The organism is Mumia sp. zg.B17 (genome assembly GCF_019550915.1).
Classification (GTDB): domain Bacteria; phylum Actinomycetota; class Actinomycetes; order Propionibacteriales; family Nocardioidaceae; genus Mumia.
Window position 1 is genome coordinate 625,252 of sequence record NZ_JAHWCI010000006.1, and the last position, 55,433, is coordinate 680,684.

Consider the following 55,433-nt stretch of genomic DNA (forward strand, 5'->3'; position numbering starts at 1 on the left):
CGCGCGCGACAACACCATCGCCGGTCAGGAGAACGCGGCCGGGGCACGTGCGGCGCGTCCGGACGCCGCCGCGAAGGAGGCGGCGTGGGAGTCGGTCGTCGTCCGCGACGACCTGCCCAACGAGACCCAGCGCAGCATCGCCGGCGCGTTCCAGCAGCCCGGTCAGGCCGAGCTGCTGCAGCCGTACGTCGAGCGCTACCTCGACACCGCCCGCACGGTCATCCAGAAGGGCGTCTGGCGCGCCTCGGAGATCCTCCAGAGCTTCTTCCCGCGGGCCAACCCGAGCGCCGAGAACCTCGCGACGATCGACGCGTGGCTCGCCGACAACGACGACCTCGACCCGACGACCCGCCGCTACGTCGACGAGGGACGCTCCGACCTCGCCCGCGCACTCGCGGCACAGGCGCGCGACGCCGCCGTCTGACGCCGTCGGCCGTCCATCAGGGCCCTCGCTGCGCGGGGGCCCTGGCGGACGGCACCGCTCAGCGGGCGGGACCGCGGAGACCGGCGGTGACCAGCGCCCGCTGGATCGTGCGGTCGCGCTCGAACGGTGCCGGGATGAACTGGATGTCGCGCAGCCCCTGAGCCTGGGCCGCCGACTCGAACACGAAGTGGCCGTACCCGAGAACCCTGCCGAGGAGCGTCCGCTCCACGGTGATGTCGAGGATTCGGGCCATCGGCATCGTCGCGACCTTCACCTCGAAGACGCCACGGATCTTGAGCACACGGTGGTTCGTGATCACGAAGACGTCGAGGTGCTGCTCGGCCGCACGGTACATCCCGTACCCGACGACGCCCAGCCCGACGATCGCGACCACCCCGGCGGTCCGCATCGGGAGCACCGGGAACAGCGCGATCATGAGCACCCCGATGAGCACGATGGCGTACGGCACGACGAAGACGATCCAGTGGTGGCGCACGACGTCCTTCACGCGCTCACCGTCGTCCAGCAGCAGGTGGCTGCCGATGTTGCGGTCGGGCACCAGTCTCAGGATCGCGCGCAGCACGACGGGCTCCTCGTCAGGACAGCAAGGTCTGGAAGAAGGCCGCGAGCTGTCCGAGCGCCTCGATGATCCACGTGAAGACCAGCTCCACGGTATTGGCAGCACCGGTGGGGTTCGTGAGCAAGAAGTAGATCAGGAACACCACCACGATGGCGGAGATCGCCTTTTTCACCACTGCTGCCTTTCTCGAGGGCAGAAAGCCGGCGGGCACGCTGCACGCTCACGACGTTTATAGCCGATCGCGGGGGGTTCGTGACGCCAGGCGCGCCGGATCTGGACGGGCTGGGTCACAGATTTTGTCATGCCGATCGTCGCACGTCTGCCGTGCGTTCGGTCACAGCTCCTCCAGCAGCGCCTTCGACGCGGCGAACGTGTCCGAGCGTCCCGCGACGACGTCAGCGGCGAGCGCCTCGAGCCTCCCGTGGGTGCCGAGAGCGGTGAAGCGAGAACGCAGCTCCGTCGTCGCGAGGGTCTCGATCTCGTCGCGCGTCCGCCGCAGCCGCCGGCGCTCGAGGCCGCCGCCGGCGCGCAGGTGCCCCAGATGAGCGTCCAGGGCGTCGACGACCTCGGCGACGCCCTCCTGCCGGTGTGCGACCGTCAGGAGGATCGGCGGCTGCCACCCACCGTCCGGACGCTCCGTCAACGACAGCATGCTCCGCAGCTCGCGGCGGACCTGCGGTGCTCCGTCGCGGTCGGCCTTGTTGACGACGTAGACGTCACCGATCTCGAGGATCCCCGCCTTCGCGGCCTGGATCCCGTCGCCCATGCCGGGCGCGAGCAGGACGACGGTCGTGTCGGCCAGGCGTGCCACCTCGACCTCGGACTGGCCGACCCCCACCGTCTCGACGAGGACCACGTCGCAGCCGGCGGCATCGAGCACCCGCAGCGCCTGGGGGGCCGCCCACGCGAGCCCGCCGAGGTGCCCTCGCGTCGCCATCGACCGGATGATCACCCCTGGGTCGCCGGCATGGTCCTGCATGCGGATGCGGTCACCGAGCAGCGCGCCCCCCGAGAACGGCGAGGTCGGGTCGACCGCCAGCACGCCCACCTTGCGCCCCTGCGCGCGCATCGCCGCGACGAGGGCGCCGGTGGTGGTCGACTTGCCCACACCCGGGGATCCGGTCAGGCCGACCACGTGGGCGCGTCCGACGTGGGGCGCGAGGGCCGCGCTGACCTCGGGCAGGAGCGGCGACGCATCCTCCACGAGGGAGATCAGGCGCGCGACCGCGCGCGGATCGCCGCCGGTGGCTCGTTGGACGAGCTCACCGACGGCGACCGTACGACGTGCCATCGGTGCGATGACCTCCTCCGCCCCGCCGACCGGCGCCCGGCCCGTCTCAGCGCTGGGGGACGCGGATGATCAGCGCGTCACCCTGACCACCACCGCCGCACAGCGCCGCGGCGCCGACGCCGCCACCGCGCCGTCCGAGCTCGAGCGCGAGGTGCAGCACGACACGGGCGCCGCTCATGCCGATGGGGTGGCCGAGCGAGATCGCGCCGCCGTTGACGTTGACCTTGTCCTCGTCGATGCCGAGCGCCCGCTGGCTGGCGACACCGACCGCGGCGAACGCCTCGTTGACCTCGATCAGGTCGAGGTCGGTCGGAGCGATGCCCTCCTTGGCGCAGGCCTTCGCGATCGCCTCGGCGGGCTGCAGCTGCAGGGTGGAGTCCGGACCGGCGACGTAGCCGGCGGCACCGATCTCGGCGATCCAGGTGAGGCCGAGCTCCTCGGCCTTCTCCTTGGACATCACGACGACGGCGCACGCCCCGTCGGAGATCTGCGAGGCGGTACCGGCCGTGATCGTGCCGTCCTTGGCGAACGCGGGACGAAGCCTGCTGAGCGTCTCTGCCGTCGTGTCGCCGCGCACGCCCTCGTCGGTGGTGACGGTGACCGTCTCGCGACGTCCGACGATCTCGACCGGGACGATCTCGTCGTCGAAGACGCCGTTCTTCTGCGCCTGGGCGGCGCGGTGGTGCGAGCGCGCACCGAACGCGTCCTGCTCCTCCCGCGTGAGCTCCTCGACCTCGCTGTTGCGCGCCTCGGTCAGCTTGCCCATCGCCTGGTCGGTCAGCGAGTCCCAGAGGCCGTCGTACTCCATGTGGTCGAGGATGGTCTGCGCGCCGTACTTGTAGCCCTCGCGCGAGCCCTTGAGGAGGTGCGGCGCCTGCGTCATCGACTCCTGGCCGCCGGCCACCACGACGTCGTACTCGCCGGCCCGGATCAGCTGGTCGGCCGTCGCGATCGCGTTGAGCCCGGAGAGACAGACCTTGTTGATCGTGATCGCCGGGACGTCGAGCGGGATGCCGCCCTTGTGGGCCGCCTGGCGAGCGGGCACCTGGCCGGCACCGGCGCCGAGGACCTGGCCCATGATCACGTACTCGACCTGGTCGCCGGTGATGCCTGCGCGCTCGAGCGCACCCTTGATGGCGACGCCACCGAGATCGGCGGCCGACTGCGTCTTGAGGCCTCCGAGGAGGCGACCGATCGGCGTGCGGGCACCAGCGACGATGACGGACTGACGGGACATGTGAACTCCTTCAGGCGCAGCGTCTGCGCGCGTTCGGCCAAGGACGGCAGGCTTGTGCTCTCAGCACGATACTCGCCCGTAACATCGCCGAGGGCTGCGGTGAGGAAGGTCACAGCAGGGGTCGTGGCCTCTGCGCGGCGGCGCTCTGCCCTAGGGTGCGTCGCATGGTTCCCGATCACCTGCTCATCGCCATCGACCACGTCGGCATCGCGGTGCCCGACCTCGACGAGGCGCTCGAGTTCTACGCCCGCGTCTTCGGACTCCACTCCGTCCACGAGGAGATCAACGAGGAGCAGGGGGTGCGCGAGGCGATGCTCGCCGTCGGTGACACCAACCAGCGGATCCAGCTTCTCGCGCCGCTGTCGGACCAGTCGACGATCGCGAAGTTCCTCACCCGCAACGGACCGGGCATCCAGCAGCTGGCCTACCGCGTCAGCGACATCGACGCCGCCAGTGCCGTGCTCCGCGATCGGGGCGTGCGCCTGCTCTACGACCAGCCCAAGCGCGGCACGTCCGACAGCCGGGTGAACTTCGTGCACCCGAAGGACGCCGGCGGCGTGCTGGTCGAGCTCGTCGAGCCTGCGGCCCAGCCGTCCCACTGACGCCGGCCGCGAGGGCGGCGAGGGCGGGGCCTCAGATCCACCGGAACCGCAGGGACTGACCCGGCCTCGCCTGCGCGGCCCGGTCGACGTCGGCGTCGACGACCACCCCGACGACCGGGTAGCCACCGGTGACCGGATGGTCGGCGAGGAACACGACGGGCTCACCGCCGGGCGGCACCTGGACGGCGCCGCGGTACGCGCCCTCCGACGGCAGCTGGCGTCCCGGCACGGCAGGACGCATCGGCGGTCCCTCGAGCCGCATGCCGACGCGGTCGCTGTGCGGCGAGACCGTCCAGCGATCGCGGACGAGTCCGTCGGCGTCGCGGACCCAGTCGTCGCGCGGGCCACGGACCACCCTGAGCGCGACGTCGCCGTCGTGGACGGGCACGGGTACGGCGTCGACCTGCGGGTACGTGCGCGGCGGGCGCCCGACCGGCAGCCGGTCACCCACCACCAGCGGAGCGGGCCCGATCGCGGCGAGCACGTCACGGCTGCGCGACCCCAGCACCGGCGGCACGTCGACGCCGCCTCGCACGGCGACGTACGACCGCAGCCCGGCCTTCGGCACGCCCAGCCGCAGCCGCTCGCCCTCACGGACGCAGACCGCCGCGTACGGGTCGACCACCCGTCGCCCCACCCGCAGCTCGACCGGCGCACCCGTCACGGCGACCCAGACGTCACCGCCGCGAGCCGCGACATCGAACCCGCCGAGCGTCACCTCCACCGCCGCGGCGCCCTCGGGGTTGGCGAGGAGGCGGTTCGCGAGCTGATAGGCGCCGCGGTCGGCAGCACCCGAGCGGCCGACGCCGACCGCCGACCACCCCGGTCGGCCGAGGTCCTGCACGAGAGCGAGCGGCCCAGGGCGGACCACCTCGAGCTCCCTCACACCCGCACCGCCTCGAACCGGACCGTGGCTCCCGGCCGCAGCAGCGCCGGTGGGTCGCGGTCGAGGTCCCACAGCACGGCGTCGGTGGTGCCGATAAGCTGCCAGCCGCCCGGTGAGGGCCTTGGATAGATCCCCGAGTACTCCCCCGCCAGCCCGACCGCGCCCGAAGGCACGCTCGTCCGAGCGGTGTGCCGGCGCGGCACCTGGAGGCGGGGGTCTCCACCGACGAGGTAGGCGAATCCGGGCGCGAACCCGCCGAAGGCGACCCGCCACGAAGTGGCGGTGTGCGCCGCCACGACGCCGTCGGGCCCGAGGCCGGTCAGCTCTCCCACGTCGCCGAGGTCGGGCCCTCCGTACTCCACGCGGATCACGATCTCGTCGTCGCGCACCTCGGCCGCGCTGGGCTCAGCCTCACCTCGCCCGGGGTCCACCTCGACGTGCTGGAGCACTGCGGCGAGCGCCCCGACGTCGGTGCCGTCCGCGGCGGCGACCAGGACCGTCCGTGCGGCGGGGACGACGTCGGCGACGCCGGGCAGACGCGCCTCACGGATCGCCGACACCCACGACACCACCTCGCCGGCATCGTCCAGGTCCAGGATCAGCGCGCGGTCGCCGTACGGCCTGACCCTCACACGAACGCCCCGAGTCTCACCCCGGCGCCCTCGAGCATCGTGCGCACGTATCGCGCCATCGTGACCGTCCCCGGCGAGTCGCCGTGGACGCACACGGAGTCGGCCGCCACGGCGACCAGCGTGCCGTCCACGGCCTCGACGTCACCCTCGGTCACCATCCGCAGCACCCGCCGAGCGACGTGGTCGGGATCGAGCAGGACGGCGCCAGGTTCCCGGCGGCTGAGCAGGGAGCCCTGGGGGGTGTAGGCGCGGTCGGCGAAGGCCTCGCGCACCGTCCTGAGTCCCAGCCGCTCCCCCCAGGCCAGCAGCCTCGAGCCGGGAAGGCCCAGCAGCGGCAGCCCTGGGTCGTACGCCCGCACCGCCTCCGCGACCGCTCGGGCCTGCTCGTCGTGGTGCACGACGGCGTTGTAGAGGGCCCCGTGCGGCTTCACGTAGCGGACCCTCGTGCCCGACGCCCGCGCGAGCCCGTCGAGCGCACCGATCTGATAGACCACGTCGTCGGTCAGCTCGGCCGGCTCCATGTCGATGAAGCGGCGGCCGAACCCGGCGAGGTCGCGATAGCTGACCTGCGCACCGACCGCGACCGCGTTCTCCGCCGCGTGCTCGCAGGTGCGGCGCAGCGTACGGGCGTCGCCGGCATGGAAGCCGCAGGCGATGTTGGCGCTGGTGACGACCTGGAGGATCGCGGTGTCGTCCCCGAGCTCCCATCGCCCGAAGGACTCGCCGACGTCGCTGTTCAGGTCCAGTGTCGTCACGTCGCTCCCGAGCGGTGGATGGGCGGCGTCCACGGTACGCGTGGAGAATCAGGCCCGGCAAGCGCCGTCGCCGAGGGCAGATCCGGCCCGCCGGACACCACTCGCGGCGGCGCGCGGCGGACTCTACGAGCAAGCGACATCGGTCACACTCCTGACCACATCCATTACTGCTGAGTAATATCCGCGTAACGCATCCGCGCGGCACAACTCTGGAGGACGACGTGCAGCACATTCTCGACGCCATCATGGCCGGGGACACCTCGAGCGAGGACTTCGCGAACATCTCGGTGCCCGAGTCGTACCGGGGCGTGACCGTCCACAAGGACGAGGTCGACATGTTCGAGGGCCTCGCCACCCGTGACAAGGACCCTCGCAAGAGCCTGCACGTCGATGACGTCCCGGTCCCCGAGCTCGCGCCCGGGGAGGCGCTGGTCGCCGTCATGGCCAGCTCGATCAACTACAACACCGTGTGGACCTCGATCTTCGAGCCGCTCTCGACGTTCAGCTTCCTCGAGCGGTACGGCCGCCTGTCGGAGTACACCAAGCGTCACGACCTGCCGTACCACGTCGTCGGCTCCGACCTTGCCGGTGTCGTGCTGCGCACCGGCCCGGGCGTCAACGCCTGGAAGCCGGGCCAGGAGGTCGTGGCGCACTGCCTGTCGGTCGAGCTGGAGAGCCCCGACGGCCACAACGACACGATGATGGATCCTGAGCAGCGGATCTGGGGCTTCGAGACCAACTTCGGCGGCCTGGCCGAGGTCGCGATCGTGAAGGCCAACCAGCTGATGCCGAAGCCCGCCCACCTCTCGTGGGAGGAGGCGGCGAGCCCCGGCCTGGTGAACTCCACCGCCTACCGCCAGCTCGTGTCCAAGAACGGTGCGGCCATGAAGCAGGGCGACACCGTGCTGATCTGGGGCGCCTCGGGCGGCCTCGGCTCGTACGCCACCCAGTTCGCCCTCAACGGTGGAGCGACGCCGGTCTGCGTCGTGTCCTCCCCCGAGAAGGCCGAGATCGTGCGGTCGATGGGTGCCGACCTGGTCATCGACCGGTCGGCGGAGGGCTACAAGTTCTGGAAGAACGAGCATGAGCAGGACCCGCGCGAGTGGAAGCGCTTCGGCGCCAAGATCCGCGAGCTGACCGGCGGGGACGACCCGGACATCGTCTTCGAGCACCCGGGCCGCGAGACCTTCGGCGCCAGCGTCTTCGTCGCCCGCAAGGGCGGCACGATCGTCACCTGCGCCTCCACCTCGGGCTACATGCACCAGTACGACAACCGCTACCTCTGGATGAACCTCAAGAACATCTTGAGCTCGCACTTCGCCAACTACCGCGAGGCCTGGGAGGCCAACCGGCTGATCGACAAGGGCATGATCCACCCGACCGTCTCCAAGGTCTACAGCCTGGAGGAGACCGGCCAGGCAGCGCTCGACGTGCACCGCAACGCGCACCAGGGCAAGGTGGGCGTCCTCTGCCTCGCCCCCCAGGAGGGCCTCGGCGTCCGGGACACCGAGAAGCGCGCTCGCCACATCGACGAGATCAACCGGTTCCGAGGAGTCTGAACACGGTGAGGGGCGGGGTGAGGTCGCGCTAGGATTTGGCGGAGCGACCTCACCCCGAACTACGAACTGAAGGCACCCCATGTCAGACCCTTACGGCAGCTACTCCTCAGACGGCGACTCGTACGCCCGCACGACCGGTGACCCGGCGACGGGGGCCGGTTTCCCTCTGGTCCGTCGCGGCGGCTACGACAAGGACGCCGTCGACGCCTACCTCAACCAGCACCGCAGCGACCTCTCCCGGGCGCAGGCGGCGGTCCAGGCGGCCGAGACCAAGATCGCGCGCCTCGAGACCGAGCTCGCCGACCTGCGGAGCCAGCTCACCGAGAACAACAAGCCGAGCTACGCCGGCCTCGGTGGACGCGCTGCTGAGCTGCTGGGGCTTGCCGAGTCGCAGTCGGCCGAGATGCTCGAACGCGCCAGGCGGGAGGCCGACGACCTGCGTCGTGTCGCCGAGTCCGAGGCCACGGCCATCAAGGCGTCGGCGGCCAAGGAGGCCGACGACCTGCGCGCCGTGCAGCTCGCAGACGTCGAGGAGACCCGTGAGCGCCTCCTGGCCGAGGCCGAGAGCGAGCGTGCCCTCGCGCTGGCCGAGGCCGACGACGTCCTGGCCAAGGCCAAGCGCGAGGCCGAGCAGATCCAGCTGGCAGCCAACCAGGCCGCGAGCTCCGCGCGCCTCACCGCGACGCGTGAGGCCGAGCAGGTCCGCGCCGCCGCCGACCGCGAGCTGACCGAGGCGCGCCGGGTCCTCGCCCTCGAGAAGGAGCGGATGGCCAAGGAGGCCACCGAGTCGCACGCCGTCGCGACCGAGCAGACCTCGCGGATGATCGCCGACGCCGAGTCGCGCGCCGCAGCCGCCGAGTCGCGGGCGCGTGAGGCGATCGCCGCCGCGACCAAGCGCCGCGAGGAGACCAAGGCCGAGTCCGAGCGGATGGTCGCTCGGTCGCGCCGCGAGGCCGAGCAGATCATGCACACCGCTCGTACGCAGTCGGAGCACTCGCTCGCCCAGGCGCGCGCCGATGCCGAGAAGCAGATCTCGACGGTCCGACACGAGCTCGACTCGCTCGTCGCCAAGCGTGATGCCGTCAAGACCCAGCTCACCAAGCTGCGCGAGGTCATCGGCTCGTTCGCGGGTCTCGACGCGCTCGACAGCGACGCTGAGACCGACAAGGCGGGGGCGCTTCCCGCGCCGGCCGTCGCCGAGGTCGCCGCGGCAGCCGACGAGGTCGCCGCTGCCGTCGAGGAGGCCACCGCAGCGGCCGAGGAGCCCGACCTGGAGGAGATCGACCGCGCGGGCACCGACTCCCGTGCGCACGACGCCACCACGATCGTCCCGGCCGTCCAGAACGACTCCACCGTGGTCGACGGCACGCCGACAGATCGCCCGACGGCCGAGCGCAGCGTGCGCCGTGCCAAGCTCGGCGGCCCGGCGGCAGCCGAGCTCGCCGAGGACGACGAGGAGTCTCAGGCCTCCTGATCGCCAGGCTGCGGGCCGACGCTCTCGAACGCCGCGACCGTCTGGTCGCGGTACGCCGAGGCGTCGGCCTGCTGCATGTCACCGGACCACTGACGGGGCAGCGGGACGGAGACACGCGGGTTCAGGCGAGAGGCGACCTCGTCGAGCACGCGTTCTGAGTCGCCCACCCAGAGGTGCTTCGCGCCGTCCACGCCGATCACCTCGGCCTGCGGCACCCGGGAGAAGCGTTCTGCGGCCTCGGCGGGACGCAGGTAGTCGTCGTGCTCGGGGACCAGCGCGACGAGGGGTTTGCCGGACTGCGCCCAGGCGTCGAGGTCGGCGTCGTCGGAGTAGCGCAGCGGCGGCGACAAGAGGACCGCGCCGCGTACCTCGGCGTCGAGCCCGTACTTGAGCGCGAGATCGGTGCCGAAGGACCATCCGACGAGCCAGATGTCGGGAAGATCCTCGAAGTCGGCGAGTTCGATCGCCGCAGCGACGTCGTACCGCTCGCCCTGCGCCTCGTCGAACGCGCCGCCGCTCGTCCCCTGCACGCTGGTGGTGCCGCGGGTGTTGAACCGAAGGACCGCGATGTCGGCGAGCGCGGGAAGGCGGTACGAAGCCTTGCGGAAGAGGTGGCTGTCCATCATGCCGCCGTGGGTCGGCAGCGGATGGAGGCAGACCATCGTCGCGACCGGCTCGCGCTCCAGCGGGAGCGCCAGCTCTCCGACGAGGTTCAACCCGTCGGCGGTGTGGAGGGTGATGGGGGTGCGGCGGGCAGGGAGAACCGAGTTGCCGCGGATGACCTGAGCGTCTTTCACGCCTGTCAGCCTACGTTCCGCGGCGGCAAGAGCCGTGCGGGGCAGGTCCGGTGCAGCTAGCCTCCGAGGTGCCAGCGCGCACGGGGGTGCAGCCGCTCGGCACCAGGGGGCGGGCATGGCGTTGGAGGCGCACCAGCAGGTGTTCGTCGACGAGGGGGTCATCGTCCGTCGCCGACTGCTCGCCACACTCGATCGCGCGACGCGGCGACCGGTGACGCTCGTCGCCGCACCGACGGGGTACGGGAAGACGACCCTGCTGCGCCAGTGGGCGGACGAGCACGCGCCGGACGCCGCGTGGCTCGACGGCAGCGGCACCCGGCCCTGGGAGACGGCGACCAGGGAGCTCCACCGCGGGCGCCCTGTCGTCATCGACGACGCCCACCTTGCGGGGTGGGGCCCGTCGTTCACCCGCGCGTGCGAGGCGGCACGGGTGGCGGCGCCCCTGGTGCTGGTGGCACGCCTCGACCCTCTGGTCGCCCTCCATCCTGCTCGTCTGGCGGGGCGTGTCTCGGAGGTCCGGGCCGGCGAGCTCGCCTTCACGGTCGGCGAGGTGGCCCGCGTCGCCAGCCGCTCAGGGCGTCGGCTCGACCACGAGCAGGCCCAGGCGCTGCACGACCAGACCGATGGCTGGCCCGCCGGTGTCCGTCTCTGCGCCACCCAGGATCCGGTCGCCCCCACCCCGACCGGCGCCTATTCGCCGACAGGCAGCTATCTCCTCGCGCACGTGCTCGACACCCTCGACCCTTCGCTGGTCGACTTCCTGCGGACCACCGCCGTACCGGTGCGGTTCGACACCGACCTCGCCGCCCGTCTGTCCGGACGAGAGGATGCGGCGGCGGTGCTCGACGAGGTGACGCACCGCGTGGGCTTCGTCTCGGTCGACGGCGAGACCGGTCTTTTCCGCTATCACCAGCTCCTCCGGCAGCTGCTTCTCAGCGAGGTGGAGCGGCAGTCGCCGGGCCGGCTCCCCGGTCTCCACGACGTAGCCGCCCGGTGGTCCGCGGCGCGAGGTGACGCTCGTGCGGCGGCCGCGCACGCCCTGCATGCTCGCTCCTGGGACATCGCCGTCGACTGCGCGGTGGCGCTCGCGTGCACGGCTCTCGGTGACGGCGACTGGACGTCGTGCGACCAGGTCATCGACGCCGTTCCGGAGGTCGAGGTCCTCGCAGACGACCGGCTGCGCGTGCTCGCGGCCGTGCAGGCGCTGCGCGCCGACGACGTGCTCCTGAGCCGTCAGAAGCTGGGCGAGGGCAGGGGCGCGGTCGGCCGGAGCATCACCTCCGAGCGCCTGGAGGTGTTGCGGCGCCTGTGCCTGGCGCGCCTGGCACTGATCGACGGCCACGTCACCGACGCCGCGGCTGCTCTCGGCAGTCCCCAGCCTCGCCTCTCCGAGGGCGGCTCGTCGCCGCACTCCCCGGCCGCGGCGCTGCAGGCCACGTGGGCCTCGACCTACGGCCTGCTGATGACGCTCCGCGGAGACACCGGTGGCGCCGCGGGCCATCTGGCGACCGCCCGCCACGTCAGTCGTGGCGAGCTTCCCCTCTCGGAGGCTCGCGAGGCGGAGGTACGGATGTGGTCTGCCGTCGGCAGGGGAGATCCCGCTGCCGCCGACGCATCGATCGCCCTCCTCCGCGCGGCCGCCGACGATACGGTGCCGGGCGCGACGGCGGTTGTCGACGAGTGGCTCGCGATGGAGCGCGGAGGCGCGACGGTGCCAACGCACCACGACGCGCTCTCGTCCGACCCACCCCTTGGCCTTCTCCCGGTGCGGTTCCTGGAGGCCTTCCACCGCACCGTCGCCTCGCGCGCGAGCGACGGGCCGCCGCCCCGGGACGTGCTCCTCGGAGAGCTCCCAGATGGGTCAACCTGGCTGGTGGCGCGGCACACGGCGCTCGCCGGGGTCACCAGGCTGCTGGCTCAGGGCGACGCGGCCGCGGCGACGGCCGCCGTCGACCGAGCAGCCGAGCACTGCTCGGTGCTGGACCGCACGCCGTACGACCTGTGGATCGCAGCGACCTCCGTGCTGCAGCGGCCCCGCCGCGAGGCCGCGCCGGACGAGCTCGAGGTGGTCCTCGCCGACGAGGTGGAGGTGCCGGAGGATCTGGCGGTCAGGATCGCCGCGACGGCTGCCGTCATCGAGCTCGCCCAGGGCCCCTCTGCGCGGGGCACGGCGTTCCTCCGGCGTGCGCTCGTGAGCACGGAGAGGCACGGTTGGCGACGCCCGTGGCGCGAGCTCGGCACGTCCGCCATCGAGATGCTGACCGCCGAGCGCGCCCGCCGCGGCACGAACGGCCCGCTGGTGGCTCGGCTGCTCGTCGAGCTGCGCGACGAGCGCCCTGGGAACAGCCTCGGCCTGGTGGTCGCCCTCTCATCCCGCGAGAACGAGATCCTGCAGTACCTGCCGACGGCGATGGACCAGTCCGACCTGTGCGAGGCCCTGTTCATCTCGCGCAACACCCTCAAGACGCACTTGCGCGCGATCTACCACAAGCTGGGCGTGGAGTCGCGACGCGAGGCGGTCCTGAAGGCCCAGCAGTGCGGGCTGCTGTGAGTGGGAACATCTCGCCCGCCAGGGGTGAACCGTCACCGCCTCGTGTCCCGCACACTGAGGCCATGGCCCGGGACGGTTTCGCGTCGTCGTACGAGGTGGTCGTCGAAGGTGGGGCGGCGTCTGAGAGGGTCGCGGCGGAGCTCGTGCGTCGCGGGCTCGAGATCGCGCCGCGCGGCGACCACCTGGTGCTGCGGGGCGACTTCGCCGACCTGGCCCAGCTCAACGCTCTGCTCTTCGCCCTCGACGACCTCGGCCTCGCGCTGGTCTCCGTCCGACAGCTCCCGTGACCGACCGCGATCTCACTCCGCCGGGGTGGGGGAGCCCGTCATGAGTGCGCCGGACGAGGAGTTGGCGCGCCTGCGCGCCGAGGTCGACGAGCTCCGCGCGCGCCTGAGCGCGTCGCCGCCCGGCACCGACGAGCGTGAGGCCGACCACGGACGCGCCGGCTGGTGGCGCACCCCGCTGGTGACCGTGCTGGTCGTCCTCGGTGCTCTCACCGCTCCCCTGTCGGTGGTCGCCACCTGGGCGCACGACGAGATCGGGGACAGCGACCGCTACGTCGAGACCGTCGCCCCGCTCGCCACCGAACCGGCGATCCAGGGGGCGATCGCCGACGCCGTGACCACGGTGATCGTCACCAATCTCAGGATCGAGGACGTGACCTCCGACGCGCTCTCGGCGCTCTCCCAGCAGAGCTTCATCCCGCCGCGCGCCGCTCCGCTCCTTCCGGCGCTCGCCGTCCCGTTGTCCAACGCCGTCGAGCAGTTCGTCCGCGACACGGTCGAGCGTGTGGTCGAGTCGGACGCCTTCGAGGAGGCGTGGGTCACCGCCAACCGCAGGGCGCACGAAAGCGCTGTCGCCGTCCTCACCGGGAAGGGCGCAGACCGGATCGCGATCCAGGATGGTGAGGTCAGCGTGAACATCGGGTCGATCGTCGAGACGGCGAAACAGCTCCTCGTCGACCGCGGGTTCGCCCTTGCCGAGCGCATCCCGGAGGTCGACGCGACCTTCGTCCTCTTCGCGTCCGACGACATCGGCCAGGCCCAGACGTGGTTCAGCTGGCTGGAGACGTCCGCACGTGTGCTCCCCGTCCTCGGCCTCGTCCTGCTGGCCACCGCGGTCCTCGTCGCGCGCGACCGACGGCGCGCGCTGCTCGCGGCGGCACTCGCGGTCGCCGTCTCGATGGTCCTGCTTGGCCTCGTGCTCAACCTCGTGCGTCCGCTCTACCTCGACGCGGTCCCGGACGACGTCCTACCCGCCGAGGCGGCTGCGGTGGTCTACGACCAGCTCATCGGCTTCATCCGCACCGCGTTGCGGGCGGTCTTCGTCGTCGCCCTCGCGGTCGCGGTCACGGCGTTCCTGCTCGCGCGTGCCGGCCCTGGGGCAGCGATCCGGACCGGCGCTGCCGGGCTCGCCGCCCGCCTGCGCGAGCGCAGCGGGATCCGGCGCGGCCCGGTGGCGACGTTCGTCGCCACCTACCGCAACGGCGTCCGCGGCGCCGTGGTCGGCATCGCGGTCCTCTGGTACGTCATGCTCGACCACCCGACCGGCGGAAGCGCGCTGCTCATCGTCGTTCTTGCCGTCCTCGGGATCGTCGTCTTCGAGGTGGTGGCCGGACCCCGCACCGCTGCCCCTGTAGTCACCGACCCTGTCAGCTCGCGTCCGCCTCCCCCGCCGTCTCCACCGACGGGCTGACCTCGAGGAGCTCGACGCCCAGCTCTTCCAGCGCCTGGAGCGCCCCCATCAGCTCGGCCCGGTCGCGGAACGTGCCGCGGAGCGACACCGGCCCCTCGGTCTCGACGCGCAGCCGCAGGGCCGCCAGCACAGCGACGAGCGCCTCGCTCAGATGTCCCCGCACCACGATCTCGAAGGAGTTGGGGCGACTGGGCGAGGCGCTCGTCATGGCGGGCTCCGTCAGCTCTCGAAGTCTGCTGAGTAGGCCGTCAGTGCCCAGATCACCACGACGTCGAAAGCGATGATCACGACGGCCCAGATCGGGTAGTAGGGCAGCCACAGGAAGTTGGCGATGATCGAGAGGATCGCGATGCCGATACCGGCGCCCCGCGCGAACGCGTTGCCCGACATGATCGCGAACGCGATCACGATCAGCAGCACGCCGAGCACCAGGTGGATCCAGCCCCACGTGGTCGTGTTGAACGCGTAGACGTAGTCCTGGGTCCGGACGAGCACGTCGTCCTTGGCGATGGCAGCGATGCCCTGGAAAATCTGGACGAAACCGACGATCGCGAGCATCGACGCCGCGAAGATCGTGATGCCCTGTGCCCATGGGTTGCTTGCCGCGTTGCGGGTGGACATACGTGTCTCCTTCGTGAGGCGGCGGCCACCCCGCCGCATGACCTCAGCCTGTCGGCGCACCGGCGGGACAGCATCACTCCCGTGGGGTGATTCGCTCCCGGCCCGGCACCGGGAGGTTCGAGCGTTCAGCCGTTGAGGATCCTGGCCTTCTGCGCTGCGAACTCCTCAGGCGTCAGCAGGCCCTGCTGCTGCAGGGCGGCGAGGCGCTCGAGCTGGCTCACCGCGTCGGTGCCGCCCGACTCGGCGGGCGCGCTGGGCCTGCCACCGGTCAACGGCGGCGCTGCCAGCAGGGCGTGTGCCAGTGACGCCGCTCCTCGATGCCCGACGCGCTCAACAGACCCGGCTCGAGCGGCCAGACGACCACGTGCGGCGTGGCGGGCCGGATCTGCTGCGAGCAACCGGGGCAGACGTAGGTCTTGGTCGACGACGAGCCGGTGATGGACCGGACCACCCAGTCACCGTCCGTACGCTCCTCGACACGCTGGTTGCCTCCGTTCAGAGGCGGGGCTGCACCGCGAGGACCACGAGGCGTACGGCGGCGGCGCGACATGAGCCCAGGGTACGGGCCGGCCGCACGGGGACGGCCGGCCCGCACGGGTCAGCGGCGGGCGTACTCGCGGAACCCGCGTCCCGTCTTGCGACCGAGGTATCCGGCCGTCACGAGGTGCTCGAGCAGCGGCGCCGGCGCCCAGGCCGGCTCGCGGAACTCCCGGAAGAGCGTCTGCTCAATCGCCAGCGACACGTCGTTGCCGACCACGTCGAGCAGCTCGAACGGTCCCATCGGCAGGCGGCAGCCGAGCTTCATCGCGACGTCGATGTCGTCGGCGGTCGCGTAGTGCGCCTCGAGCATCTTGACCGCATCGTTGAGGTACGGGAAGAGCAGCGCGTTGACGATGAAGCCCGCACGGTCGCCGCACGAGACGGCGTGCTTGCCGACGTTCGCACAGAGCGCGGTGACCGTCTCGGTGACGTCGTCGGCGGTCGCGACCGTGGACACGACCTCGACCAGCTTCATCACCGGCGCGGGGTTGAAGAAGTGCATCCCGATGACGTCCTGCGGACGGTCGGTCGCCGACGCGCAGGCGATGACGGGGAGCGACGAGGTGGTCGTGGCGAGGATCGCGCCCGGCTTGCAGATGCGGTCCAGGTCGCGGAAGAGCTCGAGCTTGACGTCGAGGTCCTCGGCGATCGCCTCGACGACGATGTCGACGTCGGCCAGCGCCTCCCGCTCGGTGCTGCCGGTGAGCCGGGCGAGGATCTCGGCCTTCTGGTCCTCGCTCGCCCGTCCACGCGAGATCGCCTTGTCCATCGACTTCGCGATCGCAGCGCGGACGCCGTCGACCTTCTCGGTCGTACGGCCGACGTAGACCACGTCGTACCCGGCCTTCGCGAAGACCTGGACGATCCCCGACGCCATGGTGCCGGTGCCGACGACGCCGACCAGGCCGATCTCGCGCCGCAGCTGCGGCGCAGCGTCCGACGACGGCGTCGTGGCGTCCGCGACGACCTCGGAGGAGTACGGCTCGGCGTAGGTGTAGAAGCCGCGGCCCGACTTCCGGCCGAGCAGCCCGGCCGTGACCATCTGCTTGAGGATGGGGGCGGGAGCGTGGACACGCTTGCGGTCCTGGAGGTACATCGTCTCGAGGATCTCGTACGCGGTGTCGAGCCCGATGAGGTCGAGCAGCGCGAGCGGCCCCATCGGGTAGCCGCAGCCGAGGCGCATGGCCGCATCGATGTCCTCGCGCGTGGCGTACTGCGCCTCGTACATGGAGGCGGCGTGGTTGAGGTAGGCGAACAGCAGCGCGTTGGCGATGAAGCCCGCCTTGTCGCCGACCGTCACCGGGCTCTTGCCCAGGCGCTGCGCGAGCGCGACCGCGTCCTCGACGACGTCCGGGGCGGACACCACGGTGCGGACGACCTCGACGAAGTCCTGGACCGGCGCGGGGTTGAAGAAGTGGAGACCGACGACGCGGCTCGGGAGCTTGGTGCTCGACGCGATCTCGGTCACCGACAGCGCGGACGTGTTGGAGGCGAGGATGGCGTCGTCGCGCGCGATCTTGTCGAGCTGCTGGAAGACGTCGATCTTGACGTCGAGCTGCTCGACGACCGCCTCGACCACGAGGTCGGCCTCGGCGAGCGCCGTGAGATCGGTGGCGTAGGAGATGCGGCCCAGGAGTGCGTCGCGCTCGGCCGTCTCGAGCTTGCCGCGCTCGGCGGCACGTTGCGTCGAGTGCTCGATGGTCGAGCGCCCGTGCGCGAGCGCTTCCTCGTCCCGGTCGATCCCGAGCACGGTGATGCCGTTGCGGGCGAGAACCTCCGCGATGCCGGCACCCATGGTGCCCAGGCCGACGACTCCGACAGTGTTGATCTCGCGCGCCACGGGAGGCTCCTGATGCTCTGGGACGTAAGTTACTGGCAGGTTACTACCGGTCATCCGGAGTCTGGCAGGCATGGGCATCTCCGCGCCGTGACTCAGGTCACGCCTGGCCTGTGGAGTTCCGGGCCGGAGCACGTCCCTGCCCCTAGCATGGCCTGATGCGCCGCCTCGACGAACCTCCCCGCCGCGCCCCCGCCATCGCCCTCGCCCTTCTCCTCGCGCTCGCCGGCTGTGGCGACGGCGATACCACCAGCGGGTCGGCCGATCAAACCTCCGCGTCGCCGGAGCCGCCGGCCACCGAGACGACCGCGACCGCTTCCAGCAGCACGCCCACGCCGACCACGGCCACCACGCCAGCACCGTCGCCGACGGCCAGCGCTCCCTCGACTCCCAGTGCCGACGAGCTCTCCGCGGCCAAAGCGGGTCGCGGGCCGGTCGGAGTCTGGCGCAACCGTGATCTCCAGTGGGTCCTGCGGATCAAGAAGAGCGGTCGCTTCGTCGACGACTTCGCCGGAGTCAAGAACATCCGCTCCGGCACGTGGCGCCTCAAGGGCAAGCGGGTCGTCCTCAAGGGCGGCGACGGCATCACCACGCGCGGCAGGCTGCGCGCCAAGACCTTGACGATCAAGGGGACGGTCCTCGTCCGCGTCCGCTGACGTCCAGGCTCCGCCGGCCCCTGTAGGTTGTCCGGGTGCGACTCGTCATTGCCCGCTGCCAGGTCGACTACGCCGGGCGTCTCACCGCCCATCTCCCGATGGCCACACGGCTCATCCTGGTGAAGTCGGACGGCTCGGTCTCGATCCACTCCGACGACCGGGCCTACAAGCCCCTCAACTGGATGAGTCCGCCCGCCGCACTGCGCGAAGGTAAGACCGAGGACGGTGCGATCGAGTGGACCGTGTCGGCAACCAAGTCCGACGACACCCTCCGCATCCTCATCGAGGAGATGCTCCACGACTCCAGCCACGACCTCGGTGTCGACCCCGGTCTCCAGAAGGACGGCGTGGAGAAGCACCTCCAAGAGCTGCTGGCCGAGCACCCCACCACCCTCGGTGACGGGATGTCCCTCGTACGCCGGGAGTACATGACGGCAATCGGTCCCGTCGACCTTCTGTGCAGGGACCCCGGCGGCGCGTCGGTCGCGGTCGAGGTCAAGCGGCGCGGCGAGATCGACGGCGTCGAGCAGCTCACCCGTTATCTCGAGCTGATGAACCGCGATCCTCGCCTCGCGCCCGTCCGTGGGATCTTCGCGGCGCAGGAGATCAAGCCACAGGCCCGAACGCTCGCCCTCGACCGCGGGATCGAGTGCCGGGTCGTCGACTACGACGCCCTGCGCGGGATCGACGACCCGTCGCTTCGCCTCTTCTAGGACCCGGTCTGGTTCGAGGACGTGTCTCAGGAGCCTCGATCCGGTAAGCAGGAGACATGATCCGGATCGAGGTCGTCCAGGGCGACATCACGACCGTGCGCGCCGACGCGATCGTCAACGCGGCCAACAGCTCGCTGCTCGGGGGTGGAGGCGTCGACGGCGCGATCCACCGGGCCGGCGGGCCGGAGATCCTCCAGGCCTGCCGTGAGCTTCGCGCAACCACGCATCCTGACGGGCTCCCGACCGGGGAGGCTGTGTCCACGACCGGCGGACAGCTTCCTGCGCGGTGGGTGATCCACACGGTCGGCCCGGTGTGGTCGCGCGAGCAGGACCGTACGCCGCTGCTGCGGTCGGCCTATACGAGAAGCCTCGCGGTCGCCGACGAGCTCGAGGCGCGAGTCGTCGCCTTCCCGCTCATCTCGGCCGGCGCGTACGGCTGGCCGCTCGACGACGCGGTGGAGGTCGCGGTCTCCTCGCTGCGCGAGGCGACGACCGAGGTCGAACGCGTGGTGATGGTCGCCTTCGGCGCCGCCCCCGAGCGGCTGTTGCGCGGCGCCGTCGACTGATCCGTGCAGACGGCTACGGCTACGGCTACGGCTGCGGCTGCGGCTGCGCGCTGGGTCGCGGCTCAGCCGTCGTTGCCGGGACCGGCGTCGGGGCCTTGCTGCCGTACCCGCTGCACGTTCTCGAGCGACTCCCGGAGCTCGTCGAGCCACGTGTCGGCGTGCTTCTCGACCAGACGCACGCACCAGGCGAGGGCCTCGCTCCTGCTGCGTGCGACCCCGCCCGCGATCAACGTGTCGAGGACCTGCCGCTCGGGCTGGCGAAGTCGCGTCATCACGGGCGAGGCGAGGTGCGTGTAGAGCGCGCGGGTGCCGTCGCACTCGACGCCCCACGAGACGGTCCGGTCGAAACGGTGCTGAGCCTCCCGGGCGATCTCCATGCGGTCGGCGCGAGTACGCTCCCTGAACTCCCGGACACGGCCTTCCACGGCCCCACGGCGCTCCGCGTCCGAGGCGCCGGCGTCAAGCGCCGGGCCCGGAATCTCGCCGATGACGACGATCTCCTCGCGATCCACGGTCACACCGACGAGCCTCTCGAACAGGCCGTCGGGAAGCCTCCCGGCGAACCATCCACGAATCTCATCCACCTGCTGCTGCGTAATCATGTAATCAGGCTTACGCCGATGCTTTCCCACACGCAACGCTTGTCCGCTCTCCGCAGACGCTCGGGCTACCGGCCGAAGGGTGGGTGTCAGCAATCTCCTTCGACGGGTGGGGAGGATCGCTAGCATCGCTCGACGTGTGGACCTACCGCGGCGACGAGCCGACCGTCATCCAGTGGCTCGGCAGCATCCGGCTCGGCCACGAGGCCCACCGGATTGCCGCGAAGGCGGTTCGACGACGCCACCGCGCCCTCGCGCTGGTGACCGTGCTGGTCGCCGTACTGGCCGCCGCAGCCGCGTTCACCGCCGCCCTGGGGACGAGCCGCACCTGGCTGCAGGTCAGCGCCGGCACGCTAGCCGCCCTCGCCGCCGCCACCGCCCTGCTGCACGCCGTGGCCGACGACGCCGACGTCATCGCCGCGCACCAGCGCGCCGCCGCCGAGTACGGCGATCTGCGACGCCAGCTCGAGCAGGCCATCCTCTCCGAGCGGATCACCGACGACCGCCTGGCCGAGATCCGTCACGAGTGGACCCGCATCGAGGCGCGCGCGCCCAGCCTGTCCCACCGCACGACGCGACGCGCCGACGACCAGTTGCGCCCGGGCGCGCACCTCCCGGTCCCGGCGTCGGCCACCGACGCCCCGCACGGAGGGGTGCCCCAGACCGAGATCGACGACGAGCCCGTCAAGGAGCTCACCGCAGGCTGATCCGTACGCGCCGATCAGCCTGCGGACTCCGCCAGGTCGACGACCTCCCGCGCGCAGCCCCACGACAGCGTCACCCCGGCGCCGCCGTGGCCATAGCAGTGGACGACCGGGCTCGCCCCATCGCGCTCCTCCCGCTCCACACGCACGCTCGGCCGTGCCGGCCTCAACCCGACCCGTACGCCCAGCACCGGGGCACCCTGGAGCTGCGGCACCACCGCGCCGGCCCGCGCGAGGATGGCGGCAGTGTCAGCGTCGCGCGGTGCGAGGTCCCACACGTCGAGCTCGCTCGTGCCGCCCACGACGACGTCCTCGCCGCGAGGGACGACGTACGTCAGACCGCTGGGTCCGTCGGCGAGGAGCACGTCGTCGACGCCCGGCACCGGCGCCAGGCGTACGACTTGACCACGGATCGGCACGGTCGTCGGGTCCGCGGCGAGGAGGCGACTCCCGAGTCCGGAGGCGTTCACGACCACGTCGGCCCCACGTGGCAGCGCGGGCAGCGCCATCCGCGTCAGCGTGCCACCGTTCTCGGCGAGCCGGCGTACGAGGTAGTCGAGATAGGTCGGCATGTGGGCCACGAGACCGTCGAACGCCCACCCCGCACCGAAGCCCTCCGGCACCTCGGCGAGCGTGTGGAGCGAGGGGACCGCGTCGGCCCACCAAGGGCGAGAGGCGGGATCGGCGACGAGCTCGGTCGACCGCCGTCTCCTCACCCCTGACGAACCGGGGAGCGCCGCCATCACCTCGTACGTCCGTCGCGACCACTCGAGCACGCGGTCGGCCGGGTGCACGAGAGAGGGGTGCCAGCAGGCGGCGGCGATCGCGGACGTGGTCTCCTGCGGCAGGTCGCGTGCGAGCACGTCGACCTGGTGGCCACGCTCGGCCGCCACCACGGCGCAGGTCAGCCCCGTGACCCCGGCTCCCACGACCAGCACACGCACGCGCCCACCCCCGGCGTCAGGCTCCGGCGACCGGTGGGGCCGTGGGATCGGCCGCCTCCGGCTTCTCCTCGCGCGCCACCCAGTGCTCGATGGCCTCGAGGTCCTCAGAGGAGCGCGTGACGACGGCGAGAAGGTCGCTCATCTTGGAGTTCTCCTCCACCTGCTCCTTGATGAACCACTGCATGAACTGGTCCGAGGCGAAGTCGTTCTCGTCTCGCGCCACCCGGGTCAGCTCGTTGATCTGCTCGGTGACCCGCTTCTCCTGGGCCAGCGCCAGCGCCACCGGCGCGACGACATCGGCGAAGTCGTTGGTGGGATCGGCGACGCCCGGGATGCGTACGGGGGCGTCCGCGTCGAGCAGGTACTGCACCATCATCATCGCGTGGTCGCGCTCCTCGACGGCCTGCTGGAAGAACAGCGACGCCATGCGGGGCATGGTGAGCCCGTCGTAGTAGCAGGCGATCGCCACGTACTGCTGATGCGCCGCGAACTCGTGACCGACCTGCTCGTTGAGCAACGCCGCGAACTTCTCCGATGCCATGACTGCACTCCTCGCTGCGGCCTCCGACCCTCTGTCGTCTGCCTCACCCCCGACGCTAGTGCGAGCGGGAGCGGGCATCCAGCAAGGACTGGCTAGCCTTCGGAGGCGCAGGTGCAGGCGGCGTCAGTCGAGATCGTTCGCGCGCCGGATGACGTCGACGATGTCGTCCATGATCTGCGTCATCCCGTAGTCCTTCGGCGTGTACACCGCGGCCACACCGGCCTCGCGCAGCCGGCGTGCGTCCGACTCGGGGATGATGCCGCCGACGACGACCGGTACGTCACCGACGCCGGCCGCGCGGAGCTGCTCGAGCACATCCGGCACGAGCTCCATGTGCGACCCGGAGAGGATCGAGAGCCCGATGCAGTCGACGTCCTCGTCCACCGCGGCGGCGACGATCTGGGACGGCGTCAGCCGGATCCCCTGGTAGACGACCTCGAAACCGGCGTCACGCGCGCGCACGGCGATCTGCTCGGCCCCGTTGGAGTGCCCGTCGAGCCCGGGCTTGCCGACCAGCAGGCGAAGACGTCCGCCGAGCTCCTGGCCCGTCGCCCGCACGCGCTCGCGCACGGCCGTGAGCTCGGATCCGCCCTCGCTCATGCCCACCACTCCCGTCACTCCGGTCGGTGCACGGAACTCACCGAAGACCTCCCGCAGAGCACCGGCCCACTCACCCGTCGTCACTCCGGCACGCGCGCAGACCAGCGTCGCGTCCATGAGGTTGGCGTCGGTCTTGGCGTCGGCACGGAGCCGCTCGAGAGCCTCGGCGACCTCCGACTCGTCGCGCTGGCCACGCCACGCGGCGACGCGCTCGATCGCGCTCGCCTCGGCGAGCGGGTCAGCGGTCTGGATCGCCGCGTCGAGGTCGGCCGTCAGCGGCGACTCCTCGGTCTCCTTCCAGGCGTTGACCCCCACCACGAGCTGGTCGCCGGCCTCGATCTTGGCGCGCCTCGCCGCGTGCGAGGCGACCAGCGCCTGCTTCATGTAGCCCGACTCGACCGCCGCCACCGCGCCGCCCATGGCCTGGACGCGATCGATCTCCTCCTTGGCGCCAGCGACCAGCTCGGCGACCTTCGCCTCGATCACGTGACTGCCCTCGAAGATGTCGTCGTACTCGAGGAGGTCGGACTCGTAGGCGAGCACCTGCTGGAGTCGCAGCGACCACTGCTGGTCCCACGGGCGCGGGAGACCGAGGGCCTCGTTCCACGCAGGGAGCTGGATCGCGCGCGCACGGGCGTCCTTGCTCAGGCTCACCCCGAGCATCTCCAGCACGATGCGCTGCACGTTGTTCTCGGGCTGCGCCTCGGTGAGCCCGAGGGAGTTGACCTGGACGCCGTAGCGGAACCGGCGCATCTTCGGGTCCTGCACGCCGTACCGCTCGCGGGTGATCTCGTCCCACAGCCGGCCGAAGGCGCGCATCTTGCACGTCTCCTCGACGAACCGCACCCCGGCGTTGACGAAGAACGAGATCCGACCGACGACCTTCTCGAACTCCTCCGGTGGCACCTGACCGGCGTCGCGGACGGCATCCAGCACGGCGATCGCGGTCGACAGGGCGTACGCGAGCTCCTGCACCGGGGTAGCGCCGGCCTCCTGCAGGTGGTAGCTGCAGATGTTGAGCGGGTTCCACCTCGGCATGGTGACGACCGTGTAGGCGATCATGTCGGTCGTCAGCCGGATCGACGCCTCCGGCGGGAAGACGTACGTCCCGCGCGACAGGTACTCCTTGATGATGTCGTTCTGCGTGGTCCCGGCGAGCTGCCCGACCCACTCCTGCGGGTCTTCGCCGGCGTCGTGCGCCTGCTCCTCGGCGACGACCTGATACATCGCGAGGAGCCACATCGCCGTCGCGTTGATCGTCATCGAGGTGTTCATCGTCTTCAACGGGATCCCGTCGAAGAGACGGCGCATCTCGCCGAGGTCGGGGATCGGCACGCCGACCTTGCCCACCTCTCCCCGGCTCAGCTCGTGGTCGGGGTCGTAGCCCGTCTGGGTCGGGAGGTCGAAGGCGACCGACAAACCGGTCTGCCCCTTGGCGAGGTTGCGTCGATAGAGCGCGTTGGAGTCCGTCGCCGAGGAGTGTCCGGCGTACGTGCGCATCACCCAGGGGCGATCACGGTGGGTCGAGTCGGCCATGCGGCTTAGGTTAGTTCCTCGTGACCGACGAGTAACACCCACGTGAGCGGAGTCACGTGGGTCACATCCTCCGCCAAGAGGTGCACACTGAAGACATGACCAACAGCGGCTCGGTGGTGGACTATCTCTTCGTCCCGCTGTTCACTCTGCTCGCCATCGGCGGCCTGGCGCTGATCCTGAGGTGGGCGCACTCGCCCGGCAAGCGCATCCGCCTCCCCTCGTACGGGATGCTCGTGCCCGTGGCACGCTGCAAGGACCAGCATGGCGCCGACGTCACGGCGCAACGGCTGCGCGCCCGTGGCGTCCGCGCGAACGTCGCCCACGACGAGATACGGGGCTGGCTGGTGCTCGCCTGGAAGACCCAGGCCGACGTAGCCCGGGCCTGGATCGCGGAGGGTCAGCGTCCCCAGCGCCCGTGACCCCCTCTTTCGCTCGCGGGTCGCCCTCTGGAGGCCGCGGGTCACCCTCTTTCGCTCGCGGGTCACGGCGCCGACATAGGGTGTCGCCATGGTCAACCTCACCCGCATCTACACCCGCACCGGCGATGACGGGACGACACGGCTCGTCGACATGAGCAAGACCTCCAAGCTCGACCTGCGCCTGATCGCGTACGCCGACACCGACGAGCTCAACAGCCAGCTGGGCTTCGCTCGCTCGCTCGGGACGCTCGACGACGACGTCGACGCGGTGCTCGCGCGGGTGCAGAACGATCTGTTCGACGTCGGCGCGGACCTCGGTGCCCCGGTGGTCGAGAATCCGGAGTACCCGCAGCTTCGGGTCGAGCCGGACTACGTGGACCGGCTGGAGGGCTGGTGCGACCACTACAACGAGCAGATCGAGTCGCTCCGCTCCTTCATTCTCCCCGGGGGCACCCCGGCGGCGTCGGTCCTCCATATCGCCCGTACGGTGTGCCGCCGCTCCGAGCGCAGCGCCTGGGCGGCGATCGGGGAGCACGGCGAGACGATGAACGTCCTTACCGCGAAGTACCTCAACCGGCTGTCGGACCTGTTGTTCATCCTCGCCCGCTACGCCAACCGCGAGGCCGGCGACGTGCTCTGGGTGCCCGGCGGCGAGCGCTGACCGACCCGCGGACGCCAGAGAGTGACCCGCGGACGCCAGAGAGTGACCCGCGAGCGGCAGGAAGTGACCCGCGGTCAGATGACGTTGTTGACCTCGCGCCCGGGGGGCGAGGACTCGAGCCACGCGAGCAGCCCGGTCAGGGCCTGCGGGCTCAGTGCGAGCTGGATCGGGACGCCCCCGTCGAGCATGCACTCGACGATCGTGTTGCCGGCGTGCAGCGCGTAGGTCTCCGAGCCCACCGGCCGGCGGCGGCGCTCGACCTCCACGTGCCCGCGCTCGAAGCGCAGGACCGGGCGTGGTGAGAACGAGAACGTCCGGAACCACTCGAGATAGCTGTCGTTGTAGCGGCCGATCCCGAGGGTCCAGCCACGCGGGTCGCCCTCGTCACGAGTGGACTCCGGACGACGGTTGACGCTCAGGTCGAAGGTGCTGCCACCGCGGGCCAGCACCCGACGCCGTCCGGCGAGCGCCAGCACGGCCAGGACCGCCAGGCCCAGAAGCACGCCGAGGGAGTCGAGCACCCACAACCAGACCGGCATGTGTGCCCTCCTCCCTCGGCGACTACGTCAGGATTCTTCGGACGACCTCAGGACGCCATCTCGACCGCACGGATGCGGGCTTCGAGACGACGGACTTCTTCAGCGGCCTCGTCGTCGTCCACGCCTGCGGACTTGATCCGGGAGAGGTCGTTCTTGGCCCGCTCGAGGTCGATGTCGTGCGACATCACCGCGCTCTCGGCCAGGATCGACACCCGGTCCATGGCGACCGAGAGGAAGCCGGCGTCGACAGCCGCGACCCAGGTCTCCTTGTCCTCGGTGTCGATCTCGACGACGCCGTCGGCCAGCAACGACATCACCGGGGCATGCCCGGGGAGGATGCCGATGTCACCGTCGAGCGTGCGTGCGAGCAGCGACGTCGCCTCGCCCGACCACAGCAGCCGGTCGGCGCTGACGAGCTCGACGTGCAGTGTGCCTGCCATCAGAGGACTCCTTCTCTACGAACGTGCCGGGTCAGGAGCTCTTCTGGATCTCGGCCCACTTCTTCTCGACGTCTTCGAGACCGCCGCACATGAAGAAGGCCTGCTCGGCCACGTGGTCGTACTCGCCGTCCGCGATGCGCTTGAACGCGTCCACGCTCTCGTCGAGCGGGACGGTCGAGCCCTCGATGCCGGTGAACTGCTTCGCCACGTAGGTGTTCTGCGAGAGGAAGCGCTGGATGCGACGGGCGCGCGACACGACCGTCTTGTCCTCCTCCGACAGCTCGTCGACACCGAGGATCGCGATGATGTCCTGGAGCTCCTTGTTGCGCTGCAGGATCTGCTTGACCCGGGTCGCGACCTGGTAGTGCTCGGCCGAGATGTAGCGCGGGTCGAGGATGCGCGACGTCGACGTCAGCGGATCGACGGCCGGGTAGATGCCCTGCGAGGCGATCTCACGGCTCAGCTCGGTCGTGGCGTCGAGGTGCGCGAACGTCGTTGCCGGCGCCGGGTCGGTGTAGTCGTCGGCCGGCACGTAGATCGCCTGCATCGAGGTGATCGAGTGACCACGCGTCGAGGTGATGCGCTCCTGGAGGACGCCCATCTCGTCGGCCAGCGTCGGCTGGTAGCCCACGGCGGACGGCATGCGACCGAGCAGGGTCGAAACCTCCGAGCCCGCCTGGGTGAACCGGAAGATGTTGTCGATGAAGAGGAGCACGTCCTGCTTCTGGACGTCGCGGAAGTACTCCGCCATCGTCAGCGCCGACAGGGCGACGCGCAGACGCGCGCCCGGCGGCTCGTCCATCTGGCCGAAGACCAGCGCGGTCTGGCCGAGAACGCCCGACTCGTCCATCTCGGCGATGAGGTCGTTGCCCTCACGCGTGCGCTCACCGACACCGGCGAACACCGAGACACCACCGTGGTCACGGGCGACACGGGCGATCATCTCCTGGATGAGGACCGTCTTGCCGACGCCTGCACCACCGAAGAGGCCGATCTTGCCGCCGAGCACGTACGGCGTCAGCAGGTCGATGACCTTGATGCCCGTCTGGAACATCTCCGTCTTGGGCTCGAGCGAGTCGAACGACGGCGCCTTGCGGTGGATGCCCCACCGCTCCTTGATGTCGAGCACCTCGCCCTCGCTGAGGTTGAGGCACTCGCCGATCGTGTTGAACACGTGGCCGAGGGTCACGTCGCCGACGGGGACCGAGATCGGCTCGCCGGTGTCGCGCACCTCCGCACCACGGGTCAGGCCGTCGGTCGGCTGCATGGAGATCGCACGCACCATGCCGTCACCGATGTGCTGGGCGACCTCGAGGGTGAGCGGGCGACCCTCGGCGTCGAGCGCGGTGTGGACGTGCAGCGCGTTGTACATCTCGGGCATCTGGTCGGTGGGGAACTCGACGTCGATGACCGGGCCGATGACGCGGGCGATACGGCCCGTCGTCGTGGTCTCGTTGACAGTGGCAGTCATGGTTTCACTCACTCCCGGCGGTCGCGTCGGCGAGGGCATTCGCACCACCGACGATCTCACTGATTTCCTGGGTAATCCCGGCCTGACGGGCCTGGTTGGCTGTACGGGTGTACTTCTGGATCAGGTCTTCGGCGTTGTCGGTCGCGTTCTTCATCGCCTGCTGGCGTGCCGCGAGCTCCGACGCCGCTGCCTGGAGGAAGCAGAAGTAGAGCCGGTGGTTGACGTACTTGGGCAAGAGCCCGTCGAGGACCTCCGAGGCCGACGGCTCGAACTCGTAGAGCGGGTAGACCTCGCCCTCTGCGGGCGGCTCCTCCCCCTCGACGACCTCCAGCGGCAGCAGCCGGATGACCTCGGGGGTCTGGCTGATCATCGAACGGAAACGGGTGAAGACCACGTGCAGCTCGTCGACCTCGCGCTCCGGGTCACCCGTCTCGGGATCCTCCGGGTCGATGAGGAACGCCGAGGTGAGCACGTCTCCGACCTCGCGCGCGTCAGCGTACGAGGGGTGGTCGGAGAACCCGGTCCACGACTGCACGACCGGGCGCTGCCGGAAGCGGAAGTAGGCCTCGGCCTTGCGGCCGGTGACGTACATGTCCACGTCCTTGCCCTCGGCGTGGAGCTTCTCGACGAGACGCTCCGACTCCTTGAGCACGGCCGACGAGTAGGAACCGGCGAGCCCGCGGTCGCTGGCGATGACCAGGACCGCGGCCCGCTTGGGCTCCGGGTTCTCGGTGAGCAGCTTGTGATCGACGGCACCGAAGGTCGCGAGGGCGGACACCGCGCGCGTGAGCTCACGGGCGTACGGCGTCGCCGCCGCAGCCTGCTGCTGCGCCTTGACGATGCGCGACGCCGCGATGAGCTCCATGGCGCGCGTGATCTTCTTCATCGACTGCGTCGACTTGATCTTCGCGCGGTACTCGCGCAGTGAGGTGGCCATGAGAGGTCAGCCTCGCTTCTGCGTGACGATCTGCTCCTGCGCGACGTCCTCGTCGGCGAGAGCCTCGTGCTCTTCCTTGCCCGGCTTGATCGAGCCCCCGGTGCTGGTCTCGAACTGGTCGGCGAACGTGTCGTACGCCGAGTCGAGCGAGCCCGCGGTGTCGTCGTCGAACTTGCCCGACTCACGGATCGTGTCCAGGATGCCCGGCTCGCTGCGTCGCAGGTAGTCGAGGAACTCGGACTCGAAGCGCTGGACGTCCTCGACCGGGACGCGGTCGAGCTTGCCGGTCGTGCCCGCCCACAGCGAGACGACCTGGTCCTCGGCCGGGAACGGCTCGTACTGGCCCTGCCGGAACAGCGCCATCAGCCGCTCGCCGCGCGCCAGCTGCTGCTTCGAGGCGGCGTCGAGGTCGGAGGCGAACATCGCGAACGCCTCCATCGCGCGGTACTGCGCGAGCTCGACCTTGATCGAGCCGGTGACGGCCTTCATCGACTTCAGCATCGCCGCGCTGCCGACCCGCGACACCGAGATGCCGACGTCGACGGCGGGACGCTGGTTGGAGTTGAAGAGGTCCGACTGCAGGAAGATCTGGCCGTCGGTGATCGAGATGACGTTGGTCGGGATGTAGGCCGACACGTCGTTGGCCTTCGTCTCGACGATCGGCAGGCCGGTCATCGACCCCGCACCGAGCTCGTCCGAGAGCTTCGCGCAGCGCTCGAGCAGCCGGCTGTGGAGGTAGAAGACGTCACCCGGGTATGCCTCGCGGCCCGGCGGGCGGCGGAGCAGCAGCGACACGGCGCGGTAGGCCTCGGCCTGCTTGGAGAGGTCGTCGAAGATGATGAGGACGTGCTTGCCCTCGTACATCCACTGCTGGCCGATGGCCGAGCCGGTGTAGGGGGCGAGGTACTTGAAGCCGGCCGAGTCCGACGCGGGAGCCGCGACGATCGACGTGTACTCCAGGGCGCCGGCCTCCTCGAGCGCGGAGCGCACCGAGGCGATCGTCGAGCCCTTCTGGCCGATGGCGACGTAGATGCAGCGGACCTGCTTGGTCGGGTCGCCGGTCTCCCAGAACTGCTTCTGGTTGATGATCGTGTCGATCGCGATCGCGGTCTTGCCGGTCTGGCGGTCGCCGATGATCAGCTGACGCTGGCCGCGGCCGATCGGGGTCATCGAGTCGATGGCCTTGATGCCGGTCATCAGCGGCTCGTGGACGCTCTTGCGCTCGACCACCGACGGTGCCTGGAGCTCAAGGGCACGACGTGCGGAGGTCTCCACCTCGCCGAGGCCGTCGATCGGGTTGCCGAGCGGGTCGACGACGCGCCCGAGGTAGCCGTCACCGACCGGGACGGAGAGGACCTGACCGGTCCGCTTGACCTTCTGCCCCTCCTCGATGCCGGAGAACTCGCCGAGGATGACGACACCGATCTGGCGCACGTCGAGGTTCAGGGCGAGGCCGAGCGTGCCGTCCTCGAACTCGAGCAGCTCGTTGGCCATCGTCGACGGCAGGCCCTCGACACGGGCGATGCCGTCCATCGCCTCAGCGACGGTGCCGATCTCCTCGGTCGTCGCCTGGGGCTTGTAGTCGCTGACGAACTGCTGGAGCGCGTCGCGAATGTCGTCGGGACGGATCGTGAGCTCCGCCATGTCAGTGCCTGCCTTCTTCTCGATCGTGCTGGGGAAGTTCTCGGGAGGGGTGTGTGGGGGCCATCGTCAGCCGACGAGAGCCCGTCGCGCGTCGGCGAGCCGCGTCTGGATCGTGGAGTCGATCCGCTCACCCGCGATCTCGACGGACAGGCCGCCGATCACCGACGGGTCCACGGTGACGTCCACGTGTACGTCTCGACCGTACTTGCGGGCCAAGGCTCCAGCCAAACGCTGCTTCTCGTCGGCGTCCAGCGCGTACGCGGTGACGACACGGGCCTGGAGCCGACCCTCGCGGGAGATGGCGTCCTCGGCGAAGGCGACCAGGGTCTCCTCGTAGCCGTGCTTGCGCATCGCCACGGCCTGGCGGGCCAGGGCCAGCGACACGTCGTCGACCTGCCCGTCGAGCAGGCGCGCGACGATGTCGCGACGGCCCTCGACCGAGGCCGCCCGGTCGTTGAGCGTCCGACGCAGCTGCGGGTCGTCGATGACCACCCGCGAGAACGCGAACAGGGTGTCCGCGACCGTGTCGAGCGTGCCCCGCTGGTCGGCCGTGGACAGCACCGCCTGGACACCTGCCAGCTCGAGGGCGTCGGCGAGGTCGCGGGCGCGGCTCCACCGACCGCGCACGGCGGCGACGGCCACGTCCAGCGCCCCCGTACCGATCTTGTCGGCGAACAGCGTCCGGACCAGGCCGGCCTTGGCGTCCGACTCCGTCGCCGGGTCCGACAGCACCCGGCGCAGGACCGGGTTGGTGTCGAGCGCGGCGACCACCGCGAACACCTCGGCACCGACGGTGACGCCCTGGGCGCCGTCGGCGGTCGACCCGCCCACGGTCTCGAGGACCTGGGCGAGCGAGGTTGCCGAGACGCCGCGCATCAGTTCGCCGATCCGTTCGACGAGCCGTCGAGGTCGGCGACGAAGCGCTCGACGGTGCGCCGCTGACGCGCCTCGTCCTCGAGCGACTCACCGACGATCCGCGACGCCAGCTCGGTCGAGAGCTGACCGACCTCACGGCGCAGCGACTGCACCGCCTGGGCGCGCTCGGCCTCGATCTGCTGGTGCGCCGAGGTGACGATGCGCTGGGACTCCTCCTGAGCCTGGGTGCGCATCTCGGCGATGATCTGCGCTCCCTGCTCGCGCGCCTCCTCGCGGATGCGGGCGGCCTCGTGGCGTGCCTCGGAGAGCTGGGCGTTGTACTTCTCCAGCGCTGCCTTGGCCTCGTCCTGCGCCTGCGCGGCCTCCTTCATGCCGCCTTCGATGGCGGCCGTGCGCTCGGCGTACGCCTTCTCGAAGTTGGGCACGACGAACTTCTTGATCAGGAAGACCAGGATCAAGAAGACGACGACGCCGAGAATGATCTCGTCGACGTGCGGGACGAGCGGGTTGAGCCCTTCCGCCGCAAGGATGGTGCTACTCATGAGCTGACCTCGTCATCAGGGATGGTCGGTGGAACGCCGTGGCGTCCGTCAGTTAAGGACGAAGGCGAGCGCGATGCCGATGATGGCGAGCGCTTCGGCGAGCGCGAAGCCGAGGATCGCGATGGTCTGGAGGCGCGACTGCGCCTCGGGCTGACGGGCGACGCCGTTGATGTACGCGGCGAAGATGAGGCCGATGCCGACGCCCGGGCCAATCGCAGCCAGGCCGTAGCCGATCATGTTGAGGGAGCCGCTCACGGCTGTTCCTTTCGTCGTGACGCTGGTTTGCGTCGCTGTGGTGAACCCATCGGGGGGTTCGCTACGGGTTCGGTATGAAGTTGTCGGTCAGGTGGTGGATCAGTGCTCGTCGGCGAGCGCGCCGCCGATGTACTGAGCCGTCAGGAGGGTGAAGACGTACGCCTGGAGGAACATCACCAAGGCCTCGAGGAAGCTCACCGCGATCGCCAGGAGCCAGGCGATGACGCCCACCGGGGCGTACAGGATGTTGCCCGACTCGAAGACCAGGTAGCTGCCGCCGAGGGTGAACAGGATGAGCAGCAGGTGGCCGGCGAACATGTTGGCGAAGAGTCGCAGCGCGAGCGTGACCGGCCGCACCAGGATGTTCGACATGAACTCCAGCGGCACGATCAGCAGCAGGATCGGACCGCCGACGCCGCCCGGCACGGCCTGCAGCTTGAAGTAGCCGGCGAACCCGTGCTTGGCGATGCCGACACCGTTGTAGAGGATCCAGGTCAGCGCGGCGAGCGCGTAGGCGTAGCCCGAGTGCGAGAACGTCGGGAACTGCAGCAGCGGGATGAGGCCGTAGTAGTTGTTGACCAGGATGATGAAGAACAGCGCCGTGAGGTACGGGACGAACTTCATGAAGTCGGCGGAGCCGATCGAGTCGCGCGCGATGCTGTTGCGCACGAAGTTGTAGGCGTACTCGCCGGCGAACTGCATCCGGCCCGGCACGACGGCGGCGCGGCGGGAGGCCGCGTAGAAGAGACCGAAGATGAGCACGCCCGACAGGACGTACAGGACCATCGGCTTCGTGACGTCGCCGAAGATCGGCGGCAGCTGGAAGTCAGCGGGGCCGGGCGGGTGGAACTCGGCGAGGACGGTCCGTCCGGGGGTGGTCACTCGATCACCTCATCTAGGGCGCGGGCGCACCGTGTGTCCACGGGCGTTACGGGTACGGCGGGCAGCGCGGCTGGGAACGTCCCGGGGGTCAGGACCTGTCCTGGAGCGCTGCGAACACGGTGTAGATCCCGAGCGCCGCCCCGAGGACGATGCCGATCACCACCATGAACGAGGTCCCCCACCAGAGGTCTAGCAGGTAGCCGAGGGCTCCGTAGACCAAGACTCCACCGCCGATCCGCCCGACAGCGACCCAAGGGTCGCGCGAGAAGGAGGGGGACGGTGAAGAGTCGCTCATTGCCAGGCACAAGGTAGCACGCCGACGTCATCGCTCCTCCCCCAGGTCGTAGAGAGGAGTGCGGCTCGATGTCGCAGCCACGACCTCGAGCCCGGTGACCACAAGGGTGCACACGATGACGGTGACGCCGAGGGCCTGGGCGTCGACGGGGTCACCCAGCAGCCCCGAGCTCGAGAGCGCCAGGGCGGCGGCCAGGAGGACGAGGATCTTGGTGCCGTAGAGCATGAGCGCGACGAGCATCGTCCCGCCGGTCGCGGGCCGGGTCAGCGGGCGCAGCACCGCGAACGTGGCGCCGAAGAAGGACAGGACGACCACGGCGCCGATCAGTGCGCCGAGGGCGCCTGGTCCACCCGACACCGCCGCACCCACCGCGACGCATGCGATCCCCGCGGCGAGCGCAGCCCCACCGAGCACGCGGGTCAGGCGTGCGGTGTGGCGATCGGATCGCTGGGTGGTCGTCATGGGGCGGCCGTCCAAACGTGACTGGGTGGTGTTTGTGAAAAATAGCACAAGGGGTCTTTCACGCCAAAATCAGACGCCCCATCAGAGTCTCACGCGCTGCGAGGCCGCCCTGCGCGGGGTAGCCAGAACACCGCCAGCGCTGTGATGACGACCATGACGGCCACCCCCGCCACCGCGCGCCATCCCCCGATCAGGCCGAGTGCCACGGCACCGAAGGCCACGACCCCCGAGATCATGTACATGACCAGCACCGCCCGGCGGTGCGAGTGGCCGATCTCCAGCAACCGGTGGTGCATGTGCAGCTTGTCGGGCGCGAACGGCGAGCGCCCGGCACGGGTACGGCGCACGACCGCCATCAGCATGTCCACGAACGGGACGAGCAGCACCGCGAAGGGAAGCAGCAGCGGCAGCAGGGCGGGGAAGAGGGACGCCTGGGCGCCGCCGAGGCCTTGGATCGCCTCGGCAGCCGAGAACCGGCCGGACAAGGAGATGGCCGAGCATGCGAGCACGAAGCCGAGGAGCATCGCTCCGGCGTCGCCGATGAACATCCGTGCAGGGTTGAAGTTGTGCGGCAGGATCCCCGCGCAGACGCCGGCGAGAGCGGCGCACAGCATCGCCGCGGCGATCGCGTTCGTCTGCCGGTTCTCGGAGACGAGGACGAAGGCGAAGATGAAGAACGACACCGCTCCGATGCCGGCGACGCCTGCGGCCAGACCGTCGAGCCCGTCGACGAAGTTCACCGCGTTGACGCAGATGACGATCGTCAGGACGGAGAACAAGATCGACTGGAGCGGATCGATCGCCCACGTGGTTCCCGGGAGCGGGAGATAGACGAGCTGCACGCCCATCGACACCGTGATGACCGCGGCGAGGACCTGTCCGGCGAACTTCGTGAGCGCGTCCAGCTCGTACATGTCGTCGATCACGCCGACGACCGTGATGACCGTCGCCCCGACCATCACTGCGCCCGCGTCCGAGAGCACGGCGTCCTCTGAGCGCGACAGGAACGGCATCTGCGACGCCACCAGGTAGGCCGCGAGCAGGCCGAGCAGCATCGCGATCCCGCCGAAGTACGGGATGGGGATGGCGTGCACGTCGCGGTCGCGCACCCGCGCGTAGGCCCCGACCTTCATCGCACTCTCGCGCGCCAGGACGGCCAGGACATAGGTCACCGCGACGGCGACGAGGAAGACGACGAGATACTCGCGCACGGGTCAGCCGACCTCGACCCCGAGCTCGACGATCTGCTCGACCGTGATCGCGCCGGAGCGCACGACTCTCGGGAGGTCGCCCGTGCAGTCGACGATCGTCGAGGGCACGCCGCTGCCCGCAGGCCCGCCGTCCAGATAGACCGCGACACTCTCGCCGAGCTGCTCCTCGGCCTCCTCGACCGTGGTGGCTGCGGGACGCCCGGTGAGGTTGGCGCTCGACACGGCGAGCGGCCCCGTACGGCGCAGCAGCGCCAGGGCGTTCTCGTCCGCGGGCATGCGGATCGCCACGGTCCCTCGTGTCTCGCCGAGGTCCCACACCAGCGACTCCTGCTGGCGGCAGATCAGGGTCAGCGGCCCGGGCCAGAACGCCTCGGCCAGCGTGTGCACGTACGGCTCCATCCGTGACGCCAGCGCGTCGAGCGTGGTGGTGGAGGCGACGAGGACCGGGGGCGGCATGTGCCGGCCGCGTCCCTTGGCGGCCAGCAGTGCTGCGACCCCCTCGGGCTCGAAGGCGTCCGCGGCGATCCCGTAGACCGTGTCGGTCGGCATCACGACCAGGGCGTTGTCGCGGATCGCCGCCCGGGCAGCCTCCAGCCCGGCGTCACGCTGGTCGTCGTCGAGGCAGGAGAACCGTTCGCTCACAGGGCCATCGTGCCAGCACCGGTCCTGGACCCGCCGTACCCCTGCTGGTTGGGGCGGCAACAGGGCGGGAGGTCCCTACCGACGAGCGCGGCGCGCGGTGACGAACCGCGGCCTCCCGGCCAGGTCGGCGCGATCGCGGACCTCTTCGAAGGCACCGTGCGCGACGAAGACGGCGGGCGCGGAGGCCCCCTGAACGTCGGCGTGCTCGGCGCCGACCCAGCCGCCGTGGCGCAGCAGCCGAGCCGCCGTCGCGGCGACGTCACGCATCGCGTCGAGCCCGTCCTCCCCCGACCACAGCGCCAGGTCGGGATCGTGGTCACGGGCCTCGACGGCGACCGACTCCCACGCCGTGAGAGGGATGTACGGCGGGTTGGCCAGGACGAGGTCGACGGTCCCGTCGAGGTCGGGGAACGCCTCCGCGAGGTCACCGTGGCGAAGGTCGACGCCGAGGCCGGCCAGGTTGTTCTCGGCGTAGGCAAAGGCCGCGTCGCCCAGCTCGACGGCGTGGACGCGGGTGTGCGGCCGCTCGGAGGCGACGGCACCGGCGATCGCACCGGATCCCGTCCCGAGGTCGACGACCACGGGGTGCTCGACCTCGAACGAGTCGAGGACCGACAGGCCCCACTCGACCAGCGACTCGGTCTCGGGGCGGGGCACGAAGACCCCCGGGCCTACGGCCAGGTCGCGGTAGCGGAAGGCGGCCGAGCCCGTCAGGTGCTGCAGCGGCTCTCGGGCCGCACGGCGGACGACCAGCTCCTCGTACGCCGTCGCCTGTGCGTCGTCGATGCCGTCCACGAGCAGCAGACCCGACCGCCCCGTCCCGAGCACGTGGGCGAGGAGCAGCTCGGCGTCGTTGCGCGGCGAGGCGACCCCCGCCTCGGCGAGCCGACGGGCGGCGTCGGCCAGTGCCGTACGGACCTGGGTCACGCCGAGCTCTCGACGGCGGCGAGCCGCGCGGCGAGGTCGGCATCGACGCAGGCCTCCACGACGTCGTCGAGCGCGCCGTCCATCACCTGGTCGAGGTTGTAGGCCTTGAAGCCCACGCGGTGGTCGGAGATGCGGTTCTCGGGGAAGTTGTAGGTCCGGATCCGCTCGGAGCGGTCGACCGTGCGGACCTGTGAACGGCGGGCGTCCGAGGCCTCGGCGTCGGCGGCGTCCTGAGCGGCCTGCAGCAGCCGCGAGCGGAGGATCCGCAGCGCCTGCTCCTTGTTCTGGAGCTGGCTCTTCTCGTTCTGGCAGCTCACCACGATGCCGGTGGGAAGGTGGGTGATCCGGACGGCGGAGTCGGTCGTGTTCACGCTCTGCCCGCCCGGCCCCGACGACCGGAAGACGTCGATCCGGAGGTCGTTCTCGTTGACGTCGACATCGACGGACTCGGCCTCGGGGAGGACGAGCACGCCGGCGGCGGAGGTGTGGACGCGGCCTTGCGACTCTGTCACGGGCACGCGCTGGACCCGGTGGACGCCGCCCTCGAACTTGAGCTTCGCGTACGGCGCCTCCCCCGGCTCGGGCCTTCCCTTGGCCTTCACGCCGACCGTCACCGACTTGTAGCCGCCGAGGTCGGAGGCGTTCTCGTCGATCAGCTCGGTCTTCCAGCCGCGGCTCTCCGCCCAGCGCAGGTACATCCGGAGCAGGTCGCCGGCGAACAGCGCGGACTCCTCGCCACCCTCGCCCGCCTTGATCTCGAGGATCGCGTCCTTGGAGTCGGCGGGGTCCCGCGGGACCAGGAGGCGCTGCAGCCGCTCAGCGAGGTCGTGCTCGCGGCTCGCGAGGGACGCCACCTCGGAGGCGAAGTCGGGGTCCTCGTCGGCGAGCTCACGCGCGGCCTGGACGTCGTCCACCGTCTGCTGCCAGTCGTGGTAGGTCCGGACGATGCTCGTGAGCTCGGCATAGCGCTGGCCGAGCCGCTTGGCGCGCGCAGGGTCGGAGTGGACGGCGGGATCGGCCATCTGCGTCTCGAGGTCGGCGTGCTCGCGCACGAGCGACTCCACGGCGTCGAACCGGTTGCTCATCGGTCTCCTCCCTCCCTGCGTAACGGGTCCTGACATGACAACGGCGCCGGCGCACGCGAGGTGCGTGGCCGGCGCCGCGACGGGGTTACTTCTTGCCGTAGCGCTTCTCGAAGCGGGCGACGCGGCCGCCGGTGTCGAGGATGCGCTGCTTGCCCGTGTAGAACGGGTGGCAGGCAGAGCAGGTCTCGACGCGCATGACGCCCTCGGTCGAGGTGCTGCGGGTCGTGAACGTGTTGCCGCAGGTGCAGGAGACCTCGGTCGCGACGTACTTGGGGTGGATGTCGTGCTTCATGTGTCTTCCTCTCGTCAGCCGCTGGGTCGTCCCGCTGGTCGGGCCGTGAACCAGAGCCGTAGGCATTGTGCCACCGTCGCTCGGTGAAACACGAATCGTCGGGGTTGCATTCCCTGGTCAGGCCGCGATCATCGAGCCCGCCAGGAGGATCACCGAGAGCGCCATGAGCCCCACCGCGACGGTGAGGTAGACCGCGGTCTCGGAGATCGGCACACCCTTGTTGGCCTCGGTCAGCGCGAACAGCACCGAGGCCCCGGCGAGTGCGTTGAGCAGCACCACCGTGACCACCAGAGGGTTCACCGCAGGAGCTTCTCGATGTCGTCGGCGAGGTCCTCGGGCTTGGTGGTGGGCGCATAGCGGTCCACCACGTTGCCCTCGGGGTCGATGAGGAACTTGGTGAAGTTCCACTTGATCCGGTCACCGAGGACGCCCGACTTCTGGTCGCGCAACCACTGGTAGAGCGGGTGCGCCTCCGGCCCGTTGACGTCGACCTTGGCGAACATGGGGAAGGTCACGTCGTAGGTCAGGGAGCAGAACTCCTTGATCTCGGCCTCGTCGCCCGGCTCCTGGTTGCGGAACTGGTCGCACGGGAAGCCGAGCACCACGAGGCCCTCGTCCTGGTACTCCCGGTACAGCTTCTCAAGCCCCTCGTACTGCGGGGTGAAGCCGCACTTGCTCGCCGTGTTGACGACGAGGACCGCCTTACCCCGGAACTCGTCGAGATCCCGCTCCGTGCCGTCGATGTCGACGGCGCGGAAGTCGTAGACGCTGCTCATCAGTCGTCGTCCCCATTGCCCCGGCGTCCGGTGGCGGGGGTGCTCTGGTTGATCTGCATGAGGAACTCGACGTTGCTCTTGGTCGTCTTGAGCTTCTCGATCATGAGCTCCAGGGCCTGCTGACCGTCCAGGCCCGACAGCACGCGACGCAGCTTCCAGATGATGGACAGCTCCTCGCGGCTCATCAGGAGCTCCTCGCGCCGGGTGCCGGAGGACTCCACGTCGATCGCCGGGAAGATCCGCTTGTCGGCGAACTCGCGGCGGAGACGCAGCTCCATGTTGCCGGTGCCCTTGAACTCCTCGAAGATCACCTCGTCCATCCGCGAGCCGGTCTCGACCAGCGCGGTGGCGAGGATGGTCAGCGACCCGCCGTCCTCGATGTTGCGAGCGGCGCCGAAGAACCGCTTCGGCGGGTAGAGCGCCGACGAGTCGACGCCACCGGAGAGGATGCGCCCGCTCGCCGGGGCGGCAAGGTTGTAGGCACGTCCGAGGCGCGTGATGCCGTCGAGCAGGACGACCACGTCGTGCCCGAGCTCGACGAGACGCTTGGCGCGCTCGATCGCCAGCTCGGCGACCGTCGTGTGGTCGGTGGCCGGCCGGTCGAAGGTCGACGCGATGACCTCGCCCTTGACGGTGCGCTGGAAGTCGGTGACCTCCTCCGGGCGCTCGTCGACGAGGACGACCATCAGGTGGCACTCGGGGTTGTTGGTCGTGATCGCGTTGGCGATCTGCTGCATCACCATCGTCTTGCCGGCCTTGGGGGGCGACACGATCAGTCCACGCTGGCCCTTGCCGATGGGCGACACGATGTCGATGATGCGGCCCGCGAGCTGGGTCGGCTCGGTCTCCAGGCGGAGCCGCTCCGAGGCGTAGAGCGGGGTGAGCTTGGAGAACTCGACCCGCTGCTTGGCCTCCTCGATCGTCATGCCGTTGACCGACTCGATCTTGACCAGGGGGTTGAACTTCTCCTTGCGCTCGCCCTCACGGGGCTGGCGCACCTGACCCACGATCGCGTCGCCCTTGCGCAGGCCCCACTTGCGGACCATCGACAGCGAGACGTAGACGTCGTTCTCGCCGGGCAGGTAGCCGCTGGTGCGCACGAACGCGTAGTTGTCGAGCACGTCGAGGATGCCGGCAGCGGGGATGAGGACATCGTCGTCGCCCACCATTGGCTCGGACTCGCGCCCGGTCCGCTCACTGCGGTCACCCCGGTCGCCCCGGTCGCCCCGGTCGCTGCGGTCGCCCCGGTCGCTGCGGTCGCGATCACGGTTGCGGTTGCGGTTGCGGTTGCGGTTTCGGCGGCGTCCGCCGCCCTCGCCGTCGCGGTCGTTGCCGCGGTCGGCGTCACCGCGGTCGCGACTCTCGGTCTTGTCGGCGCGCTGGGCGTCGGCAGCATTCTGGTCGCCGCTGCGGTCGTCGCGGGACTTCTCCGCGCGCTCTTCCCGAGGCTTCTCCTCGCGGGGCTTGTCGCCGCCGCGGTCGCCCCGGTTCTCACGGGGCTTGTCGCCGCCGCGGTCGCCCCGGTCCTCGCGGGCCTTGTCGCCGCCGCGGTCGCCCCGGTCCTCGCGGGGCTTGTCGCCGCCGCGGTCCTCGCGGGCCTTGTCGCCGCGGGCGTCCCGCTTGTCGCCGCGGGCCTGCTGGCCACGATCCTCACGCGTCTCCGCGCGAGGGGCACTCTCGGTCGTCGCGGCGGCCGCCTCGGGCGTCGTCGCCTCGGGAGCGCTCGTACGCGCCGGCGCCGCGGTGGTCGAGCCGCCCTGTGCAGACTGGATGGCTTCGATCAGCGCGCCCTTGCGCATCTTGCCGACCCCCTTGATGCCGAGGCCGGAGGCGATCTGCTGCAGCTCCGGGAGAACCATGGCGTTGAGGCCGGTCCCCCGTCGACGGGAGGTCTTCGCCACGGGCTCGGCTGCGGGCTCGCCGGCGCCACCGAGCAGGGTGGGTGTTTCGGTCACGTGAGGTCCTTCCCACGTCAGGCGGCACTCGGGCGCCGCTCGTTGTGAGCGGTCCGTACGAGGTAGCGGACCGCCAGGCCCGACCCCGTGAACCGGAGGCGGACAAGCATGTGCGGTTCCCACGCGGTCCTGGAACTTCTGAACATCGACGGACGTCAGGAGGATGCGGGGAGAGATGGGGTCGAGGAGGTGCGAGCGAGTCGTACCCTCTCGGATCACCCGATGCGACTGTAACACCCCCCACAGTCCACATGTTCCCCTGGTGAACAGATGGTGAGACAGCGCCCTCCGAGGATCGGTCAGGCCCGGCAGGCGCCGCGGGCGGCGATCTCGAGCGGGAGCGCCGCCCAACCCTCGGGCGCGCGTCCGACCAGCGGCGCCGCCTCGTAGATGTCGGTCGCGAAGGCCAGCACGGTCGGGCCGGCGCCGGAGATGATCGCCGGGACGCCGTCAGCCCTCAGCTCCTGCACGAGCGCGTACGACGCGGGCATCGCCGGCGCCCGATAGGCCTGGTGCAGCGCATCCTCGGTCGCGTCGAGCAGCAGCTCGGGCCGCCCGTCGAACGCGGCCACGAGCAGCGCCGCGCGACCGGCGTTGCGGGCGGCGTCGGCGTGCGGGACCTGGTCGGGCAGCAGCCCGCGCGCAACCTCGGTGCTCACCCCGTCCGGGGGCACGAAGGCCACCACGGAGGCCTGCACGTCGAGGCGTACGGCACGTGTCCGGGCACCGTCGTCCCAGGCGATGGTGAGGCCGCCGAGGAGTGCGGCAGCGACGTTGTCCGGGTGACCCTCGATCCGGGTCGCCAGCTGGAGAGCGCTGGCGTCGTCCACCGTCACCGCGCCGGGCGGCGCGATGGTCCCGGGAGCGGTCGCGGTCAACAGCGCGCGCGCCGCGGAGATCCCGCCGACGATCGCCGCGGAGCTCGACCCGAGCCCACGCGCGTGCGGGATGCGGTTGAGGCAGCGCACCCGCAGACCCGGCTGGTCGAGGCCGGCCTCGTCGAAGACGGCGCGCAGGGCGCGGACCACGAGGTGCGACTCGTCACGAGGCACGTCGTCGGCACCCACGCCCTCGACCGTCACCTCGAGCCCTGACCCGTCTACGACCTCGGCCGTGACCTCGTCGTAGAGGCCGAGTCCGAGGCCGAGGGTGTCGTAGCCGGGGCCGAGGTTCGCCGACGAGGCCGGGGTCACCACCGTCACCGGCCCCGAGACGAAGGGGCTCATGCCAGACCGGCGAGCTCGGCCGCCTTGCGGACATCGGCGTCCACGACGTTCTCGGCGATGTCACCGAGATGGGTCAAGGGCGTGTCGATGTCCTTGAGGCCGTTGCCGGTGACGACGACCGCCACCGTGGCGCCGGTCGGCACCTCACCCGCAGCCGTGGCCTTGAGCAGCCCAGCCACGCCGGCGGCCGACGCCGGCTCGACGAACACGCCGTCGTGCCGGGCCAGCTCGCGCTGCGCGTCGAGGATCTCGCGGTCCGACACCGAGGCGATGCGTCCGCCGGACTCCTCGCGCGCGGCGACCGCGAGGTTCCAGGACGCGGGGTTGCCGATCCGGATGGCGCTGGCGACCGTCTCGGGGTCGGGCACCGGAGCACCGAGCACGAGCGGTGCCGCACCCTCGGCCTGGAAGCCCCACATCTGCGGACGACGCGTCGCCACGCCGTCGGCGGCGTACTCGCTGTAGCCCAGCCAGTACGCCGAGATGTTGCCGGCGTTGCCGACCGGCATGACGTGCAGGTCCGGCGCGTCGCCGAGGGCGTCGACCACCTCGAAGGCGCCTGTCTTCTGGCCCTGGATCCGCACCGGGTTGACGGAGTTGACGAGCGCGACGGGATAGCTGTCGGCGAGCCCGCGGGCGATGTCGAGGCAGTCGTCGAAGTTGCCGCGCACCTGCACGACCAGGGAGTCGAACATCAGGGCCTGAGCCATCTTGCCCGCGGCGATCTTGCCCTGTGGGACGAGGACGATGGGGCGCAGGCCGGCGCGGGCGGCGTAGGCAGCCATCGACGCCGACGTGTTGCCGGTCGACGCGCACACGACCGCCTCGGCCCCCTCGGCCGCTGCCACCGTGATCGCGGCCGTCATGCCACGGTCCTTGAACGAGCCCGTGGGGTTGCTCCCCTCGACCTTCAGGTGGACGTCGCAGCCCGTGATCTCAGAGAGCCAGCCCGAGTGGACCAGGGGCGTGCCACCCTCCCCCAGCGTCACCGCCGGCGTGTCCCCGACGACGGGCAGACGGTCGCGGTACTCGTCGATCACGCCGCGCCACAGGCGGGCACCGTGCTGCTCGGTCACAGTCCTTCTCCTTCGACCCGCATCACCGACGACACGTCACGGACCATCGGCAGGTCACGGAGCTGTCGTACCGTGCGCGAGAGCGCGGCGTCGGTCGCGGTGTGGGTGATGACGACGAGCTGGGCGTCGTCGCCGTGGCCTTCCTGCTGGACGGCCGAGATCGAGACCTCGTTCTCCGCGAACGCCAGGGCGACCGAGGCGAGCACGCCTGCCTTGTCGTCGACGTCGAGGGCGATGTGGTAGCGGGTCAGGGCGTCGCCGATGCCGAGGACGCGGCGACGGGCGTGGGTCCGCTCGGGCGGGCCGGTCACCCCGAGCAGCCGGTTGCGGGCCACGGCCACGACGTCGCCGAGGACGGCGCTCGCCGTCGGGGACCCCCCTGCGCCGGGACCGTAGAACATCAGCTGTCCGGCGGACTCGCTCTCCACGAAGACCGCGTTGTAGGCCCCGCGCACGCTGGCGAGAGGGTGGTCCTTGGGGATCATCACGGGGTGGACTCGGGCGGAGACCGCCTGACCGTCCGAGCTCTGGTCGCAGATCGCCAACAGCTTGACGACGCAGCCCATGTCGTCGGCCGAGGCGATCTCTGCCGCGGTGACGCTGCTGATGCCCTCGCGGTGGACGTCGTCGATGGTCACCCGGGTGTGGAACGCGAGGCTCGCCAAGATGGCTGCCTTCGCGGCGGCGTCGAAGCCCTCGACGTCGGCGGTCGGGTCGGCCTCGGCGAACCCGAGACGCTGGGCCTCCGCGAGCGCCTCGTCGAAGCTCTGGCCGGTGCTCGTCATCGCGTCGAGGATGAAGTTGGTGGTCCCGTTGACGATGCCCAGGACACGACGCACGTGGTCGCCGGTCAACGACTCGCGCAGCGGCCGGACGATCGGGATCGCTCCGGCGACGGCCGCCTCGTACGACAGGTCGCGACCGGCGGCATCGGCCGTGGCGAAGAGCGTGGTGCTGTCCTCGGCGAGGAGCGCCTTGTTGCCCGTGACCACCGATGCTCCATGCTCGAGCGCCGCCAGCACCAGCGACCGGGCAGGCTCGATGCCCCCGATCAGCTCGATCACCACGTCGACGTCCCCGCGCGTGACCAGCGACATCGCGTCGGTGGTCAGGAGAGCAGGGTCGAAGACGGTCTCGCGGTCGCTGCGCGCGCTGTTGACGGCGACGCCGACCAGCTCGAGGCGGGCACCGACACGCTGGGCCAGCTCGTCGGCGTCACGGGTGAGCAGGCGAGCCACCTCGCTGCCGACGGCGCCGTGCCCGAGCAGCGCCACGCGCAGGGTGCGAGGTTGATCAGGGTGGGAGGTCACAGGGCCAGCCTAGTCGTGGAGGCGGGCGCCGGACGCCGGTGTCCGGCGCATGAGCGACAGGCAGGTCAGCCGACGTCGAGGCGCAGCAGGTCGTCCTCGGTCTCCCGGCGCACGATCAGCCGAGCCGCCCCGTCCTTGACCGCGACCACCGCGGGGCGTGGGACGTGGTTGTAGTTGGAGGCCAGCGAGCGGCAGTACGCGCCGGTGCCAGGCACCGCGATCAGGTCGCCCGGGGCCACGTCGGACGGCATGAACTCGTCCTTGACCAGGATGTCTCCGGACTCGCAGTGCTTGCCGACGACACGACTGAGCACCGGCGTGGCCGTGGAGGCACGGGAGGCGAGCGTGCACGAGTAGTCGGCGTCGTACAAAGCGGTGCGCATGTTGTCGCTCATCCCGCCGTCGACGGCGACGTAGCGTCGCATCGCTCCGCCGTCGAGCGCCACCTCCTTGGTGGTGCCCACCTCGTACAGCGTGAACGTGGAGGGTCCGGAGATCGCGCGACCCGGCTCGACGGACAGTCGCGGGACGGCGACGCCCAGCCCGCGGCACTCCCGCTCGACGATCTCGCGCATGCCGTCGGCGAGCTGCTGCGGGGTGGAGGGGTCGTCCTGGGTCGTGTACGCGATGCCGTAGCCGCCGCCGAGGTCGAGCTCGGGGGCGACGTAGCCCAGGTCGGCGCAGATCCGGGCGTGCAGGGCCAGCACCCGGTGCGCCGCAACCTCGAAGCCCGCGGTGTCGAAGATCTGCGACCCGATGTGCGAGTGCAGCCCGAGCAGCTCCAGCGACGGCCGCTCGAGCACCTGCCGCACCGCTTCGAAGGCGTCGCCCTCGGTGATGGAGAGGCCGAACTTCTGGTCCTCGTGCGCGGTGGCGATGTATTCGTGGGTGTGTGCCTCGACGCCGGCGGTCACCCGCACCATCACCCGCGCCGTCACCCCCAGCTCGGCAGCGACCGTCGCGACGCGTTCCACCTCGAGGAGCGAGTCGACGATGATCCTGCCCACCCCGGCCTCGAGCGACCGGCGGATCTCACTGATGCTCTTGTTGTTGCCGTGCAGGCCGAGGTTCTCCGGGGGTACACCGGCACGCAGCGCGACGGCGAGCTCGCCCCCGGTGCACACGTCCATCCGCAGGCCCTCCTCGGTGATCCACCGCGCGATCGCGGTCGAGAGGAAGGCCTTCGCGGCGTAGTAGACGTCCCACCCGGCGAACGCCTCGCGGAAGGCGCGCGCGCGTCCGCGGAGATCGTCCTCGTCGACGACGTAGAGGGGCGTCCCGAACTCCGCGGCCAGCTCGGTCGCGCCGACGCCGGCGACGGCCAGCTCGCCGTCCTCGCGCCGCTCGACATGGTCGGACCACAGGTGCCGCACCAGCTCGTTGGTGTCGTCGGGCTCGCGCAGCCATGCCGGACCCCGGCTCCCGGCCTGCCCGTGCAGCGCACCGGCCTCGTGCGAACGCACCGGATCACATCCGCTCGGGAGCGGAGACGCCGAGCAGCTCCAGCCCGTTGGCCAGGACCGTGCGGGTGGCGTCGATGAGGACCAGGCGTGCCGTGTGGACGGGCTGCACGTCCTCGTCGCCCTGCGGAAGGACGCGGCACACGTCGTAGAACTTGTGGAACGCCGCCGCTGTGTCCTCCAGGTAGCGCGCGACGCGGTGCGGCTCGCGCAGCTCCGCGGCGCGGGCCACGACCCGGGGGAACTCCGCCAGCGCGCGCAGGAGGTCGCCCTCGCGCTCGGTCGAGAGGTACGACAGGTCGGCGGCGTCGGGCGCCGGGACGATCCCGAGGTCGGCGCCGTTGCGCAGGATGCTGGAGAGGCGCGCGTGCGCGTACTGGACGTAGTAGACCGGGTTGTCCGGGCTCTGCCGCGTCATCTCGGCCACGTCGACCGTCAGCGGGGAGTCGACCGGGTGCCGTACGAGCGTGTAGCGCAACGGGTCCACACCGACCATGTCGATCAGCTCCGAGAGCGTGACGAGCGTGCCCGCCCGCTTCGACAGCTTGAGCTCCACCCCGTCGGAGAGGATCTTGACGAGCTGGCCGATGAGCACCTGGAGGTTGTAGCCCGGCTCGTCCCCGGCGCACGCCGCCATGGCCTGGAGCCGTCCGACATAGCCGTGGTGGTCGGCTCCCAGGAGATAGAGGCACTGCTCGAAGCCACGGGCCCGCTTGTCGAGGTAGTAGGCCGTGTCGGACGCGAAGTAGGTCTGCTCCCCGTTGGAGCGGATCAGGACCCGGTCCTTGTCATCACCGAAGTCGGTCGTCCGCATCCAGGTGGCACCGTCGGCCTCGTACAGATGGCCCTCCTCGGCGATGACCTCCAGCGCCCGGTCGACGGCGCCGGACGCGACGAGCGAACGCTCGGAGAACCAGGAGTCGAACACGGTCCGGAAGGTGGCGAGGTCGGCCTTCTGGTGGGCGAGCTGGAGCTCGTAGCCGTTCTCGCGGAACGCGGCGAGCTGCTCGTCGGCGGGCAGGTCGAGGATCCCCGGGACCGCGGCGACGACCTCCGCGGCGAGGTCGACGACGTAGCCACCGTGGTAGCCGTCCTCCGGGACCTCGTCGCCGTTGGCCACCGCCATCAGCGAGGCCGCGAACTTGTCCATCTGGGTGCCGCGGTCGTTGACGTAGAACTCGGTCGAGACCTGGGCCCCGGCCGCGCTGACGACCCGGGCGATCGCGTCACCGACGACGGCCCAGCGGGTGTGGCCGAGGTGCAGCGGACCCGTGGGGTTGGCCGAGATGAACTCGAGGTTGACCCGTCGGCCGCCCAGCGTGTCCGTGATGCCGTACGCGCTGCCGGCACGGACGATGTCGCCGGCGAGGGAGCCTTGAGCCCCCGTGTCGACGCGGACGTTGAGGAACCCAGGCCCGGCGACCTCGACGGAACCCACTCCCGGGGCCTTCGCGAGCTGCTCCGCGAGCGCGGCAGCCAGGTCCCGCGGCGCCATCTGGGCCTGCTTGCCGAGCCGCATCGCGACGTTGGTCGAGTAGTCGCCGTGGTCCTTGACCTTGGGTCGCTCGACGACCACCGACGCGGGAACCTCGGGCAGGGAGACCGTCCCCGACGCCACCAGGGCGTTGAGGGCGTCGACGATCGCATCGGAGAGCTGTTCGGGAGTCACCTACGAATCGTATCGAGGCCCGTCAACGCAGGCGCCGCAGTCTCACTCGGCTATCCGGGCTGGGACGCCCCCTCGATCACCGCGCGCACGGTACGGACCAGCACCGCGGGGTCGAAGGGCTTGGTGACGTAGGCGTCCACGCCGACGTCCTGGCCCCGCTGGAGGTCGTACGCCTGGGCCTGGGTCGTCACCATGACGACCGGGATGTCACGGGTGCTCGGGGACCTGCGGAGCGCGCGTACAGTCTCCAGCCCGTCCATCCGGGGCATGACGACGTCGATCGTCACCACGTCGGGCCGGGTGTCCACGACGACGTCGAGGCACTCCAGGCCGTCGGCCGCCTCCAGGACGGTCCATCCCTCCAGCTCGAAGTTGGTCCGCAGCAGCAGGCGGATCGAGTCGGTGTCGTCGACCACCAGGACACGCGGCGGCCGGCCGTTCGGGAAGGGCATGTGCGCAACCGTACTCGGCGTGCGCTACCGTTGTCGGGCTCGCTCGAGAAGCGCGCACGCCCCCGTAGCTCAGGGGATAGAGCACCGCCCTCCGGAGGCGGGAGCGTAGGTTCGAATCCTACCGGGGGCACCGACAGATCAAGCCGCTGACCTGCACCGACAGGTCAGCGGCTGTTCTTCTTCTGGGCGCTTCGTCCGTCGCGATGCTGTCCGAACGTGCCCGCGCCGACGTACCCTGGTGGGCATGCGAGCGAACCGCGGCAACCGCCTCCCCAGCTGGGCGGCCTGGCTCAGCGTGGCGGCCCTGGTCGGTCTCACCGTCGGACCGGTGGTCGCCGTGGTCGCAGCAGGCGCGTGCATGGCGGCACTGACCGCCGAGGAGGTGGGCTACCGCCGCCGCGCGCGGGCCTACTTCGCCCGCCTGCACCGTACGTCGCTGCACCGGCACGACGGGATCCTCGACGCCTGGATGGACATGCGCGAGGAGGTCCACGGCCACGAGTCCGCGGCGCTCGCCGACGACGTACGCCGTCGCCCGACCGCGCGCTTCGTGGCGCTCGCCTCGACCGCCTCCTCCCGGCGGGACGCGGCGCGGCCGCGCGACCACGCGAGCATCGCCGCCTACGCCGATGCCGTGGCCGACCTGGAGCGCGCGTGGCGGCGTCTCGAGCTGCAGGCACGCGGCCTCGACCTGTGGGGTGACGCTCGCCGCTGGGGTCGCCAGCACCTGCCGGCCTCGGCGACCTCCGCCGTCGCGCCGCTCGTCCCCGTGGTCCGTTCGGCCGCGCAGTCGGCCTGGCGCGCCGCCGAGGCACGCTTCGTCGCCGCGTCCGCCCGCGACGACCGGACGGCCTAGACGCTCGAGACCCGCCGCCTACGACCTGCTCGCGGCGGCCGCACCGAGGACGGCGCCCGCGTGCCCGAGCAGGGCGACGTATGTTCCCGTGCCGGCCACGACGTCGACGACGACGCCGAGGAGGGCGAGGACGAGGAAGCCCGCCCACGCCCCGAGGACCCCGACCGCGACACCACGGGGCCTGCTCCTCCGTACCGGTGGAGAGGGCCGGAGGAGGAGACCGGCGACGATGCCGATGACGGTGACCGAGACCAGTGGCAGGAGCATGCTGTCATCCTGGGCGCACCCGGGGCCCGTTGTGATCGGGGACGCCCCCGGACGTGCCCCTGATCTGGACGTCCGAACCCGGACGTCACCGCCTGGATGTGAGCCTGGACATGCTTCGGTACCGTCGATGACGCCCCTTCCTTCGGGGTCTACCCTGGTACGCGTATGCCCTGCGGGGCGTCGGAGACAACGGACAACCCGGAAGAGGCGATCGAGGCCGTGGCCCAGAGCGACAGCCCCCTGCCAGATTTTGGCACCAACCAGTGGCTCGTCGAGGAGATGTACGAGCGCTACAAGTCGGACCCCGCGTCGGTCGACGCGTCGTGGTCTCGCCTCTTCGAAGGCGATGGAGCAGCGCCGAGCAGTCCCCCGACGTCGAACGGCTCGAGCAGCGCCCGGCCGGTGAAGGCGACGGCGACCGCTGTCCGTCCGCCCACAGCCAAGCCGACGGCGGCCGGGGACATCCCCACGCCGGCCGGTGACGGCGCCCGCCCGGCGGTGGCCTCGCCCCCGACCGAGAGCGTGAAGGCCGCACCCACGGGCGACGCCGACAAGGCTGCCAAGCCGGCCAAGGCGAAGCCGAAGCCCAACGCCCCGGCGGCCAAGACGTCGGCTCCCGCCCCCGGCGCCGACGTGGAGAAGAAGGTCCTTCGCGGCGCTTCGGCCCGTACGGCGCTGAACATGGACGAGAGCCTCTCGGTCCCGACCGCGACGAGTGTCCGCTCGGTGCCGGTCAAGCTCTTGATCGACAACCGCATCGTCATCAACAACCACCTCGCCCGCGCGCGTGGTGGCAAGGTGTCGTTCACCCACATCATCGGCTACGCGCTGGTCAAGGCGCTCACGGCGATGCCGGAGATGAACGCCGGCTTCGAGGTCGTCGACGGGAAGCCCAACCTCCTCCAGCCTGCTCACGTCAACCTCGGTCTCGCGATCGACCTCGCCAAGCCCGACGGCACCCGTCAGCTGGTCGTGCCGTCGATCAAGCAGGCCGACACGATGGACTTCGCCCAGTTCTGGACGGCGTACGAGGCCGTCGTCGACAAGGCGCGCAACAACAAGCTGACGGTCGCCGACTTCCAGGGCACGACGATCAGCCTGACCAACCCGGGCACGATCGGCACCAACCACTCGGTGCCGCGCCTGATGAAGGGCCAGGGCGCCATCATCGGCGTCGGCTCGATGGACTACCCGCCGGAGTTCCAGGGCGCCTCCGAGCACACCCTCGCCACCCAGGCCATCTCCAAGATGATGACCCTGACGTCGACCTACGACCACCGGATCATCCAGGGCGCGCAGTCGGGCGACTTCCTGCGCCGCGTGAGCGGTCTGCTCCTCGGCGAGGAGGGCTTCTACGACGAGATCTTCGCGTCGCTGAAGATCCCGTACGAGCCGATCCGCTGGGCCCGCGACATCGCCGTCAGCCACGACGACGAGGTCCACCGCCAGGCCCGCGTGCTCGAGCTCATCCACGCCTTCCGCGTGCGCGGCCACCTGATGGCCGACACCAACCCGCTCGACCACTCCCCCCGCAGCCACCCCGACCTCGAGATCTCCTCGCACGGGCTCACGCTGTGGGACCTCGAGCGCGAGTTCGCGACGGGCTCGTTCGGGGGCCGCGAGCGCCGCTTCATGAAGCTCCGCGAGATCCTCGGCATCCTCCGCGACTCCTACGCCCGCACCTCCGGCATCGAGTACATGCACATCCAGGATCCCGAGCAGCGGCGGTGGATTCAGGAGCGTGTGGAGCGGGAGCACTCCAAGCCGCCCCGCGAGGAGCAGCTGCGGATCCTGCACAAGCTCAACCAGGCCGAGGCCTTCGAGGCCTTCCTCCAGACGAAGTTCGTCGGCCAGAAGCGCTTCAGCCTCGAGGGCTCGGAGACGACGATCCCGCTCGTCGACGAGATCTGCGAGGCCGCTGCGGCCGACAACCTCGACGAGGTCTGCATCGGCATGGCGCACCGGGGCCGGCTCAACGTGCTGGTCAACATCGCCGGCAAGAACCCCGGCTACGTCTTCCGCGAGTTCGAGGGCAACATCGACCCGCGGACCGTGCAGGGCTCGGGCGACGTGAAGTACCACCTCGGTGTCGAGGGCGAGTTCACGGCGGCCAGCGGTGACAAGATCAAGGTCTCCGTCGCCGCCAACCCGTCCCACCTCGAGGTCGTCGACCCGGTGCTCGAGGGCATCACCCGCGCCAAGCAGGACCGCCTGAACCGCGGCGAGGAGTTCCCGATCCTCCCGCTGCTCATCCACGGAGACGCGGCGTTCGCCGGCCAGGGCGTCGTGGCGGAGACGCTGAACCTCTCCCAGCTGCGCGGATACCGCACCGGCGGGACGATCCACCTGATCGTCAACAACCAGGTCGGCTTCACCACCTCGCCGAGCTCGTCGCGCTCGTCGACGTACGCGACCGACGTCGCCCGGATGATCCAGGCGCCGATCTTCCACGTCAACGGCGACGACCCGGAGGCGTGCATCCGGATCGCACAGCTGGCCTACGAGTACCGCAGGACCTTCAAGCGTGACGCGGTCATCGACCTGATCACCTACCGCAAGCGCGGTCACAACGAGGGCGACGACCCGAGCTTCACCCAGCCGCAGATGTACGACGTGATCGAGAAGAAGAAGTCCGTGCGTGTGCTCTACACGTCGGCGCTCATCGGTCGTGGCGACATCACGATGGAGGAGGCCGAGAGCGCGCTCAAGGACTACCAGGACCAGCTCCACCGCGTCTTCGCCGAGGCCAGCACCGTCGACGAGTACCAGACGGCGCCGGAGTACCCGGAGAAGCCGGAGCTCGCGCGACTCGAGACGGCCGTGTCTCCGGAGACGCTCAAGACCATCGCCGAGGCCTACACCAGCGTCCCCGACGGCTTCACGGTCCACCCGAAGGTTCTTCCGCAGCTCCAGCGCCGGGCTGCCGCGATCACGGCCGGCCCGATCGACTGGGGCACGGGAGAGATCATCGCCATGGGCTCGCTCCTGCTCGACGGGCGTCCCGTGCGTCTCGCCGGCCAGGACTCGCGCCGCGGCACCTTCTCGCAGCGCTTCGCGACGATCATCGACCGTCGCACCGGAGCCGAGTGGACGCCGCTGGCGCGCATGACGGAGGACCAGGGCACGTTCTACATCTACGACTCGCTCCTCAGCGAGTACGCCGCGCTCGGCTTCGAGTACGGCTACTCGGTGGCGCGGCCCGAGGCGCTGACGATGTGGGAGGCACAGTTCGGCGACTTCGTCAACGGCGCCCAGTCCGTCATCGACGAGTACATCTCGGCCGGTGAGGCGAAGTGGGGCCAGAAGTCGGGCGTCGTGCTGCTGCTGCCGCACGGCTTCGAGGGCCAGGGGCCCGACCACTCCTCGGCCCGGATCGAGCGTTTCCTCCAGCTCGCCGCAGAGGACGCGATGGTCGTCGCCCAGCCGTCGACCCCCGCCTCGTACTTCCACCTGCTGCGTCGCCAGAACCTCGAGAGCGAGCACCGCCCGCTCATCGTGTTCACCCCCAAGCAGCTCCTGCGCCTGAAGGCCGCCACCTCGCAGCCCGAGGACTTCACGACGGGCACGTTCCAGCCGGTGCTCGCCGATCCGGCCGAGGGCGGCATGGACGCGAGCAAGGTCGAGCGGGTCGTGCTCACCTCCGGTCGGGTCGCGTACGACATCCTCGCGACCCGTGACAAGGTCGAGAAGGACGGCATCCGTACGGCGGTCGTCCGCGTCGAGCAGCTCTATCCGCTGCCGCTGGCGGAGATCGAGGCCGAGCTTGCCAAGTACGGCAACGCCCGTGAGGTCCGCTGGGTTCAGGACGAGCCTGCCAACCAGGGTCCGTGGCCGTTCATGGCGCTGAACCTGGCGCCGGAGCTGTCGCTGCCCGTGGTGCGGGTCTCGCGTGACGCGTCGGCGGCGCCGTCCGTGGGCAACCACAAGCGGCACGTGGAGGAGAACAAGGCGCTCATGGAGCGCACGTTCGCCTGAGGCGCGAAGGAGGAACGGTGTACTTCACCGACCGAGGGATCGAGGAGCTCGCCTCCCGTCGCGGCGAGGAGGAGGCCACGTTCGCGTGGCTCTCTGAGCGGCTGCAGGAGTTCGTCGATCTGAACCCCGAGTTCGAGGTGCCGGTCGAGCGGCTCGCGACCTGGCTCGCGCGCCTCGACGACGAGGACGACTGAGCAGGACAGACGCACGAAGGCCCGCCGATCTCCGGATCGGCGGGCCTTCGTCGTCGGGTGGGTCAGCGCGTGAAGACGATCTTGCCGAACACGTCGCCGGACGCGACCGCCGCGAAGCCCTTCGGCGCGTCCGTCATCGGGATCACCTGGTCGATCAGGGGCCGGGTGCCCGTGACGTCGAGGAGCTCGACGAGCTGAGCCAGCTCCGTGCGGGTGCCCATGGTCGAGCCCTGCACCCGCAGCTGGAGGAAGAAGATCCGGGTCAGCTCGGCGTGCGAAGGGTTGTTGCCCGACGTGGCACCGGCGATCACGATCGTCCCGCCCGGCTTGAGCGACTTGACCGAGTGCGACCAGGTGGCGGCACCCACGGTCTCCATCACGGCGTCCACGCGGACGGGCAGGCGGGCACCGGCCTCGAAGACCTCGTGCGCGCCGATCTCGAGCGCCCGTGCCCGCTTGCCCTCGTCCCGGCTCGTCGCGTACACGCGCATCCCGGCAGCTCTCGCCAGGACGATCAACGCGGTCGAGACCCCGCCACCGGCACCCTGGACCAGGACGGTGTCGCCAGGCTTGAGCCCGGACTGGGTGAAGAGCATCCGATAGGCGGTGAGCCACGCCGTCGGCAGGCACGCGGCCTCCTCGAACGACAGCCCGGACGGCTTGGGCACCACGTTGCGACGCGGCACTGCGACCTTGTCGGCGAACGTCCCCTGGAACCGCTCCGACAGCAGCGAGCGCCTCGGGTCGTGCGTCTCGTCGCCGGTCCAGGAGGGGTCGCTGACGACAGCGTGGACGACCACCTCGTTGCCGTCCTCGTCGTAGCCCGCCGCGTCGCAGCCGAGGATCATCGGCAGCGACTCCTCGCGCAGGCCGACACCCCGCAGGGACCAGACGTCGTGGTGGTTCAACGAGGCCGCCTTGACGGTGACGGTCGTCCATCCGTCAGGCACCTGGGGGTCGGGACGCTCACCGACCACGAGGCCGGAGAGCGGGTCGTCGGGACTGAAGGACTCGGCATACACGGCGAACATGCACGCACCCTACGGGGTCCGGCGTCGCCCTACCGACGCGCGACCCCGTCGCCCTACCGACGCGCGACCCCATCGCCCTACCGACGCGCGACCCCATCGCGACGCGCCGCCGCCATCACCGCCCCCGCCACCACCGGCGCCACCCGCTCGTCGAACGGCGACGGGATCACGTACGACTCGCTGAGCGCGTCGCCGACAAGGTCCGACAGCGCCCGCGCGGCGGCAACCTTCATGCCCTCGGTCACCCGCGAGGCACGCACGTCGAGCGCCCCGCGGAAGACCCCGGGGAACGCCAGGACGTTGTTGATCTGGTTGGGGTAGTCGGAGCGACCGGTCGCGACCACGCGGGCGTGGCGGCGCGCGATGTCGGGGTGGACCTCGGGCGTCGGGTTGGCCAGCGCGAAGATGATCGCGTCCTCCGCCATGCGCTCGATCGCCGACTCCCCCACGGTGCCGCCGGACACGCCGATGAAGACGTCGGCGCCGTCGAGGGCGTCGGAGAGCTGGCCTGTGCGACCCCACTCGCGCGTCTCATAGGCCAGCTCGGCCTTGATCGGCGTGAGGTCAGTCCTGCCGCGGTGGATGACTCCACGGCGGTCGACCACAGCCAGCATGCGGACACCGCTGGCCTGGAGGATCCGGGCGATCGCGACACCGGCGGCGCCGGCCCCGGAGATGACGACCTTGGTGTCCTCGACCCTCCGACCCGTGAGCCTCAGGGCGTTGAGCAGCGCCGCCAGGGTGACGATCGCCGTACCGTGCTGGTCGTCGTGGAAGACCGGGATGTCCACCCGCGCCTGGAGCGCGCGCTCGATCTCGAAGCAGCGGGGAGCAGCGATGTCCTCGAGGTTGATGCCGCCGAAGCTCGGCGCCATCCGGGCGACCGTGTCGACGAAGTCGCCGGGATCACGCACGTCGAGCGCCAGCGGGATCGCGTCGACCCCGCCGAACTGCTTGAACAGGATCGCCTTGCCCTCCATCACCGGCAGGGACGCCGTCGGCCCGATGTCACCGAGTCCCAGGACCGCCGAGCCGTCGGTGACCACCGCGACCGTGTTGGGGACCCAGGTGTAGTCGTCGGCGACGGAGGGGTCCGCGGCGATGGCCTCGCACACACGGGCAACCCCGGGAGTGTAGGAGAGCGAGAGGTCGTGGGCGTCGCGCAGCGGGGCGGTCGCCGCGATCTCCATCTTGCCGCCGCGGTGTACGTCGAAAACCGGGTCTCCCACGTGCTGCGACGGGAAGGGGAGACGGTCGACTGATTCG

General features: G+C 70.5%; 61 protein-coding genes and 1 tRNA gene (2 of these 62 only partly in view). 17 read left to right on the forward strand and 45 right to left on the reverse strand.

What is annotated here, in order from left to right:
- Positions 1–424 carry the 3' portion of an aminopeptidase N gene (gene pepN, locus KV097_RS11465; RefSeq protein ID WP_220365931.1) on the forward strand. It extends 2,123 nt beyond the left edge of the window, so only the last 424 of its 2,547 coding nucleotides appear in the window; the start codon falls outside the window, past its left edge; it ends in the stop codon at positions 422–424.
- Positions 425–482: 58 nt separating this feature from the next.
- Here pepN and KV097_RS11470 read toward each other — a convergent pair whose 3' ends face one another.
- The 4 genes from KV097_RS11470 to KV097_RS11485 all read right to left on the reverse strand — a co-directional run bounded on the left by KV097_RS11470 (position 483) and on the right by KV097_RS11485 (position 3,532).
- Positions 483–1,007, reverse strand: a complete 525-nt coding sequence (locus tag KV097_RS11470) for a PH domain-containing protein (RefSeq protein WP_301022226.1) — start codon at positions 1,005–1,007, stop codon at positions 483–485.
- 13 nt (positions 1,008–1,020) lie between these two features.
- A complete protein-coding gene (locus KV097_RS11475; protein WP_220344091.1) occupies positions 1,021–1,176 on the reverse strand; it encodes a hypothetical protein in 156 nt (51 codons plus the stop codon).
- A gap of 162 nt (positions 1,177–1,338) precedes the next feature.
- Entirely contained in the window at positions 1,339–2,295 is a 957-nt protein-coding gene (gene meaB / locus KV097_RS11480; protein ID WP_220344090.1) for a methylmalonyl Co-A mutase-associated GTPase MeaB, read from the reverse strand.
- Between the two features lie 46 nt (positions 2,296–2,341).
- Positions 2,342–3,532 carry an acetyl-CoA C-acetyltransferase gene (locus KV097_RS11485; RefSeq protein WP_220344089.1) on the reverse strand — a complete coding sequence of 397 codons (1,191 nt, stop codon included), beginning with the start codon at positions 3,530–3,532 and terminating at the stop codon, positions 2,342–2,344.
- Positions 3,533–3,696: 164 nt separating this feature from the next.
- Here KV097_RS11485 and mce point away from each other — a divergent pair, with 164 nt between their 5' ends.
- Positions 3,697–4,134 (forward strand): methylmalonyl-CoA epimerase, encoded by a 438-nt coding sequence (mce, locus tag KV097_RS11490; RefSeq protein ID WP_220365932.1) that lies wholly within the window; start codon positions 3,697–3,699, stop codon positions 4,132–4,134.
- Positions 4,135–4,165: 31 nt separating this feature from the next.
- On the opposite strand, the gene KV097_RS19270 is transcribed toward mce, so the two are convergent.
- From KV097_RS19270 to KV097_RS11500, 3 genes are read right to left on the reverse strand one after another with little or no spacing between them, the layout of a single operon-like run.
- Complete coding sequence (locus KV097_RS19270; protein WP_308289405.1) at positions 4,166–5,020, reverse strand: biotin-dependent carboxyltransferase family protein; 855 nt, start codon at positions 5,018–5,020, stop codon at positions 4,166–4,168.
- On the reverse strand, positions 5,017–5,652 hold the full coding sequence (locus KV097_RS19275; RefSeq protein ID WP_308289406.1) for an allophanate hydrolase subunit 1: 636 nt from the start codon (positions 5,650–5,652) through the stop codon (positions 5,017–5,019). Before KV097_RS19275 ends, KV097_RS19270 begins: the two co-directional genes overlap by 4 nt.
- Positions 5,649–6,407: a LamB/YcsF family protein gene (locus tag KV097_RS11500; protein WP_220346511.1), complete on the reverse strand. Its 759-nt coding sequence runs from the start codon at positions 6,405–6,407 to the stop codon at positions 5,649–5,651. The genes KV097_RS19275 and KV097_RS11500 overlap by 4 nt, the downstream gene beginning before the upstream one ends.
- A gap of 221 nt (positions 6,408–6,628) precedes the next feature.
- Between KV097_RS11500 and ccrA the strand changes: the two genes are divergently transcribed.
- Together ccrA and KV097_RS11510 are read left to right on the forward strand one after the other, a co-directional pair.
- On the forward strand, positions 6,629–7,966 hold the full coding sequence (gene ccrA / locus KV097_RS11505) for a crotonyl-CoA carboxylase/reductase (protein WP_220344086.1): 1,338 nt from the start codon (positions 6,629–6,631) through the stop codon (positions 7,964–7,966).
- Positions 7,967–8,045: 79 nt separating this feature from the next.
- Positions 8,046–9,440 carry a hypothetical protein gene (locus KV097_RS11510; protein ID WP_220344085.1) on the forward strand — a complete coding sequence of 465 codons (1,395 nt, stop codon included), beginning with the start codon at positions 8,046–8,048 and terminating at the stop codon, positions 9,438–9,440.
- Here the strand turns inward: KV097_RS11510 and KV097_RS11515 are convergent.
- Entirely contained in the window at positions 9,428–10,237 is an 810-nt protein-coding gene (locus tag KV097_RS11515) for an alpha/beta hydrolase (RefSeq protein ID WP_255559417.1), read from the reverse strand. The genes KV097_RS11510 and KV097_RS11515 overlap by 13 nt on opposite strands.
- Before the next feature lie 115 nt (positions 10,238–10,352).
- Between KV097_RS11515 and KV097_RS11520 the strand changes: the two genes are divergently transcribed.
- The 3 genes from KV097_RS11520 (at position 10,353) to KV097_RS11530 (ending at position 14,483) form a co-directional block, all read left to right on the forward strand.
- Positions 10,353–12,788 carry a LuxR C-terminal-related transcriptional regulator gene (locus KV097_RS11520; RefSeq protein ID WP_220365933.1) on the forward strand — a complete coding sequence of 812 codons (2,436 nt, stop codon included), beginning with the start codon at positions 10,353–10,355 and terminating at the stop codon, positions 12,786–12,788.
- 62 nt (positions 12,789–12,850) lie between these two features.
- Positions 12,851–13,075 (forward strand): hypothetical protein, encoded by a 225-nt coding sequence (locus KV097_RS11525; protein ID WP_220365934.1) that lies wholly within the window; start codon positions 12,851–12,853, stop codon positions 13,073–13,075.
- A 40-nt stretch (positions 13,076–13,115) separates the two neighbouring features.
- The gene (locus tag KV097_RS11530; RefSeq protein ID WP_220365935.1) at positions 13,116–14,483 is read left to right on the forward strand and encodes a hypothetical protein; all 1,368 of its coding nucleotides are present in this window, start codon (positions 13,116–13,118) and stop codon (positions 14,481–14,483) included.
- Here KV097_RS11530 and KV097_RS11535 read toward each other — a convergent pair.
- From KV097_RS11535 to KV097_RS11555, 5 genes are all read right to left on the reverse strand, one after another.
- Positions 14,440–14,691, reverse strand: a complete 252-nt coding sequence (locus KV097_RS11535; protein WP_220365936.1) for a hypothetical protein — start codon at positions 14,689–14,691, stop codon at positions 14,440–14,442. The two genes, KV097_RS11530 and KV097_RS11535, sit on opposite strands and share 44 nt — an antisense overlap.
- Before the next feature lie 11 nt (positions 14,692–14,702).
- Positions 14,703–15,104: a hypothetical protein gene (locus KV097_RS11540; RefSeq protein WP_220344080.1), complete on the reverse strand. Its 402-nt coding sequence runs from the start codon at positions 15,102–15,104 to the stop codon at positions 14,703–14,705.
- Positions 15,105–15,229: 125 nt separating this feature from the next.
- Complete coding sequence (locus KV097_RS11545) at positions 15,230–15,376, reverse strand: SHOCT domain-containing protein (protein WP_220365937.1); 147 nt, start codon at positions 15,374–15,376, stop codon at positions 15,230–15,232.
- Positions 15,373–15,654 carry a hypothetical protein gene (locus tag KV097_RS19280; RefSeq protein ID WP_255559418.1) on the reverse strand — a complete coding sequence of 94 codons (282 nt, stop codon included), beginning with the start codon at positions 15,652–15,654 and terminating at the stop codon, positions 15,373–15,375. The genes KV097_RS11545 and KV097_RS19280 overlap by 4 nt, the downstream gene beginning before the upstream one ends.
- A 48-nt stretch (positions 15,655–15,702) precedes the next feature.
- Positions 15,703–17,484, reverse strand: coding sequence for a 3-hydroxybutyryl-CoA dehydrogenase (locus KV097_RS11555; RefSeq protein WP_308289407.1), 1,782 nt, complete (start codon positions 17,482–17,484; stop codon positions 15,703–15,705).
- Positions 17,485–17,639: 155 nt separating this feature from the next.
- Here KV097_RS11555 and KV097_RS11560 point away from each other — a divergent pair, with 155 nt between their 5' ends.
- From KV097_RS11560 to KV097_RS11570, 3 genes are read left to right on the forward strand one after another with little or no spacing between them, the layout of a single operon-like run.
- A complete protein-coding gene (locus KV097_RS11560; protein WP_220365939.1) occupies positions 17,640–18,137 on the forward strand; it encodes a hypothetical protein in 498 nt (165 codons plus the stop codon).
- A 35-nt stretch (positions 18,138–18,172) separates the two neighbouring features.
- The gene (gene nucS / locus KV097_RS11565; RefSeq protein ID WP_220344076.1) at positions 18,173–18,850 is read left to right on the forward strand and encodes an endonuclease NucS; all 678 of its coding nucleotides are present in this window, start codon (positions 18,173–18,175) and stop codon (positions 18,848–18,850) included.
- A gap of 56 nt (positions 18,851–18,906) precedes the next feature.
- On the forward strand, positions 18,907–19,416 hold the full coding sequence (locus tag KV097_RS11570; RefSeq protein WP_220344075.1) for an O-acetyl-ADP-ribose deacetylase: 510 nt from the start codon (positions 18,907–18,909) through the stop codon (positions 19,414–19,416).
- A gap of 62 nt (positions 19,417–19,478) precedes the next feature.
- Here KV097_RS11570 and KV097_RS11575 read toward each other — a convergent pair whose 3' ends face one another.
- Positions 19,479–20,000: a hypothetical protein gene (locus tag KV097_RS11575; RefSeq protein WP_301022350.1), complete on the reverse strand. Its 522-nt coding sequence runs from the start codon at positions 19,998–20,000 to the stop codon at positions 19,479–19,481.
- 152 nt (positions 20,001–20,152) lie between these two features.
- Between KV097_RS11575 and KV097_RS11580 the strand changes: the two genes are divergently transcribed.
- On the forward strand, positions 20,153–20,722 hold the full coding sequence (locus tag KV097_RS11580) for an SLATT domain-containing protein (protein WP_220365940.1): 570 nt from the start codon (positions 20,153–20,155) through the stop codon (positions 20,720–20,722).
- 14 nt (positions 20,723–20,736) lie between these two features.
- Here the strand turns inward: KV097_RS11580 and KV097_RS11585 are convergent, their stop codons facing one another.
- The 3 genes from KV097_RS11585 to KV097_RS11595 form a co-directional block, all read right to left on the reverse strand.
- On the reverse strand, positions 20,737–21,663 hold the full coding sequence (locus KV097_RS11585) for an FAD-dependent oxidoreductase (RefSeq protein WP_220365941.1): 927 nt from the start codon (positions 21,661–21,663) through the stop codon (positions 20,737–20,739).
- Positions 21,664–21,679: 16 nt separating this feature from the next.
- Positions 21,680–22,204 (reverse strand): ferritin, encoded by a 525-nt coding sequence (locus KV097_RS11590; protein WP_220344071.1) that lies wholly within the window; start codon positions 22,202–22,204, stop codon positions 21,680–21,682.
- 123 nt (positions 22,205–22,327) lie between these two features.
- On the reverse strand, positions 22,328–24,340 hold the full coding sequence (locus KV097_RS11595) for a protein meaA (protein ID WP_220365942.1): 2,013 nt from the start codon (positions 24,338–24,340) through the stop codon (positions 22,328–22,330).
- 95 nt (positions 24,341–24,435) lie between these two features.
- Between KV097_RS11595 and KV097_RS11600 the strand changes: the two genes are divergently transcribed.
- Both KV097_RS11600 and KV097_RS11605 read left to right on the forward strand, forming a co-directional pair.
- A complete protein-coding gene (locus KV097_RS11600) occupies positions 24,436–24,759 on the forward strand; it encodes a hypothetical protein (RefSeq protein WP_220344069.1) in 324 nt (107 codons plus the stop codon).
- A gap of 88 nt (positions 24,760–24,847) precedes the next feature.
- Entirely contained in the window at positions 24,848–25,420 is a 573-nt protein-coding gene (locus KV097_RS11605; protein WP_220344068.1) for a cob(I)yrinic acid a,c-diamide adenosyltransferase, read from the forward strand.
- A 74-nt stretch (positions 25,421–25,494) separates the two neighbouring features.
- Here KV097_RS11605 and KV097_RS11610 read toward each other — a convergent pair whose 3' ends face one another.
- The 25 genes from KV097_RS11610 to KV097_RS11730 form a co-directional block, all read right to left on the reverse strand.
- The gene (locus KV097_RS11610) at positions 25,495–25,959 is read right to left on the reverse strand and encodes a DUF2550 domain-containing protein (protein ID WP_220344067.1); all 465 of its coding nucleotides are present in this window, start codon (positions 25,957–25,959) and stop codon (positions 25,495–25,497) included.
- Positions 25,960–26,006: 47 nt separating this feature from the next.
- Positions 26,007–26,399 (reverse strand): F0F1 ATP synthase subunit epsilon, encoded by a 393-nt coding sequence (locus KV097_RS11615; protein WP_220344066.1) that lies wholly within the window; start codon positions 26,397–26,399, stop codon positions 26,007–26,009.
- A 31-nt stretch (positions 26,400–26,430) separates the two neighbouring features.
- The gene (gene atpD, locus KV097_RS11620; RefSeq protein ID WP_220344065.1) at positions 26,431–27,870 is read right to left on the reverse strand and encodes a F0F1 ATP synthase subunit beta; all 1,440 of its coding nucleotides are present in this window, start codon (positions 27,868–27,870) and stop codon (positions 26,431–26,433) included.
- 4 nt (positions 27,871–27,874) lie between these two features.
- On the reverse strand, positions 27,875–28,807 hold the full coding sequence (locus tag KV097_RS11625; protein ID WP_220344064.1) for a F0F1 ATP synthase subunit gamma: 933 nt from the start codon (positions 28,805–28,807) through the stop codon (positions 27,875–27,877).
- 6 nt (positions 28,808–28,813) lie between these two features.
- Positions 28,814–30,451, reverse strand: a complete 1,638-nt coding sequence (atpA, locus tag KV097_RS11630; RefSeq protein WP_220344063.1) for a F0F1 ATP synthase subunit alpha — start codon at positions 30,449–30,451, stop codon at positions 28,814–28,816.
- Between the two features lie 66 nt (positions 30,452–30,517).
- A complete protein-coding gene (locus KV097_RS11635; RefSeq protein WP_220365943.1) occupies positions 30,518–31,327 on the reverse strand; it encodes a F0F1 ATP synthase subunit delta in 810 nt (269 codons plus the stop codon).
- A complete protein-coding gene (locus tag KV097_RS11640) occupies positions 31,327–31,869 on the reverse strand; it encodes a F0F1 ATP synthase subunit B (RefSeq protein ID WP_220344061.1) in 543 nt (180 codons plus the stop codon). Before KV097_RS11640 ends, KV097_RS11635 begins: the two co-directional genes overlap by 1 nt.
- Before the next feature lie 48 nt (positions 31,870–31,917).
- Entirely contained in the window at positions 31,918–32,106 is a 189-nt protein-coding gene (atpE, locus tag KV097_RS11645; RefSeq protein WP_220346617.1) for an ATP synthase F0 subunit C, read from the reverse strand.
- A 117-nt stretch (positions 32,107–32,223) separates the two neighbouring features.
- Positions 32,224–33,006, reverse strand: coding sequence for a F0F1 ATP synthase subunit A (gene atpB / locus KV097_RS11650; protein WP_301021693.1), 783 nt, complete (start codon positions 33,004–33,006; stop codon positions 32,224–32,226).
- Between the two features lie 88 nt (positions 33,007–33,094).
- A complete protein-coding gene (locus KV097_RS11655; protein ID WP_220344060.1) occupies positions 33,095–33,301 on the reverse strand; it encodes an AtpZ/AtpI family protein in 207 nt (68 codons plus the stop codon).
- 27 nt (positions 33,302–33,328) lie between these two features.
- The gene (locus KV097_RS11660) at positions 33,329–33,763 is read right to left on the reverse strand and encodes a hypothetical protein (RefSeq protein WP_220346499.1); all 435 of its coding nucleotides are present in this window, start codon (positions 33,761–33,763) and stop codon (positions 33,329–33,331) included.
- Positions 33,764–33,852: 89 nt separating this feature from the next.
- Positions 33,853–34,974, reverse strand: a complete 1,122-nt coding sequence (locus KV097_RS11665) for an MraY family glycosyltransferase (RefSeq protein WP_220365944.1) — start codon at positions 34,972–34,974, stop codon at positions 33,853–33,855.
- 3 nt (positions 34,975–34,977) lie between these two features.
- Positions 34,978–35,616, reverse strand: coding sequence for an L-threonylcarbamoyladenylate synthase (locus tag KV097_RS11670; RefSeq protein WP_220344057.1), 639 nt, complete (start codon positions 35,614–35,616; stop codon positions 34,978–34,980).
- 75 nt (positions 35,617–35,691) lie between these two features.
- Positions 35,692–36,543 carry a peptide chain release factor N(5)-glutamine methyltransferase gene (prmC, locus tag KV097_RS11675; RefSeq protein ID WP_220344056.1) on the reverse strand — a complete coding sequence of 284 codons (852 nt, stop codon included), beginning with the start codon at positions 36,541–36,543 and terminating at the stop codon, positions 35,692–35,694.
- Entirely contained in the window at positions 36,540–37,628 is a 1,089-nt protein-coding gene (gene prfA / locus KV097_RS11680; RefSeq protein ID WP_220344055.1) for a peptide chain release factor 1, read from the reverse strand. Before prfA ends, prmC begins: the two co-directional genes overlap by 4 nt.
- 85 nt (positions 37,629–37,713) lie before the next feature.
- Positions 37,714–37,920, reverse strand: a complete 207-nt coding sequence (gene rpmE / locus KV097_RS11685; protein WP_220344054.1) for a 50S ribosomal protein L31 — start codon at positions 37,918–37,920, stop codon at positions 37,714–37,716.
- Positions 37,921–38,037: 117 nt separating this feature from the next.
- Entirely contained in the window at positions 38,038–38,220 is a 183-nt protein-coding gene (locus KV097_RS11690) for a hypothetical protein (protein WP_220344053.1), read from the reverse strand.
- Complete coding sequence (locus KV097_RS11695) at positions 38,217–38,696, reverse strand: glutathione peroxidase (RefSeq protein ID WP_220344052.1); 480 nt, start codon at positions 38,694–38,696, stop codon at positions 38,217–38,219. The genes KV097_RS11690 and KV097_RS11695 overlap by 4 nt, the downstream gene beginning before the upstream one ends.
- Positions 38,696–40,555 (reverse strand): transcription termination factor Rho, encoded by a 1,860-nt coding sequence (gene rho / locus KV097_RS11700; RefSeq protein ID WP_220366028.1) that lies wholly within the window; start codon positions 40,553–40,555, stop codon positions 38,696–38,698. Before rho ends, KV097_RS11695 begins: the two co-directional genes overlap by 1 nt.
- A gap of 395 nt (positions 40,556–40,950) precedes the next feature.
- Positions 40,951–41,877 carry a homoserine kinase gene (gene thrB, locus KV097_RS11705; protein WP_220346495.1) on the reverse strand — a complete coding sequence of 309 codons (927 nt, stop codon included), beginning with the start codon at positions 41,875–41,877 and terminating at the stop codon, positions 40,951–40,953.
- Positions 41,874–42,953 carry a threonine synthase gene (thrC, locus tag KV097_RS11710; RefSeq protein ID WP_220346494.1) on the reverse strand — a complete coding sequence of 360 codons (1,080 nt, stop codon included), beginning with the start codon at positions 42,951–42,953 and terminating at the stop codon, positions 41,874–41,876. The genes thrB and thrC overlap by 4 nt, the downstream gene beginning before the upstream one ends.
- On the reverse strand, positions 42,950–44,263 hold the full coding sequence (locus KV097_RS11715; protein WP_220346493.1) for a homoserine dehydrogenase: 1,314 nt from the start codon (positions 44,261–44,263) through the stop codon (positions 42,950–42,952). The genes thrC and KV097_RS11715 overlap by 4 nt, the downstream gene beginning before the upstream one ends.
- A 65-nt stretch (positions 44,264–44,328) precedes the next feature.
- Entirely contained in the window at positions 44,329–45,726 is a 1,398-nt protein-coding gene (gene lysA, locus KV097_RS11720) for a diaminopimelate decarboxylase (protein WP_220365945.1), read from the reverse strand.
- Positions 45,727–45,730: 4 nt separating this feature from the next.
- A complete protein-coding gene (argS, locus tag KV097_RS11725; protein WP_220346491.1) occupies positions 45,731–47,392 on the reverse strand; it encodes an arginine--tRNA ligase in 1,662 nt (553 codons plus the stop codon).
- Positions 47,393–47,442: 50 nt separating this feature from the next.
- On the reverse strand, positions 47,443–47,844 hold the full coding sequence (locus KV097_RS11730) for a two-component system response regulator (RefSeq protein WP_220346490.1): 402 nt from the start codon (positions 47,842–47,844) through the stop codon (positions 47,443–47,445).
- A gap of 58 nt (positions 47,845–47,902) precedes the next feature.
- On the opposite strand from KV097_RS11730, the gene KV097_RS11735 reads away from it, so the two are divergent.
- Together KV097_RS11735 and KV097_RS11740 are read left to right on the forward strand one after the other, a co-directional pair.
- Positions 47,903–47,974: transfer RNA gene (locus KV097_RS11735), tRNA-Arg, on the forward strand.
- A 114-nt stretch (positions 47,975–48,088) separates the two neighbouring features.
- The gene (locus tag KV097_RS11740; protein ID WP_220365946.1) at positions 48,089–48,700 is read left to right on the forward strand and encodes a hypothetical protein; all 612 of its coding nucleotides are present in this window, start codon (positions 48,089–48,091) and stop codon (positions 48,698–48,700) included.
- Between the two features lie 18 nt (positions 48,701–48,718).
- Here KV097_RS11740 and KV097_RS11745 read toward each other — a convergent pair whose 3' ends face one another.
- Positions 48,719–48,967 carry a hypothetical protein gene (locus KV097_RS11745; protein WP_220344044.1) on the reverse strand — a complete coding sequence of 83 codons (249 nt, stop codon included), beginning with the start codon at positions 48,965–48,967 and terminating at the stop codon, positions 48,719–48,721.
- Between the two features lie 165 nt (positions 48,968–49,132).
- On the opposite strand from KV097_RS11745, the gene KV097_RS11750 reads away from it, so the two are divergent.
- Positions 49,133–52,942 carry a multifunctional oxoglutarate decarboxylase/oxoglutarate dehydrogenase thiamine pyrophosphate-binding subunit/dihydrolipoyllysine-residue succinyltransferase subunit gene (locus KV097_RS11750; RefSeq protein ID WP_220365947.1) on the forward strand — a complete coding sequence of 1,270 codons (3,810 nt, stop codon included), beginning with the start codon at positions 49,133–49,135 and terminating at the stop codon, positions 52,940–52,942.
- A gap of 17 nt (positions 52,943–52,959) precedes the next feature.
- Positions 52,960–53,136, forward strand: a complete 177-nt coding sequence (locus KV097_RS11755; RefSeq protein ID WP_220344042.1) for a DUF6104 family protein — start codon at positions 52,960–52,962, stop codon at positions 53,134–53,136.
- Between the two features lie 62 nt (positions 53,137–53,198).
- Here the strand turns inward: KV097_RS11755 and KV097_RS11760 are convergent, their stop codons facing one another.
- Both KV097_RS11760 and KV097_RS11765 read right to left on the reverse strand, forming a co-directional pair.
- On the reverse strand, positions 53,199–54,167 hold the full coding sequence (locus KV097_RS11760) for a zinc-binding dehydrogenase (RefSeq protein WP_220344041.1): 969 nt from the start codon (positions 54,165–54,167) through the stop codon (positions 53,199–53,201).
- A gap of 77 nt (positions 54,168–54,244) precedes the next feature.
- Positions 54,245–55,433 carry the 3' portion of an NADP-dependent malic enzyme gene (locus KV097_RS11765; RefSeq protein ID WP_374106988.1) on the reverse strand. It continues 8 nt past the right edge of the window, so the window shows 1,189 of its 1,197 coding nt (coding positions 9–1,197); the start codon falls outside the window, past its right edge; its stop codon occupies positions 54,245–54,247.

Bases quoted from the DNA above. Each gene is read 5' to 3' on its own strand.
- meaB (WP_220344090.1), bottom strand. From the start codon at position 2,295: ATGGCACGTCGTACGGTCGCCGTCGGTGAGCTCGTCCAACGAGCCACC.
- KV097_RS11485 (WP_220344089.1), bottom strand. From the start codon at position 3,532: ATGTCCCGTCAGTCCGTCATCGTCGCTGGTGCCCGCACGCCGATCGGT.
- mce (WP_220365932.1), top strand. From the start codon at position 3,697: ATGGTTCCCGATCACCTGCTCATCGCCATCGACCACGTCGGCATCGCG.
- KV097_RS11510 (WP_220344085.1), top strand. From the start codon at position 8,046: ATGTCAGACCCTTACGGCAGCTACTCCTCAGACGGCGACTCGTACGCC.
- KV097_RS11520 (WP_220365933.1), top strand. From the start codon at position 10,353: ATGGCGTTGGAGGCGCACCAGCAGGTGTTCGTCGACGAGGGGGTCATC.
- KV097_RS11525 (WP_220365934.1), top strand. From the start codon at position 12,851: ATGGCCCGGGACGGTTTCGCGTCGTCGTACGAGGTGGTCGTCGAAGGT.
- KV097_RS11530 (WP_220365935.1), top strand. From the start codon at position 13,116: ATGAGTGCGCCGGACGAGGAGTTGGCGCGCCTGCGCGCCGAGGTCGAC.
- KV097_RS11535 (WP_220365936.1), bottom strand. From the start codon at position 14,691: ATGACGAGCGCCTCGCCCAGTCGCCCCAACTCCTTCGAGATCGTGGTG.
- KV097_RS11540 (WP_220344080.1), bottom strand. From the start codon at position 15,104: ATGTCCACCCGCAACGCGGCAAGCAACCCATGGGCACAGGGCATCACG.
- KV097_RS19280 (WP_255559418.1), bottom strand. From the start codon at position 15,654: ATGTCGCGCCGCCGCCGTACGCCTCGTGGTCCTCGCGGTGCAGCCCCG.
- KV097_RS11560 (WP_220365939.1), top strand. From the start codon at position 17,640: ATGCGCCGCCTCGACGAACCTCCCCGCCGCGCCCCCGCCATCGCCCTC.
- KV097_RS11570 (WP_220344075.1), top strand. From the start codon at position 18,907: ATGATCCGGATCGAGGTCGTCCAGGGCGACATCACGACCGTGCGCGCC.
- KV097_RS11590 (WP_220344071.1), bottom strand. From the start codon at position 22,204: ATGGCATCGGAGAAGTTCGCGGCGTTGCTCAACGAGCAGGTCGGTCAC.
- KV097_RS11595 (WP_220365942.1), bottom strand. From the start codon at position 24,340: ATGGCCGACTCGACCCACCGTGATCGCCCCTGGGTGATGCGCACGTAC.
- KV097_RS11600 (WP_220344069.1), top strand. From the start codon at position 24,436: ATGACCAACAGCGGCTCGGTGGTGGACTATCTCTTCGTCCCGCTGTTC.
- KV097_RS11605 (WP_220344068.1), top strand. From the start codon at position 24,848: ATGGTCAACCTCACCCGCATCTACACCCGCACCGGCGATGACGGGACG.
- KV097_RS11610 (WP_220344067.1), bottom strand. From the start codon at position 25,959: ATGCCGGTCTGGTTGTGGGTGCTCGACTCCCTCGGCGTGCTTCTGGGC.
- KV097_RS11615 (WP_220344066.1), bottom strand. From the start codon at position 26,399: ATGGCAGGCACACTGCACGTCGAGCTCGTCAGCGCCGACCGGCTGCTG.
- atpD (WP_220344065.1), bottom strand. From the start codon at position 27,870: ATGACTGCCACTGTCAACGAGACCACGACGACGGGCCGTATCGCCCGC.
- KV097_RS11625 (WP_220344064.1), bottom strand. From the start codon at position 28,807: ATGGCCACCTCACTGCGCGAGTACCGCGCGAAGATCAAGTCGACGCAG.
- atpA (WP_220344063.1), bottom strand. From the start codon at position 30,451: ATGGCGGAGCTCACGATCCGTCCCGACGACATTCGCGACGCGCTCCAG.
- KV097_RS11635 (WP_220365943.1), bottom strand. From the start codon at position 31,327: ATGCGCGGCGTCTCGGCAACCTCGCTCGCCCAGGTCCTCGAGACCGTG.
- KV097_RS11640 (WP_220344061.1), bottom strand. From the start codon at position 31,869: ATGAGTAGCACCATCCTTGCGGCGGAAGGGCTCAACCCGCTCGTCCCG.
- atpE (WP_220346617.1), bottom strand. From the start codon at position 32,106: ATGATCGGCTACGGCCTGGCTGCGATTGGCCCGGGCGTCGGCATCGGC.
- KV097_RS11655 (WP_220344060.1), bottom strand. From the start codon at position 33,301: ATGAGCGACTCTTCACCGTCCCCCTCCTTCTCGCGCGACCCTTGGGTC.
- KV097_RS11660 (WP_220346499.1), bottom strand. From the start codon at position 33,763: ATGACGACCACCCAGCGATCCGATCGCCACACCGCACGCCTGACCCGC.
- prfA (WP_220344055.1), bottom strand. From the start codon at position 37,628: ATGAGCAACCGGTTCGACGCCGTGGAGTCGCTCGTGCGCGAGCACGCC.
- rpmE (WP_220344054.1), bottom strand. From the start codon at position 37,920: ATGAAGCACGACATCCACCCCAAGTACGTCGCGACCGAGGTCTCCTGC.
- KV097_RS11695 (WP_220344052.1), bottom strand. From the start codon at position 38,696: ATGAGCAGCGTCTACGACTTCCGCGCCGTCGACATCGACGGCACGGAG.
- rho (WP_220366028.1), bottom strand. From the start codon at position 40,555: ATGGTTCTCCCGGAGCTGCAGCAGATCGCCTCCGGCCTCGGCATCAAG.
- thrB (WP_220346495.1), bottom strand. From the start codon at position 41,877: ATGAGCCCCTTCGTCTCGGGGCCGGTGACGGTGGTGACCCCGGCCTCG.
- KV097_RS11730 (WP_220346490.1), bottom strand. From the start codon at position 47,844: ATGCCCTTCCCGAACGGCCGGCCGCCGCGTGTCCTGGTGGTCGACGAC.
- KV097_RS11740 (WP_220365946.1), top strand. From the start codon at position 48,089: ATGCGAGCGAACCGCGGCAACCGCCTCCCCAGCTGGGCGGCCTGGCTC.
- KV097_RS11745 (WP_220344044.1), bottom strand. From the start codon at position 48,967: ATGCTCCTGCCACTGGTCTCGGTCACCGTCATCGGCATCGTCGCCGGT.
- KV097_RS11750 (WP_220365947.1), top strand. From the start codon at position 49,133: ATGCCCTGCGGGGCGTCGGAGACAACGGACAACCCGGAAGAGGCGATC.
- KV097_RS11760 (WP_220344041.1), bottom strand. From the start codon at position 54,167: ATGTTCGCCGTGTATGCCGAGTCCTTCAGTCCCGACGACCCGCTCTCC.